General features: G+C 62.8%; 46 protein-coding genes (1 of these 46 cut by a window edge). 25 read left to right on the forward strand and 21 right to left on the reverse strand.

Annotation, left to right across the window (positions count from 1 at the left end; all coding sequences use genetic code 11):
* Nucleotides 1-273, reverse strand: the 5' portion of a protein-coding gene (locus ACX3M4_RS23940; protein WP_459355476.1) for a tripartite tricarboxylate transporter TctB family protein. Its footprint begins 159 nt before the window's first position; the window shows 273 of its 432 coding nt (coding positions 1-273); the start codon lies at nucleotides 271-273; its stop codon lies beyond the left edge, outside the window.
* Nucleotides 274-479: 206 nt separating this feature from the next.
* The gene (locus ACX3M4_RS23945) at nucleotides 480-1469 is read right to left on the reverse strand and encodes a Bug family tripartite tricarboxylate transporter substrate binding protein (protein ID WP_459355477.1); all 990 of its coding nucleotides are present in this window, start codon (nucleotides 1467-1469) and stop codon (nucleotides 480-482) included.
* Nucleotides 1470-1635: 166 nt separating this feature from the next.
* Here ACX3M4_RS23945 and ACX3M4_RS23950 point away from each other — a divergent pair, with 166 nt between their 5' ends.
* From ACX3M4_RS23950 to ACX3M4_RS23960, 3 genes are read left to right on the forward strand one after another with little or no spacing between them, the layout of a single operon-like run.
* Nucleotides 1636-2334 carry a response regulator gene (locus ACX3M4_RS23950; RefSeq protein WP_459355478.1) on the forward strand — a complete coding sequence of 233 codons (699 nt, stop codon included), beginning with the start codon at nucleotides 1636-1638 and terminating at the stop codon, nucleotides 2332-2334.
* On the forward strand, nucleotides 2306-3724 hold the full coding sequence (locus ACX3M4_RS23955; protein ID WP_459355479.1) for a sensor histidine kinase N-terminal domain-containing protein: 1419 nt from the start codon (nucleotides 2306-2308) through the stop codon (nucleotides 3722-3724). The genes ACX3M4_RS23950 and ACX3M4_RS23955 overlap by 29 nt, the downstream gene beginning before the upstream one ends.
* Nucleotides 3721-4794: an ABC transporter substrate-binding protein gene (locus ACX3M4_RS23960; RefSeq protein WP_459355480.1), complete on the forward strand. Its 1074-nt coding sequence runs from the start codon at nucleotides 3721-3723 to the stop codon at nucleotides 4792-4794. Before ACX3M4_RS23955 ends, ACX3M4_RS23960 begins: the two co-directional genes overlap by 4 nt.
* Before the next feature lie 280 nt (nucleotides 4795-5074).
* Here the strand turns inward: ACX3M4_RS23960 and ACX3M4_RS23965 are convergent, their stop codons facing one another.
* Complete coding sequence (locus tag ACX3M4_RS23965) at nucleotides 5075-7180, reverse strand: TonB-dependent receptor domain-containing protein (RefSeq protein ID WP_459355481.1); 2106 nt, start codon at nucleotides 7178-7180, stop codon at nucleotides 5075-5077.
* 269 nt (nucleotides 7181-7449) lie between these two features.
* Between ACX3M4_RS23965 and ACX3M4_RS23970 the strand changes: the two genes are divergently transcribed.
* The 4 genes from ACX3M4_RS23970 to ACX3M4_RS23985 are packed head-to-tail and all read left to right on the forward strand — an operon-like array spanning nucleotide 7450 to nucleotide 11412.
* On the forward strand, nucleotides 7450-8538 hold the full coding sequence (locus ACX3M4_RS23970; protein ID WP_459355482.1) for a hemin-degrading factor: 1089 nt from the start codon (nucleotides 7450-7452) through the stop codon (nucleotides 8536-8538).
* On the forward strand, nucleotides 8535-9431 hold the full coding sequence (locus tag ACX3M4_RS23975; protein ID WP_459355483.1) for a heme/hemin ABC transporter substrate-binding protein: 897 nt from the start codon (nucleotides 8535-8537) through the stop codon (nucleotides 9429-9431). Before ACX3M4_RS23970 ends, ACX3M4_RS23975 begins: the two co-directional genes overlap by 4 nt.
* Nucleotide 9432: 1 nt before the next feature.
* Nucleotides 9433-10566, forward strand: coding sequence for a FecCD family ABC transporter permease (locus ACX3M4_RS23980; protein ID WP_459355484.1), 1134 nt, complete (start codon nucleotides 9433-9435; stop codon nucleotides 10564-10566).
* 9 nt (nucleotides 10567-10575) lie between these two features.
* Complete coding sequence (locus ACX3M4_RS23985; protein ID WP_459355485.1) at nucleotides 10576-11412, forward strand: heme ABC transporter ATP-binding protein; 837 nt, start codon at nucleotides 10576-10578, stop codon at nucleotides 11410-11412.
* A gap of 215 nt (nucleotides 11413-11627) precedes the next feature.
* On the opposite strand, the gene ACX3M4_RS23990 is transcribed toward ACX3M4_RS23985, so the two are convergent.
* The 18 genes from ACX3M4_RS23990 to ACX3M4_RS24075 form a co-directional block, all read right to left on the reverse strand.
* Nucleotides 11628-12167: a TlpA family protein disulfide reductase gene (locus ACX3M4_RS23990; protein ID WP_459355486.1), complete on the reverse strand. Its 540-nt coding sequence runs from the start codon at nucleotides 12165-12167 to the stop codon at nucleotides 11628-11630.
* Between the two features lie 683 nt (nucleotides 12168-12850).
* Entirely contained in the window at nucleotides 12851-14362 is a 1512-nt protein-coding gene (locus tag ACX3M4_RS23995) for a mannitol dehydrogenase family protein (RefSeq protein WP_459355487.1), read from the reverse strand.
* 3 nt (nucleotides 14363-14365) lie between these two features.
* Complete coding sequence (locus tag ACX3M4_RS24000; RefSeq protein ID WP_459355488.1) at nucleotides 14366-15139, reverse strand: L-iditol 2-dehydrogenase; 774 nt, start codon at nucleotides 15137-15139, stop codon at nucleotides 14366-14368.
* A complete protein-coding gene (locus ACX3M4_RS24005) occupies nucleotides 15136-16140 on the reverse strand; it encodes an ABC transporter ATP-binding protein (protein WP_459355489.1) in 1005 nt (334 codons plus the stop codon). Before ACX3M4_RS24005 ends, ACX3M4_RS24000 begins: the two co-directional genes overlap by 4 nt.
* Nucleotides 16141-16151: 11 nt before the next feature.
* Entirely contained in the window at nucleotides 16152-16982 is an 831-nt protein-coding gene (locus tag ACX3M4_RS24010; protein WP_459355490.1) for a carbohydrate ABC transporter permease, read from the reverse strand.
* Nucleotides 16983-16985: 3 nt separating this feature from the next.
* Entirely contained in the window at nucleotides 16986-17858 is an 873-nt protein-coding gene (locus ACX3M4_RS24015) for a carbohydrate ABC transporter permease (protein ID WP_459355491.1), read from the reverse strand.
* Between the two features lie 89 nt (nucleotides 17859-17947).
* Complete coding sequence (locus ACX3M4_RS24020; protein WP_459355492.1) at nucleotides 17948-19258, reverse strand: ABC transporter substrate-binding protein; 1311 nt, start codon at nucleotides 19256-19258, stop codon at nucleotides 17948-17950.
* A gap of 164 nt (nucleotides 19259-19422) precedes the next feature.
* The gene (locus tag ACX3M4_RS24025; protein ID WP_459355493.1) at nucleotides 19423-20379 is read right to left on the reverse strand and encodes a sugar-binding transcriptional regulator; all 957 of its coding nucleotides are present in this window, start codon (nucleotides 20377-20379) and stop codon (nucleotides 19423-19425) included.
* A 1-nt stretch (nucleotide 20380) separates the two neighbouring features.
* Complete coding sequence (locus ACX3M4_RS24030; RefSeq protein ID WP_459355494.1) at nucleotides 20381-21061, reverse strand: HAD family hydrolase; 681 nt, start codon at nucleotides 21059-21061, stop codon at nucleotides 20381-20383.
* A 204-nt stretch (nucleotides 21062-21265) separates the two neighbouring features.
* Nucleotides 21266-21934 carry a DUF1523 family protein gene (locus tag ACX3M4_RS24035; RefSeq protein WP_459355495.1) on the reverse strand — a complete coding sequence of 223 codons (669 nt, stop codon included), beginning with the start codon at nucleotides 21932-21934 and terminating at the stop codon, nucleotides 21266-21268.
* Between the two features lie 5 nt (nucleotides 21935-21939).
* A complete protein-coding gene (locus tag ACX3M4_RS24040) occupies nucleotides 21940-23310 on the reverse strand; it encodes a DUF6638 family protein (RefSeq protein ID WP_459355496.1) in 1371 nt (456 codons plus the stop codon).
* Entirely contained in the window at nucleotides 23307-25256 is a 1950-nt protein-coding gene (locus ACX3M4_RS24045; protein WP_459355497.1) for an ATP-binding protein, read from the reverse strand. The genes ACX3M4_RS24040 and ACX3M4_RS24045 overlap by 4 nt, the downstream gene beginning before the upstream one ends.
* A gap of 9 nt (nucleotides 25257-25265) precedes the next feature.
* On the reverse strand, nucleotides 25266-26399 hold the full coding sequence (locus ACX3M4_RS24050) for a hypothetical protein (RefSeq protein ID WP_459355498.1): 1134 nt from the start codon (nucleotides 26397-26399) through the stop codon (nucleotides 25266-25268).
* Between the two features lie 24 nt (nucleotides 26400-26423).
* Nucleotides 26424-27500, reverse strand: a complete 1077-nt coding sequence (locus tag ACX3M4_RS24055) for a hypothetical protein (RefSeq protein WP_459355499.1) — start codon at nucleotides 27498-27500, stop codon at nucleotides 26424-26426.
* A 184-nt stretch (nucleotides 27501-27684) separates the two neighbouring features.
* On the reverse strand, nucleotides 27685-29160 hold the full coding sequence (locus tag ACX3M4_RS24060) for a phospholipase D family protein (protein WP_459355500.1): 1476 nt from the start codon (nucleotides 29158-29160) through the stop codon (nucleotides 27685-27687).
* Between the two features lie 114 nt (nucleotides 29161-29274).
* A complete protein-coding gene (locus tag ACX3M4_RS24065) occupies nucleotides 29275-29811 on the reverse strand; it encodes a hypothetical protein (RefSeq protein WP_459355501.1) in 537 nt (178 codons plus the stop codon).
* Nucleotides 29812-30042: 231 nt separating this feature from the next.
* Nucleotides 30043-32016, reverse strand: a complete 1974-nt coding sequence (locus ACX3M4_RS24070; protein ID WP_459355502.1) for an O-linked N-acetylglucosamine transferase, SPINDLY family protein — start codon at nucleotides 32014-32016, stop codon at nucleotides 30043-30045.
* A 48-nt stretch (nucleotides 32017-32064) separates the two neighbouring features.
* Nucleotides 32065-38364 carry a beta strand repeat-containing protein gene (locus ACX3M4_RS24075; RefSeq protein ID WP_459355503.1) on the reverse strand — a complete coding sequence of 2100 codons (6300 nt, stop codon included), beginning with the start codon at nucleotides 38362-38364 and terminating at the stop codon, nucleotides 32065-32067.
* A 410-nt stretch (nucleotides 38365-38774) separates the two neighbouring features.
* Here ACX3M4_RS24075 and ACX3M4_RS24080 point away from each other — a divergent pair, with 410 nt between their 5' ends.
* The 18 genes from ACX3M4_RS24080 (at nucleotide 38775) to ACX3M4_RS24165 (ending at nucleotide 57621) form a co-directional block, all read left to right on the forward strand.
* Nucleotides 38775-39740 carry an NAD-dependent epimerase/dehydratase family protein gene (locus ACX3M4_RS24080; RefSeq protein WP_459355504.1) on the forward strand — a complete coding sequence of 322 codons (966 nt, stop codon included), beginning with the start codon at nucleotides 38775-38777 and terminating at the stop codon, nucleotides 39738-39740.
* 402 nt (nucleotides 39741-40142) lie between these two features.
* Nucleotides 40143-41168: a LacI family DNA-binding transcriptional regulator gene (locus ACX3M4_RS24085; RefSeq protein ID WP_459355505.1), complete on the forward strand. Its 1026-nt coding sequence runs from the start codon at nucleotides 40143-40145 to the stop codon at nucleotides 41166-41168.
* A gap of 226 nt (nucleotides 41169-41394) precedes the next feature.
* Nucleotides 41395-42714: an ABC transporter substrate-binding protein gene (locus ACX3M4_RS24090; protein ID WP_459355506.1), complete on the forward strand. Its 1320-nt coding sequence runs from the start codon at nucleotides 41395-41397 to the stop codon at nucleotides 42712-42714.
* Nucleotides 42715-42881: 167 nt separating this feature from the next.
* Nucleotides 42882-43829 carry a carbohydrate ABC transporter permease gene (locus ACX3M4_RS24095; protein ID WP_459355507.1) on the forward strand — a complete coding sequence of 316 codons (948 nt, stop codon included), beginning with the start codon at nucleotides 42882-42884 and terminating at the stop codon, nucleotides 43827-43829.
* Complete coding sequence (locus ACX3M4_RS24100; protein ID WP_459355508.1) at nucleotides 43826-44767, forward strand: carbohydrate ABC transporter permease; 942 nt, start codon at nucleotides 43826-43828, stop codon at nucleotides 44765-44767. Before ACX3M4_RS24095 ends, ACX3M4_RS24100 begins: the two co-directional genes overlap by 4 nt.
* The gene (locus ACX3M4_RS24105; protein ID WP_459355509.1) at nucleotides 44764-44955 is read left to right on the forward strand and encodes a hypothetical protein; all 192 of its coding nucleotides are present in this window, start codon (nucleotides 44764-44766) and stop codon (nucleotides 44953-44955) included. Before ACX3M4_RS24100 ends, ACX3M4_RS24105 begins: the two co-directional genes overlap by 4 nt.
* A gap of 6 nt (nucleotides 44956-44961) precedes the next feature.
* Nucleotides 44962-46059: an ABC transporter ATP-binding protein gene (locus ACX3M4_RS24110; RefSeq protein WP_459355510.1), complete on the forward strand. Its 1098-nt coding sequence runs from the start codon at nucleotides 44962-44964 to the stop codon at nucleotides 46057-46059.
* Nucleotides 46052-47047, forward strand: coding sequence for an ABC transporter ATP-binding protein (locus ACX3M4_RS24115; RefSeq protein WP_459355511.1), 996 nt, complete (start codon nucleotides 46052-46054; stop codon nucleotides 47045-47047). The genes ACX3M4_RS24110 and ACX3M4_RS24115 overlap by 8 nt, the downstream gene beginning before the upstream one ends.
* 11 nt (nucleotides 47048-47058) lie before the next feature.
* Entirely contained in the window at nucleotides 47059-48705 is a 1647-nt protein-coding gene (locus ACX3M4_RS24120) for a dihydroxyacetone kinase subunit DhaK (protein ID WP_459355512.1), read from the forward strand.
* Nucleotides 48706-49324: 619 nt separating this feature from the next.
* Complete coding sequence (locus tag ACX3M4_RS24125; protein ID WP_459355513.1) at nucleotides 49325-50365, forward strand: TRAP transporter substrate-binding protein; 1041 nt, start codon at nucleotides 49325-49327, stop codon at nucleotides 50363-50365.
* Nucleotides 50366-50425: 60 nt separating this feature from the next.
* Nucleotides 50426-51013 (forward strand): TRAP transporter small permease, encoded by a 588-nt coding sequence (locus tag ACX3M4_RS24130; RefSeq protein WP_459355514.1) that lies wholly within the window; start codon nucleotides 50426-50428, stop codon nucleotides 51011-51013.
* The gene (locus tag ACX3M4_RS24135; RefSeq protein WP_459355515.1) at nucleotides 51010-52326 is read left to right on the forward strand and encodes a TRAP transporter large permease; all 1317 of its coding nucleotides are present in this window, start codon (nucleotides 51010-51012) and stop codon (nucleotides 52324-52326) included. Before ACX3M4_RS24130 ends, ACX3M4_RS24135 begins: the two co-directional genes overlap by 4 nt.
* Nucleotides 52327-52414: 88 nt before the next feature.
* A complete protein-coding gene (locus tag ACX3M4_RS24140) occupies nucleotides 52415-53179 on the forward strand; it encodes an SDR family NAD(P)-dependent oxidoreductase (protein ID WP_459355516.1) in 765 nt (254 codons plus the stop codon).
* A 10-nt stretch (nucleotides 53180-53189) separates the two neighbouring features.
* The gene (locus ACX3M4_RS24145) at nucleotides 53190-53957 is read left to right on the forward strand and encodes a crotonase/enoyl-CoA hydratase family protein (RefSeq protein ID WP_459355517.1); all 768 of its coding nucleotides are present in this window, start codon (nucleotides 53190-53192) and stop codon (nucleotides 53955-53957) included.
* 5 nt (nucleotides 53958-53962) lie between these two features.
* Entirely contained in the window at nucleotides 53963-54448 is a 486-nt protein-coding gene (locus ACX3M4_RS24150; protein ID WP_459355518.1) for a MarR family winged helix-turn-helix transcriptional regulator, read from the forward strand.
* Between the two features lie 23 nt (nucleotides 54449-54471).
* Nucleotides 54472-56286, forward strand: a complete 1815-nt coding sequence (locus ACX3M4_RS24155; RefSeq protein ID WP_459355519.1) for a feruloyl-CoA synthase — start codon at nucleotides 54472-54474, stop codon at nucleotides 56284-56286.
* 10 nt (nucleotides 56287-56296) lie between these two features.
* Nucleotides 56297-57169: an amidohydrolase family protein gene (locus ACX3M4_RS24160; RefSeq protein ID WP_459355520.1), complete on the forward strand. Its 873-nt coding sequence runs from the start codon at nucleotides 56297-56299 to the stop codon at nucleotides 57167-57169.
* A complete protein-coding gene (locus ACX3M4_RS24165; protein ID WP_459355521.1) occupies nucleotides 57166-57621 on the forward strand; it encodes a DUF3237 domain-containing protein in 456 nt (151 codons plus the stop codon). Before ACX3M4_RS24160 ends, ACX3M4_RS24165 begins: the two co-directional genes overlap by 4 nt.
* Nucleotides 57622-57671 lie beyond the last annotated feature (50 nt).

Genomic DNA, 57671 nt, shown 5'->3' on the forward strand with positions numbered 1-57671 from the left:
GAACCCGAAGACCGGCAGCAGGTTCGCGTAGAGAAGCATCACGATAACGGCAGCGCCGACTTCCATAAGGCGCAGGAAGGAGGGCCATTCCGGCGCGGCATCGGGCCGGATGATGATGACGATGGAAGCCAGCCCGAGCACCGTTGCGATGATCAGGGGAAAGGCCTTCGGTCCGACGGCGTCGGACAGGAAACTTTCTTCAATATAGAGAGCGGCCCAGGCGTATCCGATTGCAAGGAGAAGCCCGACCAGCCCGAAGACGCGGTCGCTCATGATTACCTTCCTGCAGGCGGCTCCTCCCCAACTGGCGGCCGCTCTATGGTGTGATTGTTGTAAACGGCAAGATCACTGTGCCACCGGCGCATGAGACAATCCAGACCTTGCGGTTTGTCGCGGTCGGGTGCGCTACGTCCGGATGACGGCCGTTTCTTAAAAAAAGGGGGCACCGATGGTGCCCCCAAGGCAGGGAGATGGCGGTCTTATTTGATGATGCCGATCTCTTTGGAAATGTCCTGGATCTTCTGGACGGAAGCCGCCACGAATTCCTGGAATTCCGCACCCTGCAGATCGAGCGGAGCCATGCCGTTGGCGGCCATGATGCCCTTCCACTCGTCGCTTGCATAAAGGGTGGCGATCTTTTCCACCCACGCGTTGTAAGCGTCGTCGGACATGCCGCCCGGAGCGTAGAAGCCGCGCCAGTTAGCGCCGATGGCATCGACACCCTGTTCCTTGGCGGTCGGGAAGTCGGCGAATTCACCCGACAGGCGCTCCGGTGCCAGCACCGCGATCACCTTGATGTCGCCGCTGTCGACAAAGCCCTTGGCTTCGGAGATGTCGCCGGTGAAGGCCTGCACGCTGTCGGCCAGCAGCTGGGTGACGGCTTCGCCGCCGCCGTCAAAGGCGATGTATTTCACCGCGCGCACGTTTTCGATGCCATAGGCATTGGCAGCGATAAGGACCTTCAGATGGTCCCAGCCGCCAACTGCAGAGCCGCCGGCCACTGCGATGGAGCCCGGATCGGTCTTCATCTTTTCCAAGAGCTCGGGAAGGGTGTTGATCGGGCTGTTGGCTGCAACGGCGATCACGCCGTAGTCGGCACCGACGGAGGCGACCCAGCGGACCTGGTCCATGGTATTGCCCGGAAAGGCGCCCTGTGCCAGACGCGTTGCGGTCGCCGAGGAGGCCGCGACGATGAGGTCGTTGCTGTCGTTGCGCTTGTTGACCACTTCGGCAAAGGCAACACCGCCGCCGCCGCCGGCCAGGTTAACGACCTGCATGGTCTTGTCGATGAGTTTCAGGTCCTGAAGGGACTTGCCGACCTGACGGCAGGTGAAGTCCCAGCCGCCGCCCGGGTTTGCCGGTGCGATGCATTCCGGATTTTCCGGATTGAAATCGGCCGCCACCGCGCCGAGAGCGGATGCGCCAAGGAATGCGGCCGCCAGAAAGAGGCGGGTCGTCTTGAATGCCATGTTGTTTTTCCTCCACATGAGCCGGGCTTTTGCTAAGCCCTTGAGATCCGTCGTGCCGCTTGTGAAGCGGGTCCTCCCGACGGACATGAGATCAGCCTAGCGCCAAACCCTGTCACCAACCTGTCAACCGGCGTCAGGTTGCTTGCATGTGAAAAAAAGCCAAGCAATGGTGGGACATGGGAGGACAGATTCTTTGCGACTCTTGCTCGTAGAAGACACGTTTGACATGGCCGAGGCGATCATGATCCGCCTGGACCGGTCGGGGATTGCCTGCGATCTGGCCAAGACGCTGGAGGAGGCGCGCGCCTGCGTCGAGGTTCAGCAGTATGACGTGATCGTCCTCGACATCAATCTGCCGGACGGGCTTGGAACCGAACTCCTGAAGGAGATGCGCGTCCGCGGCGACCGCACGCCGGTCCTGATGCTGACGGCCGAATTTTCCGTCGACGACCGGGTGTCATCGCTCAATTCCGGCGCGGACGATTATCTGGTGAAACCCTTCGATCACCGTGAATTGGAGGCACGCTTGCGCGCACTTTACCGGCGCGAGCAGGGCGACAAGGCGGAAGAACTTGCGCTCGGCAATCTGACCTTCAACGCGTCCGCCCGCGTCGTGCGCCAGGACGACAGCCCGATCACGCTGACACGGCGCGAATTCTCGCTTCTGGAAATCCTGATCCGCAACCGCGGCAGGACGGTCAGCAAGGAGCGGCTGTTCGAAGGCGTGTTCAGCTTCCAGGACACGGATGTCAGCATGAATGCGTTGGAGCTCTATGTCGCCAGGCTGCGCAAGAAGCTTTCAGGCTCGACGGTTCGCATCGAGACGCAGAGAGGGCTTGGCTACAAGCTCGACGTCGATGGCTGATTTCTACCGCAGACTTGAGGCGACCTCGCTGACGGCGCGCGTCGCTTTCGGTGTCGCCTTCCTTCTTGTCCTCGGCGGGGTCATCGTCTCCATCGCCGCCTTCGCCTATGGCCGGGAGGCAGCCCGCAGCGCCTATGACCGGCTGCTTCTGGGCGCGGCCACCGGTATCGCCTCGGCGATTACCGTCCAGGACGGGCGGCCGGTAATCGAGCTGCCGGTCTCGGCCTTCGAGCTGCTCGCGCTCGCGCCCGACGACCGCATCGGCTACCGCATCATGGGGCCGGACGGCGAGACGCTGACCGGTTATGACGAGATCCTGCTGCCCGCCGGCCGGCGCGATATCGGCGAAGGGTTCTTCGACGGTCAGTTCTTCGGTGAGCCGGCACGGTTCACAGTCGTTTCGCGGCGCTTTGCCGAGCGCACGCTCAACGGCACCATCAAGGTGGTGGTCGGCCAGACCCTGCGCGCCCGCAACGACATGGCCTACGACATCACCCGCAAGGCGCTTTATGTGCTGGCCGCCTCGGGCCTTGCCATGCTGCTTCTGGCGGTGGTCGTGGTGCGCTCCGTCCTGAAACCGCTGCAGACCATTGCCGGTGGCCTGTCGGCGCGCGATCCGCACGACCTCACCCCGGTGGATACGGCAGTGCCGCGCGAGACTGCCGTCATGATCAACGCCCTCAACGGCTTCATGGCCCGGCTCGACAGGCAGATGAATTCCATGCGCCATCTGATTTCGGACACGGCGCACCAGCTGAGGACGCCGGTTGCAGCGCTTCGGGCGCAGGCGGACCTCTTCACCGACGAGGCGGATCTGTCGCGCAAGGAAAAGATCGTCGAACGCATCCAGACGCGCACGGCCAGCCTTGGCCGCCTGCTGGACCAGATGCTCAGCCAGGCGCTGGTGATCCATCGCGGCGACAGCGTCCGGCGCGAAAAGGTGGATCTGCGCGACATCGCCCTTGATGTCTTCGAGGCGGGCGATCACGCGGTGCTCAATCCGGAGTTCGACGTGCTTCTTGAGATCGGCGAAGCGCCGGTCATGGTTCTTGCCGATGAACCGTCCTTGAAGGAAGCGCTGAAGAACCTGCTCGGCAACGCGGTGAAATACGGCCGCTCGCCCGTCAGGATCGGCGCGTCGCTTTCCGGTGGCAAGGCCGGTATCTGGGTGGAAGACAGTGGCACCGGACCGGCGGCAGAGGTGCTGGCGGATCTCGGCGCACGCTTCAACAAGGGCACACTCTCCCGCCAGGCAAGCTCCGGCCTCGGCCTTGCCATTGCCCATTCCGTGGCGCTCGCCTTTGGCGGGGAGCTGGTTCTGAAAAAGACGGAGACCGGCCGCTTTCGGGCGGCTCTGCTTTTCGAGGCTGTCGTGGAGGTGCGCGCATGAAGATGGTCAGGCATCAGCTGATGGTCTGTATCGCGGTGCTGTCTGCGCTGCTCCCGGTCCGTGCTGCGCGTGCCCAGGAACTGATCGAGACCTACGGGCCTGCAGACGCGCAGCAAGTCCTGCAGCTGCGATCGACCACAGACATCGCGGTCTTCGGTCCCGTTGTCGAGACGTTTTTGAAGGCGCGGCCGGACTTGGGAGTCCGCTACGAGCAGTGGGGGTCTAACGAACTTTACCGGCTGACGCGGCGCGAGTGCCGCGACGGTGTGACGGGAGCGGACATCGTCATCAGCTCCGCCGTCCACCAGATGGTGAAACTGGTCAACGATGCCTGTGCCGCATCCTACACTTCGCGTCTGACGGAACAGCTTCCCGACGCGCTCAGATGGCGCAACGAACTCTGGGGCATCACGCGCGAACCGGCAGTGATCGTCTATAACCGCGAACTGGTGCCGCCCGGCGATATTCCGCAGACCCGTTTCGATCTGCTCGATCTCCTGAGGCCGACCGGCACGCCATATGCGGGGCGCGTTGCCACCTATGACATCGAGCAGTCCGGCCTCGGCTATCTTTTCGCCTTTGCCGATGCGCAGGAAGCGTCCACCTTCGGGGCCTTGCAGGAATCCTTCGGCCGCTCCGGGGCAGTGTCGACCTGCTGTTCCGTCGATATCATCGAGGGGGTTGCGGAAGGTCAGTACCTGATCGCCTACAATGTTCTCGGCTCCTACGCCCAGGGATACCAGCTCAAGGACGACCGGATCGGCATCGTGCTGCCCACCGATTATACCCTGGTGCTGTCGCGGGCCCTGATGATCCCGAAACAGGCCGGCAACATATCGGCGGCGGAGCAGTTTCTCGATTTTCTGCTGTCTTCGGAAGGAACGCTCGCCCTGCACACGGCGCTCCTGATCAGTCCGCTTCTGGAAACGGAGGAGGGCAACGAGGGCGAGGCACTCAGCTCCACGGCCTTCCGCCCCATCGGCCTCTCGCCCGCCCTGATGGTCGCCCTCGACGCGCTCACCCGCGAGACGTTCCTGCGCCGCTGGCGTTCGACGTTTCCGGGGCCGTGAGTGTTTGTCTTCAGGACTGCTTGTTCGTTCGGTTACGGCTGTGCCGTTCACCCCCATCCCTAACCCTTCCCCACAAGGGGGAAGGGGACTGCACAGTACCTATTCACTGGGTCCCGGGGCGAAAACACACCGAAGTTCGTGAGGCCAAAACCGCTGCGGCGAGCTTTGGCGCAAGTCCCCCTCCCCCTTGTGGGGAGGGGCTAGGGGTGGGGGTAGCCATCATCTCCACAAAACCAGAACCTTGCGGTTCTTCAACCGGCTTGTTGTGGTGTCCGATGCCTTACCAGCTGAACTGCTTGTTCATGCTCAGCTTGAAGGTGCGGCCGCGGGCCGGGTCGCCGGCAAGGTTGTTCTGGTAGTCCTTGTCGAAGATGTTTTCGACTGCAGCCCGAAGCTCATATCCGTTCAGGACACCGTCCTGGGGCTTCCAGCTGGCGAAGACGTCGTGGACGCCATAGCCGGCGAACGGCCCCGTTGTAGCACCGGTGTCGATCCCAGCCGCGAAGAGACCCCGCCAGCCGAATTCGAGGTCATAGTCGGGAACACGGCCACCGATCGTCATGGCCAGCGTGTCGGCCGGGATGGAGTTCAGATCCGTGCCTGTTTCCTTGTCGACGCCGCGCACAAGGCTATAGGCCAGTGTGCTGAAGACATATTTGGAGTTATAAGCTGCCTCCAGCTCCACACCCCAGATCTCTGCCTCGTCGATGTTGACGTAATAGGGGACTGCCGTCGACTGGCCGGTATTGGGGTTGGTCGAGATAAGGTCCTTCAGGTCGTTGTAGAAGGCCGTCGTCTTCAGCTGCAAGCCGTCCTGGTCCTGGATAACGTCGAAGAGGGAGAGCGAGAACCCGGCTTCCACCGCGTTGGACTGTTCCTTTTCAAGCGTCAGGCTGGCACTGCGGCCACCCGGGTAGGTGCGGGCTGCACCGGAGGTGGAAAAGAGCTCATCTAGGGTCGGAACACGTTCGGTATGGGCGACCGAGCCGAAGATTGCGAAGGTGTCGTTGAACTTGTAAAGAGCTGCCAGCTTAGGGGAAAAGGCGACGTCGGTCTGGTCGGAGGCGCCCGAAATCGAACTGTCCGGCGACAGGTTGACGAAGTCGACGCGGGCGCCCGGAATGAGGGTCAGGCGTTCGTTCCAGATGAATTCGTCCTGCACGAAGAAACCGACCTTGCCGTCGGTGCCTTCCGGATGGAACCCGATCGCGCCGCTTTCCGCATCCGCAATGCGCTGCTGATAGGAGGCCTGGGTGCCGACGGTCAGGAAGTTCTCGAAGGACGATCCCGAATATTCGAAGGTGTTCTCGATCTTGCCCTGCCAGGTCCGGTAGGCATATTCGGTGTCGTCGAACAGCTGTGAGGGGATCGTGGAGGTGGCGTTTTCCTGCTCCACCGTCGTGTCCGAATAGGTCAGTGTGACGTCGAGATCCAGGAAATGATTGTCCGAGGCGGGATTGTTGTAGCGGAGCACATAGGTCTGGTCAGTGATGTCCCGGTCGATCTCACCGAAGGCAAGGGTCCCCGTCTGCGAATAATCGGTATCGTCAGCGGAGCTCTGCCAGCGCTGGTAGGAGAGGCGGACAGACTGTTCCTTGTCGGCACCAAAATAATGCGTGACCTTGGCAAGGTCCGAATAGGCGTCGAAACCGGAACCGCCGATAATGGTGCCATCGCCGGTCTGGTAGTCGTCGGAGCGGCGGAAGATGCCGTTCAGCAGCACTTCGGTATTTTCGGCAATCCTGGCGGCAATGATCCCAGAGGTCATCAATCCAGCTTCGTTGCTGTCATACATGCCCTTTGCACGAACGGCGACGGTTTCGCCGTCGGCCAGAAAGTCGCTCGCATCCTTAGTGGTGAAGCTGATGACACCACCGATGGCGCCGGAGCCGTAAAGGGTCGAGGATGCCGGCCCGCGCAGAACCTCGATCTGCTTGTAAAGCTCGGCGTCGGAGAAGAACGAGCCGACGCGGTATTGTTCATAGAACTTGTTGGCGCCATCCACCGTGACGATGATCTTCGATTCGTCCGCGGAGCCAAGGTCGCCGATTCCGCGGATGTTGAAGGATTGGCCGCCGATGCGATCGCTGCCGATCACCGTTACGCCGGGAACGTCGCGGAAGACGTCGCCGATCGTCATGGCCTGTTCGTCGTCGATGGCCTCCTGGCCGAGAACGGTAACAGCCTGCGGCGTATCGATAGCGACCTTGTCGACACCTGCGCCGACCACGATCTGCTGTAGCAACGTGACCGCGGTTTCCGGCGGCTGGTCGTCAGTGACGGGTGTGGCCGGGATTTCCTGCGCCGCCGCGCCGTGAATATTAGCTATCACCCAAAGGGCAACCCCACCCATCAGGCGGGTGTTTCTCAGCTTCTTCAGCCCCATCAAATTTCTCCAAGAGTGCGCGTTGGTCGCGTCCTTTTCGCTGCCTCTCAAACAGCGTTTATAAACATGAGTCAGTGACTCAGGTATTGATCGTCTAATGAAACATGACTATAGGAGTCAAGTATTAGATCGTGGCTGGCGGTGAAAACCGGTTCTTTGGAACTGTTCCAAAAAAATCCTTTGAGCTCATGAACTTATTCAGAGGCTCATGGAAAATGCAGGACGGCGGCGGACGAGAGAAAGAGCTTGAGCCATAGAAGGCAGGACCCATGACGACCGACCAGATCACATCTGAAACGAGGCCCGGTGCAGCCGAAATCCGGGCAGCACGCGCGCAGAACCCGAAAATGCGGGAACGCGACCTGGCGGGTATTCTGGGAATTACCGAAGCCGAGCTGGTCGCCAGTTTTGTCGGTCACGGCGTGCGCCGGATCGAGCCGCGTTTCGACGATCTCTTCCCCGGCCTGCAACAGGCCGGCACCGTCATGGCGCTGACGCGCAACGAAAGCGCGGTGCATGAGAAGATCGGCCCGTTCGAGAAATTCGTGAACGGCAAGCGGGCGGCGCTGATGCTGGGCGAGCAGATCGACACGCGCATGTTCCCGGCAAACTGGGTACATGGTTTTGCGGTCGAAAAGGCCGATGGCAACGACGTCCGCCGCTCGCTGCAATTCTTCGATGCGTATGGCGATGCGGTCATGAAGGTCCACGCGCGCCCGGAGACGGATCTGGACGCCTGGGACAGGCTGGTTGTGACGCTGCTTGCGGACGACCAGACGCCGGACGTGCTGCCGCAGGTGAGTGCAGCCGAGCCTTTTAGCCGCAAACTGCCCTCCGAAGGTGCTGAAGCGGTACTGCGCGACCGCTGGAAGGCGATGACCGATCCGCACCAGTTCCATGGGCTGTTGAAGGATCTCGATCTCGACCGGGTCAGCGCCTTCGAGCTCGCCGGAGAGACCTGGGCCTGGCCGCTGGACCGGGGCGCCGTTCCGGCACTTCTGCGCCTGGCAGCCTCGGAGCGTATTCCGATCATGTGTTTCGTCGGCAACCGCGGCTGCATCCAGATCCATTCCGGTGCCATCGAAACCGTGATGGACAAGGGCCCGTGGATCAACGTCATGGACCCGACCTTCCACCTGCATCTTCGGACCGACCACATCTACGAAGTCTGGGCGGTGCGCAAGCCTGCCGATATCGGCCATGTCACGTCCATCGAGGCCTATGACAGCGACGGGCAGCAGATCATCCAGTTCTTCGGTGTGCGCGGCGAAGGCAACGTCGAGCGCGCCGATTGGCGGGGTCTTGCCGAAAACCTGCCGCGCCTCGACCAGGCCGTGAAGCTGGGAGCTGCCGAATGAGACAGTATGCCCGCAACCGGATCTGCAGCCTGAGCGCCGCGCTGGCGCTGACGGCGGCCGCCTTGCTTGCTCCGGTCCAATCGATCCTCGCGGAGCCGGCCGCCGGCCAGGACGCCAGCCGCATCGTCGCCATCGGCGGATCGGTAACGGAAATCGTCTTTGCCCTCGGCGAGCAGGACCGGCTGATCGCACGCGACACCACCAGTGTCTTTCCCGCAGAAGCCAATGCGTTGCCGGATGTCGGTTATATCCGTGCGCTGTCTCCGGAAGGGGTTCTGTCGGTCGATCCGGACCTCATTCTCATGCTGGAAGGCAGCGGTCCGATTGAAACCGTGGATGTCCTGAAGAAGTCCGGGGTCACGATTGCCGATGTTCCTGAGGCTTATACGGCGGCCGGCATCGTCGCCAAGGTCCGCACGGTCGGCGAGGCCCTTGGCGTTTCCGACAAGGCGGAGCCGCTGGCCCAAAAGCTGGAGGCGGATCTTGCGGCGGCACATCACGATGCCGAAAGCCGGACCGAAGGTATCCGCGTCCTCTTCATCCTCTCCACGAAGGGCGGCCGCATACTGGCATCAGGCAGCGATACGGCTGCCGACGGCATTCTGAGGTTGGCCGGTGCGGTGAACGCCGTAGCCGATTTCTCCGGCTACAAGCAGCTCAGCGACGAGGCGATCCTCAGCGCCGCGCCGGACGTGGTGCTGATGATGGACCGGACCGGCGACCATGGCACGGATGCCGAAACCCTCTTCAGCCATCCGGCACTGGCGGAAACGCCGGCGGGCAGGAACAGGCAGCTTATCAAGATGGGTGGCCAGTATCTGCTCGGCTTCGGGCCGCGCACCGCTGAAGCCATTCGCGAGCTGTCGGGTCATCTGGCCGGGATCGGCAGTTGAGATGAGCGACGCCGCCCTCGCCAGCCGTCCCTCAAGGTTTGCCCTCCGGAGCGAGCGGGCAAGTGCTGTGCATGGTGACCGCGCCCCGCGCGCCCGCGCCGTCATTTTCTTGCTGGCGGTGCTGGCGGGAACGGCAATGCTCGCCAGCCTCGCGGTCGGGCCGATTGCCGTGCCGGTTCTGGATCTGGTGCCGCATTTTCCCGGCTACCTGGCAGGCCAACTTGACGCTGCGCCGGAAGGTATCTCGGCGCGGGACTGGATCGTCGTCATGGAAATCCGCCTGCCGAGGGTGGTGCTGGGAAGCTTGATCGGGGCATCGCTGGCTGTCTCCGGCGCGGTGATGCAGGGGCTCTTCCGCAATCCGCTGGCAGACCCGGGCATCGTCGGCGTTTCGGCGGGGGCGGGTCTCGGGGCGGCGCTCTTCATCGTGCTCGGCAACGCAGCCCTGGCACCGGTCATGGCGCTCCTCGGCATCTATGCCGTTCCGCTCGCGGCCTTCGCCGGGGGGCTCGTCACAACGCTGCTGCTCTACCGGATCGGCACGCGGGGCGGGGTAACGTCCGTCGCAACCCTGCTGCTGGCCGGCATCGCGCTCGGCGCGCTGACCGGGGCGATCACCGGTCTGCTTGTCTATGTGGCCGACGACAATCAGCTCCGCGACCTGCAGTTCTGGGGGCTCGGTTCGCTCGCCGGGGCCAACTGGGAGAAGGTTGCCTCCGCCGGGCCTATCCTGCTGGCGATGCTTGCAAGCGTGTCCTTCCTGGCACGCGGGCTCAACGCACTGACCCTTGGCGAGGCGGCGGCCGGACACACCGGTATCCGGGTTCAGCGGCTCAAGAACTTCTCCATCCTGCTTGTTGCGGCAGCGACCGGCGCGTCTGTTGCTGTCAGCGGCGGCATCGGCTTCGTCGGCATCGTCGTGCCGCACTTGCTGCGGCTCACCATCGGGCCGGATCACCGCTACCTGCTGCCGGCGGCGGCTCTGCTCGGCGCGCTGATGCTGCTCGGTGCCGACACGCTTGCCCGCACCATCGTCGCTCCGGCCGAGATGCCGATCGGCATCATCACCGCCTTTGCCGGTGCGCCATTCTTCCTCTGGATCCTGCTGCGCAATCGCGGCCTGATGGGGCTTTGAGGAGACGCCATGCTGCACCAGGCAATCACAAAAGCTGCCACGGTCTCAGGCCTCGTTGTGAACGCGGTCAGTGTTTCTGCGGGCAGGACCAGGATTGTTCACGATCTCTCCTTCGAGGCTCGCGCCGGAAGAATGCTGGCAATCATCGGGCCGAGCGGCTCGGGCAAGACCACGCTGATGCGGGCGATGACCGGGGAAACGGCCTATGCCGGTTCGATCAATCTTGCCGGGTATGAAGTCCGTGGGCTCGGCCCGGAGGTTCTGGCCGCGATGCGCGGAGTGCTGCCGCAGGCCAGTGCAATTTCGTTTCCGCTGAATGTGATGGAAGTGGTCGGTCTCGGCCTGACGGGCCTGCGTGCCGACAGGCGTCTGCGGCAGCAAAGGATTGCCGAGGCGCTGGCGAAAGTCGGTCTTTCCGGCTTCGAGGGCCGCGGCTACCAGGATCTCTCCGGCGGCGAGCAGCAGCGGGTGCAACTGGCCCGGGTGCTGTGCCAGGTCTGGGAACCTCTGCCACAGGACGGCCCGCCGCGCTGGCTGTTTCTGGACGAGCCGGTCTCCAGCCTCGACATCAAGCATCAGGTGCAGATCATGAAACTTGCCGCCGGTTACGCCAAACGCGGCGGCGGGGTCATCGCGGTGATGCACGACCTCAACCTCACTGCGGCCTTCGCCGATGACGTGCTGGTGATGCGTAGCGGTGAGCGCCTTGCCTTCGGTGCCCGGGACGTGGTGATGACAGCGGAGCTGCTGTCGGAGGCCTATGACTTTCCGCTGGAAATTCTGGAGCGCGCGCGTGCGAGGCCGGTCATCGTGCCGGCAGGAGGAGAAGAAGCACCGGGTCGTTGAACCGGTGCTGCGGACGAAGCCAGCCGAACCTTCCAGCTGACCGTTTTGCCCCTGTAAGCTGCCGCACATTCAGTGTCATCCCCGTGAAAACGGGGGGCATAAGCAATTGATTGTCCAAAGAATTTTCCCGGGAGTCCAGGGTTCCCGATCTTCGCTGCGCTTCGTCGGGGATGACTGCAGAGAGTGAGGCTGGAGATTGGAGGAGTTACCCAGGCTCAGACTTTCCCCAACGACCTCAACGCCGCCAACATGTCGTCCGAATCCCAGACCCTGTCGCCGATGGCAGCGCGCTGGACCTTGCCGGAGCGGTCAAGGAGGTAGGTCACCGGCAAACCGTGCAGGTACCAGACGGAAGCCATGGAGTTCCTGGGGTCGCTGAGGAAGGTCATGCCGTCGTGGTCGATCTCGCCCAGAAACCGTACAATCCGATCCTGGCTGTCGCCGACATTGACGGCAAGGACACTGAAGCCTTCCGGGCCGAGCTCCCGGGAAAGACGCGCGAGCCCCGGCATTTCCTTTCGGCATGGCGGACACCAGGTTGCCCAGAAAGAAACAAGCAGCATCCGACCCGAGTAATCCTCGATCTGGTGGGGCTTCCCGGAAAGATCCGGCAGGTCGAGTTTCGGCTGGATGGTGAAGGCAGGTTCGATCAGGCCAAGCCGGAAGAGCTCGTCCTCCGCCGCAAGAGTGGTGAGGGGAAAGGCCGAGAACAGCGCGCCCGCTGCCAGTAGCTGCCGCCGGTTGATGATGCTCATATGCTTGTCCTGCTTGCTGACAGTCCGGAATGACTGACGAATGATGAGGCTTCAGGCCGAGCTGCACCACCCTCTCTCCCCCCTTGCGGGGCAGGGCGATCGCATTTGAAATATTTCCTTGCTCGGTGCGTTTGACAGATCACGACGGTGTCACCCCGGACAAGCGAAGCGCAGATCCGGGGCCTACCCGCAGAGCCACTTGCCGAAGCACGCAAGGTTTCATGAAGACGTGGCCCCCACTCCAGCTCTCTGGAAACGAGTGGGCCCCGGGTCTCGCGATGCTCGCCCGGGGTGACACCAGTGTTTTCTGAATGACTGTTCCAAATGCGATTGCCCCCCTTGCGAGGGAGATGTCTCCGCGAGGAGCCAGAGGGGCGTGACGGCCTGTCGGAATTCTTCGGCTGGTTCGGTTTTCGCGGCGAGGGGCACCCCCCCTCTGTCCGGTTCCCGGACATCTCCCCCGCAAGGGGGGAAAGGGGAGCAAGCGGATATGCCGCGGCAGGTTCAAGACCTCCGAGCCTAATGGTGCTTTCTGCACCAAACTCACTGTGCATGAGGGAGTGTCCAGCCACCCTTGCCTGCCTTCGCCAAATGAAATCTTCTCGGCAAAGGTAAGCACGGGCGTGCGGAATGAAAGTCCGGTTTGATCACAAACCGGACACGCTTGCGCGACAGCAGGCCTTTCAGCCGGTGCTGGCAGCCTTGTGCGGGAAGCCGCTCTGGAAGCGGCCGTCGAGATAGGCGGTCAGGGCCGCGGCAACGCCGTCTTCGGCGATGAGCCCGGCAGCGTAGCGGAAGGCCTCCAGGAAGCGTTCGTCGGTCGCAAGGACGCCAAAAAGCTCCGGCATCTCGATGCTGCCGCCTTCATTGGCATAGACGCTTTTCGCCCAGGTCTTGAGGATATCCGCATTGTTGTCCTCGATCACATGGGTCTCACCCGCCTCGTTGTGGCCGAGGCAATAGCGGCACCAGAGGGCTGTTTCCAGGGCAAGGCCGCCGACGGAGAGGCCCTTGTCGAGCCGGTCCTGGATCGACGGCAGGATGAATTTCGGCTGCCGGTTGGAGCCGTCCAGGCACAGCCGCGGAATAGTGTCGCCGACGGCCGGGTTGGAGAAGCGGTTCATGACCGTATCGAGATAGGTCTCGAAGCTGACGCCCGGAATTTCCGGCACCGTCGGCAGGATCTCTTCTTCCTCAAGCTTCTTCAGGAAAGCCCGGATCAGCGGGTCGGCCATGGCGTCGTGAACGAAATAGTGGCCGAGCAGCGCGCCCGGATAGGCAATGGTTGCGTGGCCGCCATTCAGAATACGCAGCTTCATCAGTTCGTAGGGCGCGACGTCCTTGACGAATTCGACACCGACCTTTTCGAGCGGCGGGCGGCCGGACGGGAAGTGATCCTCCAGCACCCATTGGCGGAAGGGCTCGCAGACGACCGGGGCCGCATCTTCGAGGCCGAAGCGCTCCTGCACGATGCCGCGCTCGCGGTCGCCCGTTGCGGGCGTGATGCAGTCGACCATGCCGTTCGGAAAGGCGACGTTCTGTTCGATCCAGGTGCCGGCTTCCGCCGACAGCGCCTTTGCAAAGCCTGCCACCGCCTGCTTCGCCATGTGGCCGTTTTCCGGAAGGTTGTCGCAGGACATGACCGTGAAAGGGAGAAGCCCCTTATCGCGGCGGGCAAGCAGGGCAGAGACGAGCACACCGAAAACGGACTTGGGCGCAGACGGATCGTGCAGGTCTGCCAGGATTTCCGGATGGGTGGCATCAAAGCCACCGGTGTTCGGATCGACGAAATAGCCACCCTCGGTGATCGTCAGCGAGACGATGCGGATGTCCGGCTGTGTCAGCCGGCCGATCAGGGCCGCCGGGTTGACCTCGACAAAGTCGATCATCGCACCGCAGATCTGGGCGCTGAGGCCGTTCGGGTCGAGTTCGACAACGGTGGTCAGCCAGTCCTGCGCTTCGAGCCGCTCGCGCATGACCTTGTCGTAGGGTTTGAGGCCCGCGCCGACGATGGCCCAGTCCCGGCCTTCGCCGAGCTCGAACAGCTTGCTCAGATAGATCGCCTGATGGGCGCGGTGGAAATTGCCGACACCGATATGCAGGATGCCGGCGGAGAGATCCGCACGGCGGTAGGCCGGGGCCTTGACGGGGCCGGGAAGGGAAGAAAGCACAGTGTTTTTCAGTTTCTGGGTCATTGGTCAGCTCATCCAGTTGCCGCCATCGACGTTGTAGGTCTGCGCGACGATGTAGTCCGCCTCGCCGGAGGCCAGGAACACGGCCATGCCGGCCAAATCCTGGGCAGTGCCCATGCGGCCGAACGGCACGGCGGCACCGACGGCGGCTTTTTTCTCGCCGGGCTGCAGGCCCTCGTATTTCGCAAAGAGCGAATCCACGTGGTCCCAGTGCTCGCCCTCGACGACGCCGGGGGCGATGGCGTTGACGTTGATGCCGTGGGAAATCAGGTTCAGCCCCGCCGACTGGGTGAGGCTGATGACCGCCGCCTTGGTGGCGCAATAGACGCCGACAAGCGCCTCGCCGCGGCGGCCGGCCTGGCTTGCCATGTTGACGATCTTGCCGCCCTTGCCGCGCCGGATCATGGATTTCGCGGCTGCCTGCATCATGAAGAGCGTGCCGGCGACATTGATGTCGAAAAGCCTTGCATAACTCTCACGGGTGATCTCGACGATCGGGGCGAGATCGAAGAGGGCGGCGTTGTTGACGAGGATGTCGAGACCGCCGGTCTCTGCTTCCACCTGCGCGATGGCCGCATCAATGGACGCCTGGTCGGTGACATCGAGCCGGACGGCGTAGGCGCCCGGTCCGATGTCGGCCGCGGCTGCCTCGGCGCCGGCGAGGTTGATGTCGGCAATCGCGACACGGGCACCTTCTTCGACGTAGCGCGCAGCAAAGGCCTTGCCGATGCCCCGGGCCGAGCCGGTGATCAGCGCCGATTTTCCGGAAAGTCGCGTCATGCGATCCTCAGGCCCTGATTGTCGAAGCGGTGGATCTTTTCAGCTTCCGGGGTCAGATAGACCGTGTCGCCGTGCCGGAACGCGATCTCGCCGGAGGCCCGGACGGTGATCGGCGTTTCCAGACCTTCCATATCGACATAGAGGAACGTGTCGGAGCCCAGATGCTCCGAGACGCCGACCTTGCCCGCCCATTTGCCGCTGTCGTGGGAGACAGCCAGATGTTCAGGCCGCACGCCGATGGTCGTCGCGTCATATTCGGCCGCGACAGACCCCATGAAGAAGTTCATCTTCGGGGAGCCGATGAAGCCTGCGACGAACTTGTTGCGCGGGCGGTGGTAGAGCTCCAGCGGCGAGCCGACCTGTTCGATGCGGCCGGCATGCAGCACCACGATCTTGTCGGCCATGGTCATGGCTTCGACCTGGTCGTGGGTGACGTAGATCATCGTGGTCTTGAGCGTCTGATGAAGCTCGGAGATTTCCAGGCGCATGTTGACGCGAAGGGCTGCGTCGAGGTTCGACAGCGGTTCGTCGAAGAGGAAGGCTGCCGGTTCGCGCACGATGGCGCGGCCGATGGCGACACGCTGGCGCTGACCGCCCGAAAGCTGGCCCGGCTTGCGGTCCAGGTAGTCGGTGAGGTTCAACACCTTGGCGGCTGCCGTCACCTTGGCATCCTGCGCTGCCTTGTCGAGGCCGGCCATGCGCAGCGGGAAGGCGATGTTCTTGCGCACCGACATATGCGGGTAAAGCGCATAGGACTGGAACACCATGGCAAGGCCGCGCTTTGCGGGCGGAACTTCCGTGGCATCCTTGCCGTCGATGGTGATCTGGCCGGTGGAGACGTCTTCCAGACCCGCGATCAGGCGCAGAAGCGTGGACTTGCCGCAGCCGGACGGTCCGACGAAGACGACGAATTCCCCGTCCTCGATATGGAGATCCAGCGGCGGGATTACCTGAACGTCGCCGAAGCTCTTGGTAATCTGGTTGAGAGTGATCTGACCCATGTTCCGGGCTCCTATTTAACCGCGCCGAAGGTAAGGCCGCGCACGAGCTGTTTCTGGCTGAACCAGCCGATGATGAGGATCGGGGCGATCGCCATCGTCGAGGCAGCGCTGAGCTTTGCGTAGAACAGGCCTTCCGGGCTGGAATAGCTTGCGATGAAAGCGGTGAGGGGGGCGGCGTCGACCGCCGTCAGGTTCAGGGTCCAGAAGGCTTCGTTCCAGGACAGGATGATGTTCAGGAGCAGCGTCGAGGCGATACCGGGTATGGCCATCGGCGTCAGCACGTAGACGATCTCCGCCCAGAGCTCGGCACCGTCCATCCGGGCCGCTTCCAGGATTTCGCCCGGAATTTCACGAAAGTAGGTGAACAGCATCCAGATGATGATCGGTAGATTGATGAGGGTCAGCACCACCACCAGTCCGATCCGCGTGTCGAGGAGACCCGTATCCCGGAAGAGGAGATAGATCGGGATCAGCACGCCGACCGGCGGCAGCATCTTTGTGGAGAGCATCCACATCAGCACGTCCTTGGTGCGCTTGGCCGGGACGAACGCCATGGACCAGGCGGCCGGGATCGCGATCAGCAGACCGAGCAGGGTCGAGCCGAAGGAGATGATCACCGAGTTGGCGAAGTGACGGAAGTAATCCGACCTGTCCTGGACCGTGCTGTAATTTTCCAGCGTCCAATCGAAGAAGAGGAAGCTTGGAGGAGACGCGATTGCTTCCGCTTCGGTCTTGAAGCTGGTCAGCACGGTCCACAGGATCGGAAAGAAGATGGCGATGCCGACGGCCCAGGCACAGACGGTGACGAGGGCCTTGCGGCGGTTGGAGACTGCGCGTGCCATGGATCAGGCCTCCAGGTTCTTGCCGATCATCCGCATCAGGAAGATCGCAACGATGTTGGCGAGTATGATGGCGACCACACCGCCCGCCGATCCGCCGCCGACGTCGAACTGCAACAGCGACTGGGCGTAGATCAGGTAGGTGAGGTTGGTCGAGGCGTAGCCGGGACCGCCATTGGTGGTGACGAGAATTTCAGCGAAGACCGACAGCAGGAAGATCGTCTGGATCAGGATCACCACGGTGATCGAGCGGGCCAGGTGCGGCACCATGATGAAGACGAAACGGTTGAGAAAACCGGCGCCGTCCATCTCGGCCGCTTCCAGTTGCTCGCTGTCGAGCGACTGCAGGGCGGTGAGCAGGATCAGGGTCGCAAAGGGCAGCCACTGCCAGGCAACGATGATGATGATCGAGAACAGCGGCGCGTGCGAGAGGAAGTCGAAGGGTTCGAGCCCCAGGAATTTCGCAAGATACGCGAAAAGGCCGTTGACCGGGTTCATGAACATGTTCTTCCAGACGAGCGCGGAAACGGTCGGCATGACGAAGAACGGGGCGATCACCAGGATGCGGACGATGCCCTGGCCCCAGAAGGGCTGGTCGAGCAGCAGCGCCAGCAGAACACCGCCGATGATGGTGATCAGAAGGACACCACCTACCAACAGCAGGGTGTTCGTGAGGGCCGCAAAGAAGGCCGGATCGGTGAGAAAGAATTCGTAGTTGGTGAACCCGGTCCACTCTTCCATGCCCGGGATAAGCAGGTTGTAGCGCAGGAAGGAGAAGTAGAGGGTCATCGAGAGCGGGATGATCATCCAGCCCAGCAGCAGCAGAACCGCCGGGGAGATCATCAAACGGGCCGCCGCCCGTGAATGCTGGGTAGCCATGATGGACCTTCGCTCGGTCAGAGCTCACGCGGAACGGGAAAGGAGGAGACCGGCGGGACGGGCAGGCACCCGCCGGTCCGCGAAGGCTTCTACTTGAGGTAACCGGCCTTCTTCATTTCGCGTTCTGCTGTCGCCTGTGCGGCAGACAGGGCTGCGTCCGCATCCATGGAGCCGGCAAGGGCTGCCGAGAATGCCTGGCCGACAACCGTTGCCATGCCCTGGAATTCCGGGATGGCGACGAACTGCACGCCGACATACGGGACAGGGTCAACGGTCGGGTTCTGCGGATCGGCGGAGTTGATGCTGTCCAGGGTCATCTTGGCAAACGGAACCTTCTGGTATTCCGGGTTCTCATAAAGAGAGGTCCGCGTGCCCGGAGGTACGTTCGCCCAGCCTTCCTCGGCCGCGACGAGTTCCAGATATTCCTTGGACGTTGCCCATTCGATGAACTTCTTGGCAGCAGCTTCCTTCTGGGTGCCGGCCGGAATGGCCAGGGACCAGGCCCAGAGCCAGTTGCCGCGCTTGCCGAGGCCGTTGTCCGGAGCAAGAGCGAAACCGACCTTGTCGGCAACCTGGCTGTCGTTCGGGTTGGTCACGAAGGAGGCCGCCACGGTGGCGTCGATCCACATGCCGCACTTGCCGGTCTGGAAGAGGGCCAGGTTTTCGTTGAAGCCGTTGGAAGACGCGCCTGGAGGGCCCGCTTCGTTCATCACGTCGAGATACGTCGTGAGGGTTTCTTTCCACTGCGGCGTGTCGAACTGCGGTTTCCAGTCCATGTCGAACCAGCGGGCACCGTAGGAGTTTGCCATGGCCGTCAGGAAGGCCATGTTCTCGCCCCAGCCGGCCTTGCCGCGAAGGCAGATGCCGTAGACTTCATTTTCCTTGTCGGTCATGGCCTTGGCGGCCTCGACGATGAAGTCCCAGGTCGGAGCTTCCGGCATTTCCAGGCCGGCCTTCTCCATCAGGTCCTTGCGGTACATCACCATGGAGCTTTCGCCGTAGAACGGCGCTGCATAAAGCTCGCCGTCGACGGTCAGGCCGCCGCGGATTGCCGGCAGGATGTCGTCGGCGTCATAGCTTTCCGGCAGGTCGTTCAGGGAAACGAGCCAGCCCTGCTTGCCCCAGATCGGCACTTCATAGGTGCCGATGGTCATGACGTCGAACTGGCCGCCCTTGGTGGCAACGTCGGTGGTGACGCGCTGACGCAGGACGTTCTCTTCCATCGTCAGCCATTTGACTTCGATGTCAGGGTTCTTGTCGGTGAAGTCTTTCGTCAGTTCCTGCATGCGGATCATGTCACCGTTGTTCACGGTGGCAATGGTGATCGTTTCTGCGGATGCGGATGCACACAGAGCTGCGAGCGCACATGCGCTGATGAGCGCACGGGTATGAAATGCCATATTTTCCTCCCAAGCGAGATTGGGCATTTGCCATTCTTGCGGGCAAATATTCGCTCCAATTTCTGCCTTCTGTCAAGCCATGAATCGCCTGAAATAAAAAAGGCTTCTCGCTGCAGTGCGAAAAGCCTTTTGTTTTTAAGTGGTTATGTCTAGTGAGAAATAGCTCAGAGCTTGAGCAAATGCTCAGCTGTGGTCTCGTTGGTGATCAGGCAGTTGATCAATTTGCCGGTCAGAGCCCCCAGCATGGCAGGTACCTTGGCATCGCCCGCGGCAATGCCATAGACCGGTTTCTCACTGGCCTGGCTGAGCGGCGCACTGGCCACGAGATCGTTCGTAAGTCCTTCAATCAGCTTGCCGTTCCGGTCGTAGACCCAGCTGGTGATCTCGCCGGTCGCGCCGGCGTTCTCAAGGGCGCGCATCTCGTCCAGGCTGACGAATCCGTCGACGGTGAGCGGAGCTGTCGGACCCATGTTGCCGATACCGACAAAGGTCGCGTCGGCCTGGCGGATCAGATCGAGAATATTGTGCACTGCTTCCTGATTGTGCAGCAGGTGAAGTTCCTCGCGAGAGCGGGCGAAGACCGGCAGCGGCATCGGGTAGTGGCGGGCATTGATCCGGTCGGCGAGACGGATGATGACGTTGTAGGCGGAGGCCGAGCCGTCCGACATCATGTTGCCGAGAAGCGAGACGACCCGGTGCTGCGGACAGTCCATCGCCGGCAGCTGATCGACGGAGGCGCGCAGCGAGCGGCCGGTGCCGTAGGCGATGATCTTCGGCTGGGACGAGCGGAAGTGGCGCTCCATCTCGGCGGCTGCAGCAATGGCGATGCCGATGGTAGACGACGGCGCGTCGGGATCGCTCGGCACGATCTCGCAGCTTTTCAGGCCGAAGCGCTCGGTCAGCCGGCTGCTGAGCTCCATGCAATGGGCGATCGGGTGGTCGAGCCGGACCTTGACCAGCCGTTCGCTGACGGCCAGCGAGACCAGACGCTGTGCCGACTGGCGCGAAACGCCGAGCTTGCGGGCGATCTCGTCCTGGGTGTTGCCGGCAACGTAATATAACCAGCCGGCCCGGGCGGCATCATCGAGACGGGACGCCTCGGCAGGAATTTTCTGTTTCATTTTAGCTGCCGCTCTTTTTCAGATCCGGCCTAAGCTGAAAGAAATCGCCGAAAGATGCAAATACTTGCGCGGCACCTGCCGCCGCATCCCCGGAATTCGCAAGATCTTTCAAATGCGATCCGCCGATGAACCGGAATACCAGCATGCCTGCCGCCAGCCCCGCCTTGATGCCGTTTTCGCTGTCCTCGATAACGAGGCAGCGTTCGGGGACAACGCCGCGTCTTTCCGCCGCCAGCAGGAACAGATCCGGCGCCGGCTTGCCGTGGGCGACTTCCGAGGCCGTGGTGGCCCGGCCCGCAAAGAGGTCGGTAAGGCCGGTGATCTCCAGCGATTTTGCCAGGCGCGGCGGACTGGAGCTGGTGGCGAGGCAATAGTCCACGGCGAGCTCCTCGATCACCTGGCGGACACCGGCGACCGGTCTCAGCTCGCTCTCGAACGCCGCCAGCAGGCTGGCACGATAGGCGGTCTCGAATTCCGGCGGCAGATCGACGCCGAATTCCTTGCGGATCTGCTGCAAGACCACCGGATAGCTGCGCCCGAGAAAGTGGTGGGCGACATAATCCATGGTGATCTGGACATCGCGCTTGGCAAGTTCGGCCACCAGCATGCGCGCGCTGATGACCTCACTGTCGATCAGGACGCCGTCACAGTCGAAGATGACAAGGTCTATGGGGTGGCTCACGCTTTGGGGTTCCTGATCGGTCTTCTATTTCGAATTTCAGAACAACGCCGCCTCATCCTGAGGAGGACCGTCAGGTCCGTCTCGAAGGATGGGCCGCTTGTTCGGAGCGAGCCGCCCATCCTTCGAGACAGCGCTTGCGCGCTTCCTCAGGATGAGGGAGTGGGGTGGAAAGGTGCCGCCTGCCCGGCATTCTGTCCAACTATGTCACCCGAACCAGCGCTTCAGCCAGCGCCGGAAGCCGCTGCTGGCGGCGCTGGTGTGCCGGTGGGCGTTGGCCCGGACCTGCTCGGCGCTGTCGCCGACATCGTCCATGAAATCGTCGATGCTGTCGACGACCGGGTCGATCCGCCGTTTCTTGAAGGCGCTCATGATGCGCAATACCAGAAGACCGAGGGCGCAGAGCACCACGACAAAGAGGATGTTGAACCAGGGGATGAGGAAGACGTCCGGCCCTTCGACGACTTCCATGCTGATCGCGTTGGGAAAGATGGTGAAGAGCTCGACACGCCAGCCGTAATGGGTAATGGCGACCCAGACGTCGTCCTGCTTCTTGGCAAGATCCTGCGCCTGCGCGGTGATGTTGCTGCTGTCGAACTTGAAATAGGGCGGCCAGCCCCAGTCCGTGTCCTCATTGCGGTAGACGCGCGGTTTGCCGTTGGGCCAGACCGTGCTGATGAAGCGGACGTCCCGGGTCCAGTTGGCGTTGGTGCCGGCATCCGGCGCGGCCCAGAACAGGGAGGAGGTGCCGATATCCATGCGCTTGACGTCGGTGCCGACGATGCGCACCACGTCGCGCCCGGGCAGCGTATAATGGAGGAAGGCAACCACGATGAGGAGCAGCGGGATGCCGATGATCCATTTGAGATATTTCATCGGGCTCAATCCTCGTCGTCGTCGTCATCATCGTCATCGCGCGGAATGGCACCCCAGGGCCCCATGTTGCGCCCGAGACCGTAGTCGATCTCTGCTTCCTCGGCCATGCCGGGTTCGGGGCCGAACAGCTCCAGCCGGGTGCCGACCTTGTCGAGCATATATTCCTCGGCCAGGAACCGGGTCGTATATTCCTTCTTCGCCTCGCTCCAGGTGCGGTAGTGGCTGTAGAAGGCGTCCTTGTGGCAGATGAAGAGCTGGCGGAAATCCAGCGGCGTCACCTCGGCCAGCAGCATGTTGACCAGATGTTTGTCGGCGTGGTTGCGGGCGCGCAGCAGGTAGAAGAAGGCGGGATTGTCCGCGTCGACCCGCAGGTTGCCGCCGCGCTGTTCCAGCCGCCGGACGACGTCCTCAAGCGCATGATATTCCGGCGGCAGGTCGCGATGGTATTGCCGCTTCAGGGTGCGCAGGTCCCGGCGCGAGACGTCGGTGAGGTCCTCGCCATTGCTGGCCGCCGTGTCGATGACGATGAAGTCGAGCTTCTGTTTCAGGAGACCCTGGGCGACACGGCCGCCGGCATCGAGGATCGGTTCGACAAGCTGGTTGCGGTTGAGAAAATCGGCCAGCTCGTAGCGGTCCTCCAGCGAAAAGACATGTTTCACCGGCAGGTCGACGGTGATGTCCAGCCGCTTCGCGGCGATGCAGGCGGTTTCCTTGACATCGCGGAAGACATAAAGACCGCCGAAATGCGAGGTGTGGAAATTGCCCTGCTGGTAGCTCCTGGAGCGCAGCGACAGCGGCGTGCGGATGATATCGCCGGTGTGTTTGGAAAGCTCGATCATGTCGGCGATGAGGACATCGTCCCACCAGGCGTCCGGCTTTTGCATGAAGGTGTCGATCTTTTCGGCCAGCTCCTCGCCTGCCTCCGAATGACCGCCGACCGTGTCCGCCTCCACCTCGATGCTGCGGATATAGAAAAGATCCTGCGGCGAGCTCACCGAATAGATCGAGTTCACAAGTTCGCCGACCACGCAGTCGCGGATGGACAGGGCAAAGAGCTGTTCCTCGTTGTCCTCGATGAACCGCTTCAGGATCGAACGCGAGGTCGAGAAACGCGCGTTAAGCAGCGGGCAGGTCTTCTGTTCCACCGACAGCAGGATGAATTGCCGGTTGCAGCCATGCGGATTGAGATAGTGCATGTCGCCGAGTTCGTCGCCGATTTCCGGCGAATAGCCGGAAATGTCGACATGGAAGGCCTCGAGTGCCGTCGTCTTGCCGATCAGGTGTTCAAGCGCGCGATTGTAGCGGGCGACCATGGAGGGCGAGGAAACCTCATAGAGGTTGCCGAACATCAATCCATGTCTGACGAGCCTCATCATGGGCGGCTGGCTTCCATGTAACGGCGCTTTGCTTCTTCCATCCGCTGCATTTCGCGCACGGCGTTCTCGATCGCGACCTCGTCCGATTTGTCGGCATAGCGGAATTCGCTGTCCGCGTAGCGGTTGATCTCCTGGATGACCATGTCGACCGTGATCGGCTGGGCGAGATCGGCGATCATCACCTTCTTGGTCTCGTAATCCTTGAAAAGGAAGAGGTCAGGATTTTCCATCCATTCGTCCGGCAATTCGAAATCCATCGCCCGCACCTTGATGGCGTCGGTGATGTTCTTGATCGCACGTCCCGTGAAGCGCTCGTCCGCTTCCTGGATCGCTTTCAGGTAGGTGCCGAGCTTGGCGATGGTATCCAGGTCGCCGATGCCCGAGCGCACCTTGTCGAACACTTTCACAAGCGCGTCTTCCTGGGGGCGGGAATGCCGGTCATAGGAGGCGGCGACCGCTTTCTTCAGCGCCTGGGCCTCGAAGAGGGCATGGTCGCCGACCGGGATAGCGTGGTTCCTGCCCATGAGCAGGTGGAGGAGGTCGATATAGTCCTCGCGGCTCTGAGGCCCGTCAACCAGGAAACGCGCACCGGCGCGCTGGCGCAGGGCGTCGTCCACGTTTTCCGGATAGTTGGAGAACATGCCGAAGGTGCAATTGCCGCGCACCACCGTGTTGGCACCGGCAAAGCTCTCCATCAGGACGGCGGTGATCTCAAGCTGACCGGCCGACGACTGGCGGTCGCCGCGCTTGCCGGCGAGCTGGTCGATGTCGTCGATGGTGCCGAAGCCGATCACGTTCGGGTCGGTGACGTTGCGGATGAAGGCCTTGGCGTTCTGGGCCGACTTGCCCTGGTAGCTGTCGATGCTGTCCGTGGAAAGGTTCTGGTAGCGGAACGGGTAACCGGCGACCTGGCAATAGTCGTTGACCATGCCGGCCATCATCTGGATCAGCGTCGTCTTGCCCGTGCCGGGCTTGCCGTCGCCCATGAAGGTGAAGATGAAACCGCCGAGCTCCGCAAAGGGGTTCAGCTTGCGGTCGAAGTCGTAGGCCATCAGCATCTTGGCCAGCTTCATCGACTGGTATTTGGCAATGTGGTTGCCGACCACTTCCTCCGGCTTCTTGAAAGCCATGGCAAGCGTCGTGGAATGGGCGCGCGCGGACGGCGTGAAGCCGGTGATTTCGAAATTGTCGGCCTCGACCCGGTAACGGCTTTCGGAGAAGGGCGCGAGCACGCTGTTGCCTTCCGCGCGCAGGGTCACCTTTTCCATCAGCTGTTCGCAGAAGGAGGTGACGAGGCCTATCAACTGGGCATCGGCGCCGATGGAGGCCGCCGCGATCTCCTGGTCCAGCTCCCACAGCACGCCGTGCAGTGCGAGCTGGTCGTTGTCGAAGAGGATTTCCTCGACCTCGCCGCACTGGATGTCGGTCTCTCCGGCTTCCGACGAGAGCCCTGATAGCAGGAAGTCGGTCATGTTGGCAAAGACGTGCAGGGCGATCATCGCCGTTGCCGACAGCAGGTCCTGGAAGCGGACCTTCTGCGACGGATCGAGCGTGCCGGCGAGATTGGCGCGTTTGAGGTCCGCAAGGCCGGTCTGGTCGGCAAACTGGTCGCTGGTCACCTGGGCAACGGCAAGTGCGCGGCGCAGCGCCTGCAGAACGCTCGCCTGCAGCGGCGTCGTCAGCGCATCCTCGTCGCTGTCCAGGATCCTTGCCGTCAGTTGCACGCCTTCGGGACGCGCGGTCGACTGGGTGACGAGGCCTGGCGTCGTGGAGCGGAAGCGCCGGCGCGCGCCAAGCCCGGGCGAGCGGTCCTGGACGACCGGTGCCTCGCTCTTCTTCGCGATGCGCGGCGTGTGGTCGAAGCCCTGCAGCATCGCTTCCGCAAAGGCGTATTTCTCGCGGATCTTGTCTTCTTTCAGTTCCATGAGGTCGTTGGAAAGGGTCACGCGAAAAACCTATCTGTAACTGAGGATCTTGCCCGCCGGGCTGACGGCATACTTGCGGATATTGCCGAAGCCGGGCGGATCCAGCTCTTCCAGCACCTGGTAGGGGCGCTGCGGCAGGATCAGCGAGCGTTGCTGGTGGGTGTGGCCCTTGGCCTCGTCCGCCGGTTCGCCTTGCGCCGAGAACGGGTCGAGATCGTAGATCTGGCGCTCGACCGACGAAAAGAAGCCGGCGGATTCGAACTCGTGTCCCGACGCGACAAGCGTCTCCGTCGTCCAGGCCAGCGCCCAGTCCTCGCCCGGCCTGCCGGCGGATTCGGCCAGAACGTCCCGCAAGGGGCCGGATTGCTGGGTGAAGGCGTGGCTGTACATCGGTCCGATGAAGAAGCGCCGCAGGCGCTTGGGATGAAGGTCGTCGAAGTCGCGGTCGAAGCCGCGGGCGATCGTCACCAGCTTGAGCGATGCGGAAGACTGGGCCGTCAGATGGCTCTGGACGCGTGGCCAGCGGCGCTCATCCTTGGCGAGCGGCCGTTTGCCGCTGTCCTCCAGATCGAGGATATAGATCAGCGGAATGTTCTGCTGGCTGTCATAGACCGCCCAATGCAACCGGTATCTGCGCCGCATCTCCGAGACGTTGCCGGTCCAGGCAAGGCGCGGGTCGTTGCGTGCCCAGAACAGCCTGCCTTTGGCCAGCTCCTCGTAATACTGGCGCTGCGAGGCGGCAAATTGCAGGTTCACCGGCACCGACTGCTCGCGCAGGATGTGGTTCACCATGGCGAGCTTCAGGTCGCGCATGGCCGGCAGCGAACGCAGGTGGTTGTCCACCTGCATCGTGTCGTTCGCCATCTGCAGCAGCTCCTGATAGATCGGGAAGCCACTGTCCTGGCGGTCGATATTGAGAAGCGAGGGCAGCATTTCCGAAACGCGGCCCGCCAGCAGATACTTGTAGGACAGCGCCGTGAAGGTGCCGGCGAGCGCTTCCAGATATTCCCGCAGGATCGGGATTTCGCTGGCGAGCGCCGTGTTGTCACTGACGACGCTTTCCGCGACCCCTTGCAGGTGCGTGATGATGCGCTCGAACTTGGCGAAGTAGCGCCGTGTTTCATGCGCTTCTTGCAGGGTTCTGTGGTCCAGGGTCAGATCCAACGCTCAAGCTCCCGTTGAGGGCACTCAGGCGCCGTAGGTGTTCTTGTCGTGCTTCTCGACGATCTTCTGGAATCGGCGGGCGAAGCGTTCGTCCGACTTCGCCTTTTCTTCCAGCACCTTGCGCGCGAACACCATGTGGTCTTCGTGGGCTTCCATCATGTCTGCCATACGCTGGTTCGTGGCCGAGCCGATGGCGGCCATGGCGGACTGGGCTTCCTTGTCGGTGGCAACGCCGATCTCGTTGATCTTGTGCGCCACATCCTGCTGCTGCGCCGTCTTCAGCGACTTCACCAGGGCATCGTAAAGCACGACGCGCTGCTTGGTGTCCGTCTGCAGCTTGTTGATGAGGACCATCTGGGTCGCGGCCTGGTTCTGCAGGCTGTCCACCCAGGTCTTGCCCTTCTCGATGTAGCGCTCCAGCGTCTGGCTCTCGGCCAGCTTGACCTGTTCTTCCTGCGCCAGGCGATTGTACTCGGCGTTCAGCTCCGCCAGCTGGCTTTCCAGCTTGGTGCGCGCGGCCGCGTCCGTCTCCATGGAGATCTTGTTTTCCAGCGTGATGATTTCCGGGTCCATCGCCAGGATCTTCTGCTTGATCGCTTCCAGCGAGCCGACCGCTTCTTCACGCTGGGTCAATGTGGTGCTGAGGTTGGTCTCGACACGCTTGGTATGGTCGTTCAGCGTGTTGAGCTGCTCCTGCAGAAGCTGGCCGATGACGTTGGACTTGGAAATCAGGTCCTGCAGCTTGTCATCGATGCTGGCCGAGCGCATGCGCTCCTGACGAATGCTGTCGGACCGCTGCTTGGAGAAGATGCCGATGAAGCTTTCCCAACCGGTCTTCGAGCGCATGGAGTCGAAGTCCTTGGAGAAGTTTGCGGTGACATCGTCGAGGCCCATGATCAGCTCGGCGATGTTGGCGCCCATCAGCTCGGTATGCTTGTGGACGTCGTCCAGGGAGGCGTTTTCGATGTCGATGGAAATGTCCTGGCCGCTGTCCATCTTGGAGCGCGCGGTTTCGATCTTGGCGGTCAGGTCATCGATCTTCTGCCGGGCCGCAGCCACTTCCTGTTTCGATTTTTCAATCTGGGCGCTGAAATCCGCCATCGACCCCTCCAATAACTACAAAATTGCGTATCTTATTTAGCAAGTCTTCTTGGAAATACAATCAGGGATGACGCGTTGCCGATCGCGCCTGCCGCTCGCCAGAATGTCTTAATCTATTGTTCTCGTGAAGGTTTTCAGGATTTTCGCCAAGCGCATGCCTTCAATTCGCGAAGCGTCCGTCTTTTCAGACGATGTCTTCCGTCACTCCCGGCAGGGGCTGCGCCATCTCGCTGCCTTTCGAAAGATCATAGGGTACGAGCAACCCCTTGCGGGTCTGCGGCAGACGAACGCCGTTGCGCATGATCTCGGCGTGCCAGGAGGATTGCAGCTCTTCGGGCGTGACGGCGACATCGCACAGGTGCTCCTGCCACCAGTGCCGGAAAATCTTGTTTTTGAACCTGCTCAGGCGATCCGGCCGGGTCAGTTCGATCGCAACTTCCGTGTCCCAGCGCATCGACCGGCCATTGAGGTTCGCCGAGCCGACGATTGCATAGTCGTCATCCTTCAGCAGGACCTTGTTGTGGACGTGTATGACGGGCGAACCTGCATGAACGGCGGGTCCTTCCCGGGACGCCAGGTAAGGCTGCACCGGCGTTGCCAGGGTGATCCGCTTGCCGAAGGCTTCGACCAGATGCGTGACGGCCTGCTTTTGCAGCGCGAGGCCGTATTGTGCATCGAGCCCGTCCGAGTTTTCGAAGGCGACATCGTCCGGCAAGGCGGGAAGGATGACGACCGAGCCGAGCTCCGCGTTCTTGACAGCCGCCTCGGCCAGGGCATCGGCAACACGCTGCGAGCGCAGGAACTGGGTTTCGATCAGGATAAGCTGCCGCGCCGCGCGGAAGGCCTCGAGATGGGCTTCCTCGATCTCCTTCAGGAGCGTGCTCGGGGACAGGAAAGGCATCTGGAAGCGCCTTGGCACCGACAGCGTGCGCTTCAGCAGCGGGCAGGCGGGAACATCTTTCCTGCCTGCGGTGACTTCTTCGAACGTTTTCAGGTGCCGCAATGCGTCCCGGGCTTCAGGTCCGCGCAGGATCACCTGGACATCCGACCATGTCTGTTGCGGTGGCCTGTCGTGCTGCGGAGTGTCGTAGCGACGCTCGTTGAGGTCGAGGCCGCCGATATAAAGCACCTCTCCGTCGATCACCGCGATCTTCTGGTGGTGGGAGACGGTATGCAGCCGCGGAAGCTTCTTCCGGGTGAGGCCGACGGCCTGCCAGGCACGCCGTTTCTCGCTGAAACGTCGCAGCTTACTGTTTCTCTCCTGCAGGACTTTCGGCAGAAAAGCCAGCCAGGGCAGAAGGCCGGCGCGGGCGGGGTGCAGGACAGCGCGCACCGACAGCTGATCGAGGCTCGCTCCGCTGACTTCCCGCAGGGCTGCGCCCTGTTTGACGGTGCGCCAGGTCAATTCATGCAGGTCGGTTGCCATGACCGGATCGAAATCGCTGACGGCAAGATCCACCGAAACGCCTTTTCCCAGCACGTGGGCAAGCAGATCGAACCAGTCCTTGCCAACGGCCTTGCCTTCGTCGCTGCGAAGCCGGGTGGTCATGTCGAAGATGCGAAACCCGGCGACGACTTCCTTTTCTGCAGACAGGACGGCACGCTCAAAGGACGGCCAGGCCTCTTCCGCTGTGACCAGAACGTCGAAATCTTCAGCCATCCCTTATCCCGTATGTCGGTCTTTTCCGGTCTGTCCCCGTCCGCTATCGCGCAATCTTCTGTCGCCCTGAAGGCAGCTCTCGGGCCGTGTAGCGACGAAGAGGAAGGTCAAGGTTCAGTTGTCCGTGGATCCGCCCGGTCCGGTCACCGTGACCTTCACCCTCGCGCTGTGCTGCGTCCGGGAGAGAAGCTCGCCTCCGGCAAGCGACGTCACGCCGGAGCCGGCTTTTCCGGCGGCAGGCACCCGTTCAAGCTCGATCGGAACCATGCCTGCCAGTCCGGGCGTCTCTTTGGAGAGGTCCGGTGCGGGGACGTCTTTCCATTCGACGGGAGCGTAGTCGGGCATCGAGACGAAACGAACCTGGAACTCCGCGCTCTTTTCTTCTTCTGTGGCAGTGTTCCGCCGGTGTGCCCTGTTCGAACAATCGAGTTCCCGCGCCGGGGCACGGTCGCTTTGCGTGCCGGGGAAAGCCTGCCCGTACTCCCAGGATAGGTGCGATGCATCCGCTGCGATGAGTTGCGGTTCAAACAGCATTTGCGCAAGGTCATCCCGCGTTTCCTCGGACGTGTCGGCCCGCAGGACGCAGTCCGCCATGGCCGGTGCGCTCAGGGATCCGGTCATGGTCAATGTCAAAAGCAGATGTCGCAACATGGTGGCGCTCCGGCATATCGCGGACTGCCCCGCGATCGTTAAACCCTTTCCAGGTCGGCGAGTGTCTTGTGGCTCGTCGAGGATTCAACGGGTGCGGGAACGCTTTGGTTCCCGCGGAATGCATTAAAGGCGTATGCATCCGGGGGTGTGGACAGGCGGAAACCGGCACAAGTCGCCAGCCCGCATCGCTTTTTCCGGATGCAGATGTTTCTTCAGAAAGGGTATTGAAACTTAGAGTCCCAGAAATTCCGGAAACCTGCGGCCGGAAAGCGGGTGGATGTCGTGCCGCGCTGCGAGACGTTCGCGCCAGAAGCCGCGGTAGTCGGTGACGGCCAGCATGTCGGTGGTTTCGTGGTCTATGGCCGCGCCGATGTCGAGAAGGGCGTCCAGGTCCTCAAGGCGGGGTCTGGGCAGGGTGCCGCCGGTACAGTCCTGCCACATCCGGTCGTAGAGGTCCTCCAGACTCGCGACGAGCAGGGGCGTGTCGAAAAGCGTGCAGCTGTCGCGCCCCGCCACGAGTTTTTGCCGAAGCAGCTCAAGGGCGTCCCTGTCGCGGCCAAGCTCGGCGGCGCGGCGGATATAGGCATCCGGGGTCTGGCAGACCAGTTCCTCCAGTCCCGCGGCGGTGACAAGGCTGGCGCAGACGCGGGCGGCAAAGCATCTGCCGGCAATCGTCAGCACCGGAACGCCCATCCACAGCGCATCGGACGCCGTCGTGTGCGCGCCATAGGGCGTGGTGTCGAGGAAGAGATCGGCCAGCGGATAGCGGGCCAGATGATCGGCATTCGCGATCTTGGGCGCAAAGACCAGCCGGTCGGGGGAAATCCCCGCGGTCTCCGCCAGGCCCCTGAGCCGCCTGTCGGTCTCCTCGCCGCCCGTCAGCAGCCACAGCACGCCGCCTGGCACCTTCTTCAGGATCGCGAACCAGCGTTCCAGGCAGAAGCGGGTAATCTTGTGGCTGCCGTTGAAGCAGCAAAAGACCGTGCCGTCCTCCGGCAGGCCGAAATCGGCCCTTGTGAAGCTGCGGTCCGAAACAACGCGCTGGCGGTTGTTGGGCTGATAGCAGGGCAGGCGCAGGACCTTTTCCGAAAAATAGATTTCGTGATCGTCCGGGACGACGACGCCGTCGGCGACGATGTAGTGGTGGAACGGGCTGGCCGTGGTGCCCGGGTAGCCGAGCCAGTTGACGATGACCGGCGCCGGCCGGTGCGCCACCAGCTTCGTGCGGCCTTCCCGGGTATAGCCGTTGACGTCGACAAGGATCTGGACGCCGTCCTCGGCAATCAGCCGCGCTGCGGTTTCATCATCGACAGCCGAAATCGTCCGCCAGTGGTCCGTGGTTGCCCGGAAATTGCGGCTCAGAGCATCGTCCGCGGGCACGCCGCAATCATAGGCGAAGACCTCGACCCGGCTGCGGTCGTGCAGGCCGAAGACCTCGGCCATCAGGTGCCCGACCGCATGTTCGCGCAAGTCCGACGACAGGTAGCCGATGCGCAAGGGGCCGTCGTGGTCCCTGGCCTTCGCCCAGGCCCTCAGCGGTGCGGCCGGCAGGCCGACATCATTGCGGCTGTAGTCGGCGGCAAGCCCCAGCTGGAACAGCGGATCGTCGCTGTAGGCGGCGGCCGAAAGCGGCGACATGGCACGGACCTGATCGACCGCCGAAACCCGTTCCAGCGGCTGGACCACCGGCCATTCGCACTGGCGCTGGCGCAGGGCGATGAAATGCTGGGCGACTTCGCGCTGGCGCGGATCCAGCTCCAGGCTCTGCCGCAGCATGGATTCGGCCAGCACGTCCTGGTTGGCCGTTTCCAGCGTGCGGGCGATCTGGTTGAGCGCAGTCAGGCGCGAGGAAAGCAGCGCCGGCGTGACGGCAAGCGTCTGCTCCAGCACCTTGTTCCATTGGCCGACCGCTGCGCCGATATCGCCCTCCTGCTCCAGAACCCGGCCGAGATTGATATGGGCCGCATGAAACTCCGGATTGAGCGCCAGCGCGCGTTGCAGCGTCTCACGGGCCGCCGCCAGCTTGCCGGTCTCCGAGAAGAGCACCGACTGGTTGAAGAGCACCGCGTACAGCAACGGGTCGTCCGGGTTCTGCGCGATCCAGGAGCCATAGAGCACTTCCGCAGCCCCGTGGGAGCCGCTGGTCTTCAATGCTTCCGCGGCACTGATGAGCTCAAGGATGGTCAGGGACGTTTCATTGGCCATTTACCGGCGCACTCCAAGGATGACTGAGTCGGGATGATGGCGCAAAGATCAGGCGACTGCCACCGCCATGGCGGCGATTTGCGCAGCTGTCATGCCGGCGATCTGCGTTTGGGTGAAATGGCTGATCTGACCGGCATCGAGGCTCTCGATCGCTTGCGGGGTCAGGGCAGCAATTGCGTCCTGATCGAGGGAGCCGATCTGGGTACCGGTCAGGCCGGAAAGCTGGATAAAGCTCATCGCGCCGATGCGCTCCGGCTGCAGGGCACCGAGCTGGGTGACGGTCAGCGCGCCGATCTGGCGGGAAGTCAGGGCCTGGAACTGCGTGGACGACAGGATCGAGATCTCGCCGCTGGTCAGGTTGGAGATCTGGTTGGCGCTGAGCGAGGCGATCTGGGTGGCCGTCAGGGCGGAGAACTGGGCATTGGACAGCGCGCGCAGCTGTACGCGGACGAGGCCCGCCAGCTGAGAACCGGTCATCTCGGCGATCTCGTCCGGCGAAAGGCCCGCCAGAGCGGAGGTGGAGATCGAGCCCACCTGGGCTGCGCTGAGGCCGCTGATCTGGGTCAGCGTCAGGGCTTCGATCTGGTTTTCCGAAAGGCCCGCGATGGTGAACGGAGACAGGGCGCCAATCATGGTCGAGGTGAAGGCTTCGAACTGGACGGACGAAAGCGCACCGATCTGTGTGGCGGAAAGGCCCGGCAACGCGCTTTCAGACAGGGCGCGAAGTTGCTCCGTTGTCAGCGAACCGATCTGGTCCGCGCCGAAGCCGGATAGGGCTGTCGCCGTAAAGCCGCCGATCTGTTCCGGACCCAGGGTGTCGATCTGGGTCTGGGTCAGGCCGGAAGCGGCCGTTGCGGTCAACGCACTGATGCTTTCCGGTGAAAGAGCGTTGATCTGCGCCGCGCTGAGGGCCGACATCTGAGAGGCGGAGAGACCTTTCAGTCCGGCGGAGGAAAGATTGTAGATCTGGTTGGGTTTCAATGCGCCGATTTGTTCGACCGACAGGCTCGCGACCTGTCCCGAAGACAGCCCGGCGACCGTGCCGGGTGTCAGCAGGCCGATGCGCGTCGTGGTCAGCGAAGCGATTTGCCCTGATGAAAGGCCGCCGATGGCAGTTGCCGACAAAGCCCCGAATTGCTGGTCCGTCAGCTCGGCAAGGGTCGTTGCCGACAAGCCGCCAAGCGCCGTCGCCGTCAAACCATCGATCTGCTTCGTGGTCACGGCGCTGAGCTGGTCGCTCGACAGGGACATGATCTGGGTGGCGTTCATGCCCGAGATTGCCGATTTCGACAGGGCGGCGATCTGTTGCGTCGCAAGGGCCGCCAGGTGGGACGTGGAAAGTGCGCCGGCGGCAGCGCCTGACAAACCGCCGATTTCCGTCGTCGTCATCAGGGCCAGGCGCGAGGCCGAGAGTGAACCGATCTGCGTCGCGGTCAGGGCGCCGGTCTGGGTCGCGGTCAGGCTGGTCCACTGGCCATTGGTAAAGGCGGCAAGACCATTGGCTGAAAGCGAGGCGATGGTGCCGGTGGAAAGGCTCGTCATCTGTTTTGAGGTGAGAGCGCCAAGCTGGGTGCCCGACATCCAGCCGATCTGCTCGGCACCAAGGCCGGAAATGCCTGCTGCCGACAACGCCGCGACCTGCCGCGTCCCGAGGGCACCGATCTGGTCCTGAGTGAGTGCAGCCACCTGGGACGAAGAAAGGCCTGTCACCTGGGAGGTTGACAGTTGTGCAATCTGGGAGCTGTTGAGGCCTGCAATCTGCTCCGGTTTGAAGGACGTGGTTTGCGCGGGTGTCAGCGCTGCAAACTGGTCCTGAGACAAACGGGAGACAACGGCCGAACCGCTTTGCGACAGGGCAGCCGCCGAAAGGCCTGCGATCTGGTCCGGATCAAGCCGTGCAAGCTGATTGTTGGAGAGGCTCGACAGCGCTGTTGCGGAGAGTCCGCCAACGCCGGCAACAGAAATGGCGGCGATCTGGTCAGTGCTGAGCGCGGCTATCTGCGCGTTTGACAGCGCGCCGATCTGTTTGGCGCTGAGCGCACGGACCTGGTGGGTCGACAGGCTGGAAACGGTCTCTGTCGACAGCGCGGCAATGACGCTGGTGGTAAGGCCTGCGAACTGATCCGAAGTCAGCGCCAGCAGCTTGTCCGCGCCAAGCTGGCCGGATTGTTCCACGCTCAGGCCGGACAGAGTCTTTGCGCCAAGGGAGGAAATCTGCTTGGCCGAAAGCGCTCCGAGCTGCTCGGAGCTCATCGCTCCGAGCGCCGAGGACGTCAGCCGCTGCAGCTGCGGTTTGGTGAGGGTCTCGATCTGGGCCGTCGACAGGGCACCAATCTGATCCTGGCTGAGCACGCCGATGGTCACGGGCGCCATGCCGGCGATCTGGGCCGTTGACAGCGAGCCGATAGCCGTTGCGCTCAAGCCCTGCCAGGCGGCCACCGACAGGGCGTTGAGCTGTGTCGTTGACATGGCTGCGATCGAGGATGCCGTCAGGCCGCCCGCCCCGTCGCCGGAAATACCGGCAATCTGGGTGGCGGTCATCTTGCTGATCTGGCCGGACGTGAAGGACCCGACCTGCTCCTGCGAAAGCGAACCGATCTGCGCGGCCGACAGACCCGATATCTGGGTCGTCGAAAGAGTTGCCGCCTGGCTTGCCGTCAGCCCGTCGAGCGTTGCTGCGCTCAGGCTGCCGATCTGGACCCGCGAAAGGGCGGTAACCTGATCTGTCGTCAGGCTTTCAAGCCCCTCCTCAGTGAGGCCGGCGAGCTGGGATGCCGTCAACAAGGCCAACTGATCGTTTTTGAGGGCGGAAATCTGCGAGGTCTTCATTGCGCCGATGGCCGAGGCGGTGAGACCTTTTATCTGGGTTGCCGTCAGCGTGGCGACCTGTGCCGTGCTCAAGGACTGGATCAGGCTGCTGCTCAGGCCGGCGAGGGCCGTGCTGCTCATCGCTGCGAACTGGGCGTCGCTGAGGGCCGCAATTGCCGTCCGGGTCAGCCCCCTGACGCCGGCCGCCGAAATGGACGCGACCTGCGAGGTGCTCAGGGCCTCGAGCTGCGGCGCTGTAAGATACGAGACCTGGGCGGCGGCGAGGCCGGAGACCTGTGTGGTTGTCAGCGCGCCGATCTGCTCGGGTGCGAGCGCTTCGAACTGGGTCGCATTGAACGCGCGCAGCTGTGCACCGGAAAGCGCTCCGAGCTGAGACCGGGAGAGGTTTGAAAGGGCCGTCACCGACAACCCCGCCAGACCCGACGACGACAGGGCGCCGACCTGTTTGTCGCTCAGCGCCGCCAGTTGCTGCAGGGACAGCGCGGCGACCTGGTCTTCCGTCAGACCCCGTGCCTGGGTGGTTGTCAGGGCGCCGAGCTGAGTTGCCGAGAACTCCGCGACCGTATCCTCGCTCAAGCCACCAATGGCCGCGGCGGACAGCTCGGCGAACTGGGTGGTCGAAAGGCCCGCAAGCCGCGTCGCGGATACCGACTGCATTTGCGGCTGGGTGAGGGCGCGCAGCTGGACCGCGCTCAACAGCCCGAACTGTTCCGGCCGAAGGGCGGCGATCTGACCGGTGCTCAAGGAGGCCACCTGCGACGCGGTCAATCCGGAGATCTGGGTCTTTTCCAGGGCGCTCACCGCATCGCTCGTCAGCCCGGACAGACCGGTTGCCGACAGCGACGCCATCTGCTTGGCGTTCAGCGAGCGGATCTGGTCCGTCGACAGAACGGCGGTTTGCGTCGCATCGAGCGCCGTCACCGCCACCGGGGCCAGTGCAGCGATCTGGGTGGTCGAGAGGGCCGAGATCTGCGTCGTCGACAGCCCCTTGGCCTGGTTGGCCACAAGGGCAGCTATCTGGGGAGCGGTAAAAGCGTCGAACTGGGTGGCGCTCAGATGGCCGACCGACGTGCTCGACAGCGCCTTGACCTGTGTCGTGGTGAGTCCGGCGATCTGGTCAGCCGACAGTACGGCAATCTGCGCTGTTCCGAGCGAAGCAATACCCACGGCCGACAGGGCGGCCAGGCGTTCATTCTGAAGTGCTGCGACCTGGGCTTCGGTCAGGCCGGCCGTGTTGCCGCCAAGAGAGGCAATCTGGGTTGTCGTCAAAGCCTGGAACTGGTCCGCCGACAGCGAGGAAACCGCCGTGTTGCTCAGGCTCCTGACCTGGGACCCGGTGAGCGCCGAGATCTGCGTGAGCGAGAGCGCACCCAGTTGCTCCGTCGTCAGGCCGGCAAGGGCGCCGCCGCTGAGGCCGGCGATCTGGGTCTCGTTCAACTGGCCGAGCTGTTCTGTCGAAAAGGCCGCTATCTGCGCGGCAGACACGCCGTTGAGCGCCGCAGCGGTCAGTGCCGTCAGCCGGTCGGGCGTAAGCGCCGCGATATGGTCTTCCGTCAGGCCGCGGATCTGTTGGGCCGCCAGATCCGTCAGCTGGGTGGTGCTCAGGGCTTCGAACTGACTGCGGCTGAGGCTCGAGACCGCCGTCTGGCTGAGGCTGCGCAGCTGCGTTGTCTGCAGCGAGGACACAAAGCCGGTCGACAGGCCCTCGACCTGCTCGGTGGTGAGCGCGGCGATCGCACTGGTGGTCAGGCCCTTGATGGCGCTGCTCGACAGGGCGCCGAGCTGCTCGCCGGACAGCAGCTTGATCGAGGTGCCGTTGAAGGCAAGCGCCTGGGCGTAGCCGAGCGACCCCATCTGGTCTGCGCTAAGCGCTTGCACTTGCGCCGGCGTGAAATAGCGGATCTGGGCCGCCATCAGGTTCCCGAGCTGCGTCGGTCCGAGGGCGCCGATCTGGCTTTCCGACAGGGCTGCAATCATCGTGCCCGAGATTGCGCGGATCTGGCCGCCATGCAGGCCGCCAAGTTGTTCGTCGGAGAGATAAGAAAGCTGCGTCTTCGTCAGGCCGGAGAAGGCGGACGAGGACAGGGCCTCCAGGCGCGTGCCGGTCAGGAGGGCAATCTGGCTTTCTTTCAGGGAGCCTATCTGGTTGGAGGAGATCGAGGAGAGCTGCGTCGTGCTCAGGGCCTTGAACTGGTCCTCGGAGAAAAGAGAAAAATCGCTCGCCGTCAGCCCCTTGAACTGGGTCGCGGTCAGGCTGGCGATGCGGATTTCGCTCAGGCTGCCGATGGCTTCGTTCGAGAGTGCGGTGATCTGCGTGGAGGAAAGCGAAGCGAACTGGTCGGCCGACAGGTTTGCGATCTGATCGGCTCCGAGGGCCGCGAGCGAGGTTCCCGTCAGTAGGCCGATCTGCGCCAGGCTCAGGGCGCCCAACTGGGTCTCGTTCAGGACCCGGGTCTGGGCCATGGTCAGACCCTGGATCTGCGCCTTGCTGAGATTGGCGATGTGGGCAGCACCGAAGGCACCGATCTGTGTGGTCGACAAGGAGTTGATTGCTGTGCCGGACAGATAGCGGATCTGCGCGGGGCTCAGCGACTGAAACTGCTCCGTCGTCAGCGCCTGGGCCTGCCGCGTTGAGAAAACGGAGATCTGAACCGGGCTCAGGCCGGAAAGCTGGGTCGCCGACAGCGCCGAAATTTCCGTGGGGGCGAGGCCTTTCACCTGGGTGGATGTCAACTGGCCGATATGGGTCGACGTCAGGGCACCGAACTGCGTGGTGGTCAGGGCCGCGATGGTCTGGCTGGTCAGGGCGCGGAACTGGGTGCTGGACAGGGACAGCAGCGTGTCGACGCTGAGCGCCTTGGCCTGCGCAAGCGACAGGCTGCCGACCTGGGTCGTCGTCAACTGGCCTGCCTGCGTGGCGGACATGGCTTCGATCTGGCCGGTCGTGAGGCTTCTGAACTGGGCAGTGCTCAGCATGCTGAGCTGGGTCGAAGCAAGTCCGGAAAACTGCTCGAGGGTGAGGTTGGACAGGCGGCTCGCGGACAGGTTCTTGATCTGCAGGCTCGTCAGCGCGGCCATGTCGTCCGCCCCGAAATGGGAGAACTGGGTGCTGGAGAAGCCTGCGATCACGGAGGTCGAGAAGCTCTTGATCTGGCCAGGGCTGAAAGCTTCGATCTGCGTTTCCGACAAGGCCTGGATCTGGCTGGAGGAAAGTACCGAGATCTGGGGGGCGGTGAGAGCCTGCAGCTCGGCCGCGGTGAAGGCGGCGAGGTCCGTTGCGGTAAGCTGCTTTATCTGCGTCGTCGTCAGGGACGTTATGTGATCGGTGTTTTCCCCCTGAACCTCCTGGAAGGTGATTGCGCTGTAGTTCGCAAGGAGCAGGGTGGAGATGAGGGGCGTTGCTGCCGATCCGCTGGAGGTCTGTTGGGAAGACGACTCCTCCGTGGCCGGAGACACCGGCGTGCTTGGAGCGGAGACATATGGCGATGTCACGCCGGGCGTGACGGTGATCGTTGTCAAGTAAGGAGGTTCCAGCAGCTCCCTCTTGGAGCCGGATTTGGATCAGCAACTTCCATGCCATGGCCGGGTGTGGCGTGAAAGGGCCGGAAACCCGGGGAAATCCCCCGCTCAAAAGGGGTGGGCGGCAAAAATTGCCTAGCGAGACCCGGCAATTTTTGCCTGGGTGGGAAGGGGGGGCTCGGCAACAGTTTCCACAATGTCTTTCCGGAGATGTTCCGGGGCGGGTTTCAGCCCGGCCGGGCCGGGTTCCATTTCGCAAGCAAGTCCGCGGAAAGAACCCGCTTCGGTTTGGCTGCCGTCCGACTGCAGGTTGCTGATCCGGCCGTTGGCACGAAGCGTGCTTGGCAGAAGGCAACGGTTGAACGGGTAGGCGACCGGGCTTTCTTGGCTACCCCTGGATGACACCCATCATGTCCCTTCCCATTCTGGTGACCGGAAGCTCCGGTCTGATCGGCGCGGCCCTCGTCGAAAGGCTGACGGCGCTCGGGCAGCCCGTGCGCGGCTACGATATCGCTTGCGGGCCGCAGGACACGGTGGATGCCGGGGCCGTCAACGAGGCCGTCCAGGGCTGCGGTGGCATCATTCATCTGGCCGCCGTCTCCCGCGTTCTTTGGGGTGAGCACAATCCGGCTCTTTGCCGCCGGGTGAATGTCGGTGGGACCCGCAATGTCCTTGCGGCGGCACACAGCAGCCCGGTGCGCCCCTGGGTGCTGTTCGGCAGCAGCCGCGAAGCCTATGGGCCCGTCTCCGTGTTCCCCGCCGGGGAAGATACGGAACGCAGGCCGATGAATGTCTATGGCCGCTCGAAGCTTGCCGGCGAACGGCTGGTGGAAGCAGCCCGGGAAACAGGTGTTAAAGCTGCGATCCTGCGGTTCTCGAACGTCTACGGCCGCATTTCCGATCACGCCGACCGGGTCGTCCCCGCCTTTGCCCGTGCGGCCACCGAAGGCCGGTCTCTGCAGGTGGAAGGTCGCGACCATGTCTTCGATTTCAACTATCTCGACGATGTCGTCGACGGCATCCTTTTGATGGCCGGGTTCATCGAGGCGGAAAAGACGCCGCCGCCGCCGGTTCAGTTCGTGACAGGCGTCGGCACGACCCTCACCGAACTTGCCGAGACGAGCGTACGCATTGCGGAAACCGGCGCCGAAATCCGCCACGTCGGTCCGCGCAGTTTCGACGTCAACGGCTTCGTCGGGTCGCCCGAGCGGGCAAGGCAACTGCTTGGCTGGCAGGCAAGGACAGGTGTCGAAGAGGGTCTGACACGGATGATCGAAGCCTACCGGAAGGCAGCCGCATCGCAGCTGCCCGGTGCGATGCCGGCTTCGGGCGGCGAGGAATGCACCGGAACAGAGGTCACCTTTCTGCATGCCTGACCCGAGGCGGGCTGGCGGCCCGGTGCCCCGACCCGTGGTCGATTCCTTTGCCGTGGGAAAGAAGGCTAACGGCAAGGGCCGTGTCGTCCCGTCGGTTGGCTTCACTTCGGGAAATGTCTTGGCATACGTATGTCGAAAAGAGCGGTCTGAAGCCTTTGCGGCCTCTGGATCATCCGGGCCGGCGTGTGTTGGCTTCCGTCTGGATTGGTCGTGCCGGACTGGGCATCAAACTGATCATTCAACGGCGAGTGACCTTGCGAGACGCAGAGATTACGCGCTTGCGAAGCTCCAATCATCTGATATCCTTGGGGAAATTTAACGCTCTGCCTGAGCCAGACCCCGTTTTAGATTGACGTATGTCAGAAAGCTGCGCGACATTGGCTCCAATTGGGAGCCGCAGCCGTGAAGCCAACCGTCCATGATATCGCGCGCGAAGCCGGGGTCAGCCTGTCGACGGTCGACCGGGTGCTGAACGGGCGCGCCGATGTGCGGCCGAAAAACGCGGAGCGGGTCAAGGCGGCGGTCAAGAAACTTGGCTATGTGCGGGACACCAATGCGGCCAACCTTGCCAAGCAGCGCCAGTACAAATTTGTCTTTGTGCTGCCCGAGGGCCCCAATCATTTCGTCGAGACGATCAGCGCGGCCGTAACAGAAGCTTCCGGTGCCCAGGTTGCGGACAGGGCCGATGTCGGTGTTCTGCATGTGAATGCGGCAGACCCGCACGCGGTCGTCGACAAGCTGAAGACGCTGAACCTTTCCGATCTCGACGGCGTTGCGATCATGGTGCCGGAAACGCCGCAGGTGCGCGATGCGATTGCCCATATCAAGAGTGCGGGCGTCTATGTGGTGGCGCTGGTCTCGGACCTGCCGAACTCGAAATGCCACTATTTCGCGGGCATCGACAACTTCTCGGCCGGCAAGACGGCAGGGGCGCTGCTCGGCAAGTTCCTTCGCAACGAGACCGGCAGCATTCTGGTCGTCACCAATTCCATGGTGGCCCGCGACAGTATCGAGCGCCGTTTTGGCCTCGACGAGGTGCTGTCGCGTGACTTCCCGCGCTTGAAGAGCCTGCCGACCATCGAGTTCCATGACGATCCGGACCGGATCCACGAGACGCTGGATCATGCGCTGAAGGCTCATCCGGAGCTGAAGGCGGTCTATTCCATGGGCTCCGGCAATGCGGCCATGCTCGATGCGCTGCGTGAGCACGATGTGGCCGGCAAGCTGGTGGCTATCGCCCATGACCTGACCTCGGTCACCCGCGATGCCCTGAAAGCGGGCGAGCTCGATGCGGTGATCGCGCAGAATGTCGGCCACCTGGTGCGCAGTGCGCTCCGGGTGCTGAGGGCCAAATGCGACGGCACCGACATCTACGAGGCGCAGGAAAAGATCCGTATCGAGATCATCATGCGCGAGAATCTCTATTAGAGCCGTCCTTTCGGCTCTCTTTTCTTCATCTCGATAAGATAAGCAATAACAATATCTTGCACTCGTTCCGCGAAGGCCCTCTGCATGTTTGACGGCGAAAAGAAAGACGTATGTCAGAAAATTCATTGACGTGACATACGTATGTCAGTTACCGTGGCCTTGCACTTGGAGGAGTGCTGCGGACCGGCAGGCGCCGGCGCGTGACCATTTCGGGAGGACTTCACCCATGAAAACTGCGAAACTTCTCGCGGCGACCGCTTTTGCAGCGGCCAGCGGACTGACCGTTTCGACTGCGCAGGCCGAAGACCTGACGCTGTGCTGGGCGGCCTGGGATCCGGCCAACGCCCTTGTGGAACTGTCCAAGGAATTCGAGGCCGAGTACGGCCACAAGATGAAATTCGAGTTCGTGCCCTGGCCGAACTTCGCCGACCGCATGCTCAACGAGCTCAATTCCGGCGGCAAGCTCTGCGATCTCCTGATCGGGGACAGCCAGTGGATCGGCGGCGGCGCGGAAAACGGCCATTACGTCAAGCTGAACGAGTTCTTCGACAAGGAAAGCATCAGCATGGACGATTTCGCTGCGGCGACCGTCTATGCCTATTCCACCTGGCCGAAGGGCACGCCGAACTATTACGCCCTGCCGGCGATGGGCGATGCCAACGGCTGGTTCTATCGCAAGGACTGGTTCGAGCGCGAAGACATCCAGGCCGCCTTCAAGGAAAAGCACGGCCGCGATCTGGCGCCGCCCAAGACCCAGGCCGAACTTCTGGAGGTCGCCCAGTTCTTCCAGGAGCGTGAGATCGATGGCCAGAAACGCTACGGCGCTGCGATCTTCACCGAGCGCGGCTCGGAAGGCATCACCATGGGCGCCACCAGCTCCATGTATCCCTTCGGCTTCAAATACGAGATGACGCCGGGCAAATACGACATGGAAGGCGCGGTCAATTCGGCCGAAGCCGTGGCCGGGCTGGAGTTCTACAAGGAGCTCTACAAGACCGCGACGCCTCCGGGCTACACCGACAGCTACATGGAACAGTCGCTCGACGCCTTCAAATCCGGCCAGGTGGCGATGGCCATGAACTGGTTCGCCTTCTTCCCCGGCCTTTATGCCGATCCGGATGTCGGCGGCGACAAGATCGGCTTCTTCGTCAACCCGGGCCAGAACAAGGAAGCCTCGACCCTCGGCGGGCAGGGCATCTCGGTTGTCGCCTATTCGGACAAGCAGGACGCGGCGCTTGAATACATCAAGTGGTTCGCCCAGCCGACCGTGCAGAAGAAGTGGTGGGACCTCGGCGGCTATTCCTGCCATGTCAGCGTCCTGAACGACCCGAGCTTCCCGGACAGCGCGCCCTTTGCCTCCGACTTCCTGCTCGCCATGGATGGCGTCATGGATTTCTGGCAGGAGCCGGCTTACGCGGAATTGCTGCTGGCCATGCAGAAGCGCCTGCATGACTATGTGGTGGCCGACCAGGGCACCGCGAAGGAAGCCCTCGACAAGTTGATCGAGGACTGGACCGAGACCTTCGAAGACGAAGGCAAGCTCTGATCGATAGAGCGCGCGGCTGTCCGGCCTCTCTCCGGGCAGTCCCAAGCGAAAGGCCGGCCTCAACCGGTTTGCCAGATCCGACCGGCCACTCCCCGGCCACGGACCCCGGCACGCCAGGTTCTGGCCGGTTCCTTGCCCGGACCCTTAGTACCTTATAAGAGCATCCCATGGCCGACATGCCCATCGACCGCATAGCCAAAGCGACACCCCCGACGCTGGCGAGAAAAATCCGGGGCCTTTCAGACCGCACCATCGCCTGGTTGTTTGTCGCCCCGACGATCTTCCTGCTGCTGGCGGTCAACATCTTCCCGCTGATCTGGACGATCAACCTGAGCTTCACCGACTTCCGGGCCAACCGGCCGACACGGGAAGTCGAATATATCGGTCTGCGCAACTACGAGCGCATCCTGACGGATGGCGATATCTGGCTGACCATGCAGGCGACCGCCCATTTCCTGTTCTGGACGATCTTCCTGCAGGTGCTGATCGGCTTCACGCTCGCCTGGCTGATCAACCGGAAATTCAAGGGCAACGACCTCTGGACGACGCTGATCGTGCTGCCGATGATGCTGTCGCCGGCCGTTGTCGGCAACTTCTGGACCTTCCTCTACCAGCCGCAGATCGGCCTCTTCAATTACGGGGTTTCGTTCTTCACCGGGGTCGATCCGTCCTCGTTCCAGATGATCGGCGATGTCGCGCTGGCGCCCTGGGCGATCGTGATTGTCGACACCTGGATGTGGACCCCCTTCGTCATGCTGATATGTCTGGCCGGGCTTCGGTCGATACCGGACTATATCTATGAGGCCGCGGAAATCGACCGGGCCAGCAAGTGGCGCCAGTTCTGGACGATCACGATCCCGATGGTGCTGCCCTTCCTCATGCTGGCTGTCCTGTTCCGCGGCATCGAGAACTTCAAGATGTTCGATCTCGTGGTGCAGCTGACCGGCGGCGGCCCGGGCTCCGTCACCGAACTCACCTCCATCAACCTCAAGCGGGAAGCCTTCGAGAAGTGGCGCACGGGCTATGCCTCCGCCTACGCCATCATCCTCTTCGTGACAGTCTTCGGCCTTGCCTCGATCTACGTGAAGGCGCTCAACAAGGTGAAAGAAAGATGAGCAGTTATTCCATCACCGAACCGTCCGCACGGCAGAAATGGGTGGCTGGCTCCCTGGTCATCGCCTACGCGGTCATCACCCTGCTGCCGCTGGTCTGGATCCTGACGACGGGGTTCAAGACACCGGTCGATGCCATCGCCTATCCGCCGAAGGTCCTGTTCGAACCCTCGCTCGAAGGCTACGTCAACCTCTTCACCACCCGCACCCGTGTGTCGCCGGAACAGCTGCAGGCCCTGCCGCCGCCGGCGACCTGGTACGAGGAGATCGTGCGCAACCGCGACATGGTGATTGCAGGCCCGTCCCGCTACGGCGAGCGCTTCCTCAATTCCGTGATCATCGGCTTCGGCTCGACCTTCCTGTCGGTGTTCCTCGGAACGCTTGCCGCCTATGCCTTTTCCAGGTTCAAGGTGCCGCTGAAGGACGATCTCCTGTTCTTCATCCTGTCGACCCGGATGATGCCGCCGATCGCGGTCGCGATCCCGATCTTCCTGATGTTCCGCACGCTTGGCCTGTCGGACACGCATCTCGGCATGATCCTGCTCTATACGGCGGTCAATATCTCGCTGGCGGTCTGGCTGCTTAAAGGCTTCATCGACGAGATCCCGCGCGAATACGAGGAGGCGGCGCTGATCGACGGCTACACCCGCTTCCAGGCCTTCTACAAGGTGGTGCTGCCCCAGGCGGCAACCGGGATCGCGTCAACGGCCATCTTCTGCCTGATCTTCTCGTGGAACGAATATGCCTTCGCGGTGCTGCTGACTTCAGGTACGGCCCAGACCGCACCGCCCTTCATCCCGACCATCATCGGTGTCGGCGGCCAGGACTGGCCGGCGGTGGCCGCAGGCGCGACGATCTTCCTCGTGCCGGTCATGGTCTTCACCATTCTCCTGCGCAAGCATCTTCTGCGCGGCATCACCTTCGGAGCGGTCCGCAAATGATCACCGACTTCATGAACGGCCTCGTCCGCTTCCGCCGCGGGTCCTGGGAAATGCTGGCTTCCATCCTGATCGCCATAGGCGTGATCATGCTGATGCAGCCGCTGGTTCTGTGGGCCTACACCTATTCCTTCATCGTCACGCTGACAGGCACGATCATGTTCATCGTCGTCAGCCACTTTCCGGAATGACCTGTCATGGCTGAGATTGTCATCAGAAACCTGAGGAAGGAATTCGGCGACTTCACCGCCGTGCAGTCCTCCTCCTTCAAGATCGAGGACGGCGAGTTCTTCATGCTGCTGGGCCCGTCCGGCTGCGGCAAGACCACCACCTTGCGCATGATCGCCGGGCTGGAGCTGCCGACCTCGGGCGAGATCTATATCGACGGCGAAGAGGTCGGCCAGCAGCCGGCAAGCAAGCGCGACATCGCCTTTGTCTTCCAGATGTTCGCCCTCTATCCGCACATGAACGTGCGCAAGAACATCTCCTATCCGCTGGTCAGCCAGGGCATGTCCAAGGCCCAGGTGGCGGAGCGCGTGTCGGAGGTTGCCCGCATCCTCGGCATTACCGACATTCTCGACCGGCCGGTCGGCGGTCTGTCGGGCGGCGACCGCCAGCGGGTCGCTCTCGGACGTGCCATCGTGCGCGATCCGAAGGCCTTCATGATGGACGAGCCACTGGGTGCGCTCGACGCGGAATTCCGCGAGCACATGGCCGAGGAGCTGCGCGCCCTGCACGACCGCATGGGCGCAACCACGGTCTATGTCACCCACGACCAGCTCGAAGCCATGCAGATGGGCGACAAGATCGTCGTCATGAACCACGGTGTCATCGAGCAGTTCGGCACACCGCAGGACATCTACGACAAGCCGGCGACCATGTTCGTTGCCGATTTCATTGGCTCGCCGTCGATGAACTTTCTGCGCTTTCATGGACAGGTGCATGCCGGTTCCTCGCAAGTGCAGATGCATCACGAGGCGCTGGAGGTGCCGCGTCTGGTGGAGCCGTTCGAGGGCGACATGGTCTTCGGCATTCGGCCCGAACACATCGCGCTCTCCGACAGCGGCACCTATCGCGGCGAGGTGCTGGCGGCCGAATATCTCGGCACCACCCAGATCGTCACCCTGAAGACGGCCAACGGCGAACTGAAGGCCCGGATCCCGTCGGATCAGGTCGTCCGCACCGGCGAATTTGTCGGGCTGGAATTCAACGGCGCAACAGTGACGCTCTTCGATAACCAGTCGGGCCGGGCGCTGCGCTCGGAACTGAACGAGGGAGTGCTTGCTCATGGCTGAGGTCAGACTTGCTCACCTGTCGAAGACCTTCGGCGACACGCAGGCCGTCGACGACGTCACGATGACCATCCCGAACGGGGCCTTCGTCACGCTGCTGGGCCCGACCGGTGCCGGCAAGACGTCGATCCTGCGGCTGATCGCGGGCCTCGAGGCGCCGGATGCAGGCGATGTCGTCATCAGCGGCCGCTCTGTCGTCAATGACACGCCCGCGCAGCGCAACGTTGCCATGGTCTTCCAGCAATATTCGCTCTATCCGCATTTGAGCGTGCGCGACAACCTGGCTTTCCCGCTGCGCTCGCCGCTCCTGAAGACACCGGAAGACGAGATCGACCGCAAGGTGACGGAAGTCGCCGAGGTGCTCAGGATCTCGCACAAGCTCGCCAACAAGGCGACGAACCTCTCGGGCGGCGAGATGCAGCGCGTCTCCATCGGCCGGGCGCTGGTACGGGACCCGTCCATCTATCTGATGGACGAGCCGCTCTCCTCGCTCGACGCCAAGCTGCGCTCGGACCTTCGCATCGAGTTGAAACGCATCCAGGAAAGCCTCGGAGCAACACTGCTCTACGTGACCCATGACCAGATCGAGGCGATGACCATGGCGACCCATGTCGGCGTGCTTGATCATGGCCGGCTGGTGCAGTTCGGCACGCCGCGGGAGATCTACGAGAACCCGGTCAATCTTTATGTGGCCGGCCGCCTCGGCCAGCCGCGCATCAATGTGCTGCCGGCGGGCATGTTCGCCGGTGCGCCGAGCGGGGCAAAATCTATCGGCCTCCGGCCCGAACACATCGCGCAGGGCGAAGGCAAGATGTCTGAGATCCGCCGGGTGGAACATCTCGGCGACCAGACGCGCCTGCACCTGTCGCTCGACGGGCACGACATCGTCACGCTGTCGGAAGGCCGCCAGACCTATGAACCTGGCGACATGCTCGCCATCCAGCCACGCAATCCGCTTTTCTTCGACGCCAGCGGCGCACGTATTTCCTGAGGAGACGGGACATGAAGCAGTTCATCAACACGAAGGAAACGCTCGTCACCGAAGCGATCGACGGCGCGCTCAGGACCGCAGGCGGTCGGCTGGCACGGCTGGACGGTTATCCGCATATCAAGGTGGTTGTCAGGACCGACTGGGACAGGTCCAAGGTGGCGCTGGTCTCCGGCGGCGGCTCCGGCCACGAGCCGAGCCACGCAGGCTTTGTCGGCCAGGGCATGCTGACGGCGGCCGTCTGCGGCGAGGTCTTTGCCTCGCCCTCCGTCGATGCGGTGCTGGCCGGCATCCTGGCCGTCACCGGCAAGGCGGGCTGCCTGCTGATCGTCAAGAACTATACCGGCGACCGGCTCAATTTCGGGCTGGCCGCGGAACGCGCCCGAGCCTTCGGCCTCAAGGTCAACATGGTGATTGTCGACGATGACGTCGCCCTGCCGGACCTGCCGCAGGCGCGCGGCGTCGCCGGCACGCTCTTCGTTCACAAGATAGCCGGCGCGCTCGCCGACCAGGGGGCGGATCTGGAGACGGTGACGGAAGCGGCCAGAAAGGTCATCGGCGGCGCGGTCTCCATCGGCATGTCGCTCGACACCTGCACCATCCCGGGCTCGCCCAAGGAAGACCGGATCGAAGCGGGCATGGCCGAGCTCGGCCTCGGCATTCATGGCGAGGCTGGGATCGAGCAGGTCACCTATTCCAACGCGAAGGCGGCAATGGCCATGGTGGTCGACAAGCTGGCACCGCATCTGTCGCCGGGGCCGCACGTGGCGATCCTCAATAACCTCGGCAGCACGACGCCTCTGGAAATGAGTGTGCTTCTGGAGGAACTGACCCTGTCGCGCATCGGCAGCCAGATCCGCTGGATGATCGGCCCGGCCTCACTGATGACCTCACTCGACATGCACGGCTTTTCCGTGTCGCTCCTGCCGGTCGGCAAGACCGAGGAGGCGTTGCTGCAGGCGCCGGTCGCGCCCTGGGTCTGGCCGGGGTGCCTGGCCCTCGGTCCCGTCTCCGTGCTGCCGCTGCCGGACGGCCTGTCGCCGATCCAGCCGCTGCCGTCGAAGAACATCGAGACAAGGCGCTTCATCGAACGCTGCTGCAATATCCTGATCGAGGCGGAAGCCGATCTCAACGCGCTCGATGCCAAGTCCGGCGATGGCGACACGGGCAGCACGCTCGCGACCGCCGCCCGCGCCCTGATCAAGGCGCTGGACCGGCTGCCGCTGGCCGATCTCACCCAGCTCTACCGGGCGATCGGTCTGGAACTCAGCCAGACCATGGGTGGCTCCTCAGGCGTGCTGCTGGCGATCTTCTTTGCCGCTGCCGGCGATGCCTCGTCCAGCGGGCGCGGTGCCATCGGCGCGCTGAAGGCCGGTCTCGACCGGGTGATGCAGGTGGGCGGCGCCAAGCCCGGCGACCGCACCATGATCGACGCCCTGCAACCCGCGCTGAACGCCCTGGAAGACGGTATCGAGGCGGCAGCCAGCGAAGCGCGCCAGGGCGCGGATGCGACTGCCCGCATCACGCGGGCCCGGGCCGGACGGGCCTCCTATGTCTCCGAATCCAGTCTCTCGGGCCACAACGACCCGGGCGCGGAGGCTGTCGCCCGGCTCTTCGAACAGCTAACGGTCTCACCGGCCCTGACCTCCCAGTCCGCGTGAGACCGGACCCTGACCGGCAGGCGGCACATGCAGCTGCCGCCTGCTGGTTCTTTATTGAAGCATTTTAAGGTGTTGAAGCCGTCCGGCCAGGAATACCTGTTCCGTGGATCAGTCTGACTGACATCTTGCACTGTCAGTGACGTCGAATTATTTGATTTCCAATTTTGGAAAGTAAGACGCTCAAACGCTCATTTTACTTCTCGTTTTGGTTCATTCACAATCCTGACAATCAAAGTGGGTCTGCCACGTGCCGGTCTTGTGGACTTCGGTTCGCCGGGACTGCGGTGAGGCCGGGCTGGCCGGATCCGCAGCGGAAGATCTGCGGATTGCCAGGGAGTTTGCCGCTTCGAGGGGGCGATATGATCGAAGGCCTTGCCTTCATATCCAATTCATCACAAACTCCGGTAAAAGTTACAGGATGTTGTGATGCTTTTGCCGTTGGCAGAAACGAAAACCTTTTCGAGGCGGCCCGGCCATGCAAAGCTGCGGCAGAAATCCTGGAGAGGACCCTGCGAATAGGGCTTGAAAAAAGTTATAAGACATAACTATTATACATCATCATCTGACCGGAGAGAGGACTCGGGTCGGGTTTTGAAGTTGATCGAACAGGGAGGAAACCATGATCAACTTGCATAAGCAGCTTGCCAGACTGGCAGTGGCCGCGACCGTTTCCGCAATCGCGCTTGGCGGTTCGGTGTCGTCCACCCTGGCGCAGGAAGTGACGCTTCGCCTGCACCAGTTCCTGCCGGCCCAGGCCAACGTTCCGAAGAACGTGCTCGATCCATGGGCGGACAAGATCGAGGCGGAGTCCGGCGGGCGCATCAAGATCGAACGGTATCCTGCCATGCAGCTGGGCGGCAAGCCGCCGGAGCTGATCGACCAGGTGGTCGACGGTGTGGTTGATATCGTCTGGACCGTTGCCGGCTATACGCCGGGCCGTTTCCCGCGCGCCGAAGTCTTCGAACTGCCCTTCACCATGACGGACGCGGAGACCATGTCCCGCGCCTACTGGACGCTGGCCGAAGAAACCATGATGGAAGAGGACTTTGCGCGCTTCAAGCCGCTCGGCCTCTGGGTGCATGGTCCGGGCGTCATCCATTCCAGCAAGCCGATCACGGCGGTCGGGGACCTGAACGGCGTCAAGCTGCGTGCGCCGACCCGCGTCACCAACAAGCTGTTCTCGAACCTCGGTGCGACGCCGATCGGCATGCCGGTTCCGGCCATCCCGGAAGCGCTTTCGAAGGGCGTGGTGGATGCGACCGTTATTCCGTGGGAAGTTGTCGGCGCCCTGAAGGTGAACGAGCTGGTGAAGAACCACACCGAGTTCCCAGGCGATGCTCTGTACACGACCTCCTTCATCTTCGCGATGAACCAGGAAAAGTACGACAGTCTGCCGGATGACCTGAAGGCCGTCATTGACGCGAATTCCGGGCTGGAATTCTCCGCCTTCGCCGGCAAGCAGATGCAGTCCGACGATGCCGGTCCGCGCGCGGCCGCCGTCGAAATGGGCAACAACATCATCACCCTGACGCCGGAACAGGCGGAAGAGTGGAAGGCTGCCGCCCAGAGCACCATCGACGAATGGTATGGCGAAATGGAAGCCAAGGGCATTGATGGCAAGGCGCTGCAGGCGCGTGCCGCCGAGCTGATGGCGAACTGACGCCTTGAAAGACACCCCCGGAACCCGGTTCCGGGGGCATTCTCCGACAGGAAAAGACCAATGCTGCTCACACTGGTGGAGCGTCTCGCGCGCTTCATGGCGATCCTTGGCGGTCTGGTGCTCACGGCACTGATTGCGCTGACCTGCGTCAGCGTGCTGGGGCGCGGGCTCAACACATTCGGACATTCCGAGCTGCTGACTTCGGCATCCGAAAGTCTCGCCAACGCCCTGATCGCAACCGGCGTCGGCCCGGTTGCCGGCGATTTCGAACTGGTCGAGGCCGGCATCAGTTTCACCATCTTCGCTTTCCTGCCGATCTGTCAGCTCCGGCGCGGCCACGCGACGGTCGACGTCTTTGCCGGGAGCTTTCCGCGCTGGCTAAACCGGGTGCTCGATGTGGTCTGGGAAGTGCTCCTGAGCGCACTGATCCTGCTGATCACCTGGCGTCTCTTCGTCGGCATGGAAGACAAGATGCGCTACAACGAAACCACCTTTCTGCTGCAGTTTCCGGTCTGGTGGGCCTTTGCGCTGAGCTTTGCCGCCGCGCTGGTCGCCTCCGTCGTTGCCATCTACTGCGCCGTTGCCAGGGTGCTTGAATACATCACCGGCCAGCGGTTCACACCGGACGCCGAAGGAGGGGTCCATTGAGCCTGCTTGAACTCGGCTACCTGTCGTTTCCCGTTCTGCTGCTTCTGATCTTCCTGCGCGCGCCGATCGGGCTGGCAATGATGATCTGCGGCCTCGGCGGTCTTTACCTGGCCACCGGAAACGTGAACATCATTCTTTCCAAGCTGAAGGGCGAGACCTATTCGACCTTTTCCAGCTATTCGCTGACCATCATTCCGATGTTCCTGCTGATGGGGCAGTTCGCCACCCATTCGGGCATGTCGTCGTCGCTGTTCAAGGCCGCAGAAAGCTGGCTCGGCCACCGCAAGGGCGGCGTTGCCATGGCCGCCGTCGGCGCCTGTGCGGGCTTCGGCGCTATCTGCGGTTCGTCGCTGGCGACAGCTGCCACCATGAGCCGCGTCGCCCTGCCGGAACTGCGCCAATACGGTTATTCCGGCGGCTTTGCAACGGCAACGCTGGCGGCCGGCGGCACCCTCGGCATCCTCATTCCGCCGTCCGTCATCCTGGTGATCTACGCCATCCTGACCGAGCAGAACATCGCCAAGCTGTTCCTGGCCGCCTTCATTCCGGGGATTCTCGCCGCCATCGGCTACATGATCACTATATCGATCTATGTGCGCCTGAACCCGGGCTCGGCCGGAACGCGCGAGCGCATGCCCTATGCGGAGCGCTTCAAGGCGCTGGTGGATGTCTGGCCGGTACTGCTGGTCTTCGGCCTTGTCGTCGGCGGCATTTATCTGGGCTGGTTCACTCCGACCGAAGGCGCCGCCGTCGGTGCCGCGGGCACCGGGATCATCGCGCTTTTGTCCGGGAACCTTTCCTGGAAAGTGTTCATGGACAGCATGATCCAGACCGCGATGAGCACGGCGATGATCTTCTTCATCGTGCTCGGCGCCGGCTTCTACAACAGCTTCCTGGCGCTCAGCCAGTTGCCGCAGGAGCTGTCCGCCTGGGTCGTCGGCCAGGGCTTCAGCCCGATTGTCGTCCTCACGATGATCCTGATCTTCTATGTAATCTTCGGCTGCCTGATGGACAGCCTGTCGATGATCCTGCTGACGATCCCGATCTTCTTCCCGGTCATCAGCGTGCTCGATTTCGGCATGAGCCCGGAACACGTCGCCATCTGGTTCGGCATTCTGGTTCTGATCGTCGTGGAGGTCGGGCTGATAACGCCACCCGTCGGCATGAACCTATTCATCATCAACGCCATGGACCGGTCGACGCCGATGAAGGAGACCTACAAGGCGGTTCTCTGGTTCGTCACGTCCGACATCGTCCGCGTGATCCTGTTGGTGCTGTTCCCGTCAATCACCCTGTTCCTTCTGGCCGGTTAGACCGGCCGGAAGGAGTGCACCCTTTTGGTGTGCCTAGATAGGTATGGAATATAACTATGATACTGGAAACCGATATCGAGGCCGTGACATGCTGATCTCCGGACAGACCGCACTTGTTACAGGTGGCGGCAGCGGCCTCGGCGCCGCGACCGCCCGTCATCTCGCCCGTGAAGGCGCAAAGGTCGCGATCCTCGATTTCGATCTTGAGCGGGCAAAGGCCGTCGCCGCCGAGATTGGTGCCATCGCCGTTCAGGCAGATGTCAGCGACGAGGCGGCCGTCGGCCAGGCGCTCGATGAGGCGATCCGGCAGCTTTCCGGCGTGCCGCGCGTGGTCGTCAACTGCGCCGGGGTCGGCTTTGCCGCCCGTATCGTCGGGCGCGAGGGCAAGCTCTCTTTCGAGACGTTCGAGAAGACGCTGAAGGTCAATCTCTTCGGTACCTTCAACGTCATGAGCCATGCCGCGAAGCGGCTGATGGAGGTGGAGCCGCTGGAGAATGGCGAGCGCGGTGTCATCATCAACACCGCGTCCGTTGCCTATGAGGACGGCCAGCTCGGCCAGGCGGCCTATTCGGCCTCCAAGGGCGGCATTGCGGCCATGTGCCTGCCGGCGGCGCGCGAATTCGCCCAGCACGGCATCCGCGTCATGGCGATCGCCCCGGGTCTATTCCGCACCCCGATGATGGAAGGCCTGCCGGAAGAGGTCTCGGCCAAGATTGCGGCCAACATTCCGTTCCCGCCGCGTCTTGGCGAGCCGGAAGAGTTTGCGCTTCTCGCCGCCCAGATCGCCGCCAACCCCTATCTCAACGGCACGACCATCCGTCTCGACGGGTCCGTGCGCCTGCCGCCGCGCTGAGGAGAACCCAATGAGCAACCCCATCCTGAAAATCGAGATTTCCGGCAGCGTTGCGACGCTCACCATGAACCGGCCGGACAAGCGCAATGCCATGTGCGACGAATTGCTGGTGGCCATCGACGGCTTCTTCACCTCACCGCCCGCGGACGTGAAAGCGGTGGTGATCACCGGTACGGCCGGCCACTTCTGCTCCGGCCTCGATCTTTCAGAGCACGTCGCCCGCGATGCGGAAGGCACCATGCGTCATTCGCGCGGCTGGCATCAGGTGATGGACCGGATCCAGTTCGGTGGCCTGCCGGTGGTCTCCGCCATGTTCGGTGCCGTCATCGGCGGCGGGCTGGAACTGGCGAGCGCCACCCATGTGCGCGTCGCCGAGCCTTCCGCCTTTTTCCAGTTGCCTGAAGGCCGGCGCGGCATCTTCGTCGGCGGCGGGGCTTCGGTGCGCGTCGGCCGCATTCTCGGTGCCGACCGGATGACCGAGATGATGCTGACGGGGCGCAAATACGACGCCACCGAGGGCAAGCTGCTGGGGCTCACCCATTACACGGTGGAAGAGGGCGAGGCACTGGCAAAGGCGCAGGAGCTGGCGGCGAAGATCGCGTCGAACGCACCGCTCTCCAACTACATCATGATCCAGGCCCTGGCACGGATCGGCGACATGTCCAAGGCGGACGGCCTCTTCACCGAGAGCCTGTGCGCCGCGATCACCCAGACCAGTCCCGATGCACTGGAAGGCCTTGCAGCCTTCCTTGAAAAACGCAGCCCCAACTTCAGGTGAGCGCCATGAAGAAGACCGCACCGGAACCGGATACCGAGAATTCAGTGGTAACAGTCAGCGACAGGTCCCTGCGTACGCTGCTCGGCTATCAGATGAAACGGACCTTCAACGTCATCCAGTCGGATCTGACGAAGACCCTGAAGCCCTTCGATTTGCGCATGCTGACCTATACGGCGCTGATCCTGATCGTCGACAATCCGGGTCTGCGCCAGTCGCAGCTGGCCGAGGCGATGGATATCGAGCGGCCGAACCTGGTGGTCATTGTCGATGAGCTGGAACGCCGGGAGCTGATCCTCCGGGACCGGGTGGAAAGCGACCGCCGTGCCTATGCACTGAAGGCAACGCTCGCAGGCCGTCGGCTGTGCGAGAAGGCCTCCGCCGCAGTGGCCGCGCACGAGCAGCTTCTCCTCAAGGGCATCAGCCCGGATGCGCTGACGACCACTGTTAAAGTGATGCAGCAGATCGAAACCAACCGTCACCGGACCGCCTGACGCGACATTCTGGAGGAGCAGTCATGAAACGCACCACGGAATTCCAGAGACATGACGTCGAGCGCCAGATCCGGCCGGACGGAACGATCCTCTTGCGCTCAAATCATCACCTGAGCCCGACCGTCGAGCGGACCGGCGACTGGCTGCGCCAGTGGGCTGGAGTTGTGCCGGACCGGGTGTTTATCGCAGAGCGCAGTGGCGCCGGCTGGCGCGCGGAGACCTATGCAGGCACCCTCGGCAAGGTCCGCGCTGTCGGTGCGGCATTGCTGGCGCGTGGCATGGGAGCGGAGACGCCGATCCTGGTCATCTCCGGCAACGGCGTCGACCACGGCATCCTGGCGCTCGCCGCGCAATATGTCGGCGTGCCCATCGTGCCCGTCGCCGAACAATATGCCCTCGTCCACGGCGCCCATGGCCGCCTGCGCGAGGTCGCCTCCCTGGTCCGGCCGAAAATGGTCTATGCCGTCGACGCGGAGCAGTTCGGCGAGGCGCTTGGCCTCGATATTTTCGATGGTGTCGAGGTTGTCGCGAGCCGGCCGGGCAATCGTTCCGTCACGAGCTTTGACGTCTTGCTCAAGGGCGACGATGGCGTTGATGTCGATGCCGCCTTTGCCAAGGTGACCCCGGATACGGTCGGCAAGATCCTGATGACCTCGGGCTCCACCTCCAGCCCCAAGGGGGTTCTGACCACCCATCGCATGATGTGCGTCAACCAGGTCCAGCTGGCCGATGCGCTGCCGTTCCTGCGCAAGCGTCCGCCGGTGATCGTCGACTGGCTGCCGTGGAACCATGTCTTCGGCGGATCGCACAATTTCAACATGATGCTGGCCAATGGCGGCAGCCTCTATATCGACGACGGCAAGCCGGTGAAGGGGCTCTTCGAGCGCACGGTCGAGAACCTGAAGATGCAGACCGGCACGCTCGCCTTCAACGTGCCGCTCGGCTTCGGCATGCTGCTGTCCGCACTCGAACAGGATGCGGACTTGCGCCGGCGGTTCTTCGAGGATCTCGATCTGGTCTTCTATGCCGGGGCCTCCCTGCCGCAGGAAACCTGGTCGGGTCTTGAGCGCATGGCGATGGAGGTGAAGGGCGAGATCCCGCTGATGACCTCCTCCTGGGGCCTGACCGAAACCGCGCCGGCCGCCATGATGCAGCAGGAACCGGCTCCACGCTCCGGCATTGTCGGTGTGCCGGTGAACGGCGTCACGGTGAAGCTGATCCCGGACGAGGACATGCGCTGCGAGGTCCGCGTCAAGGGCCCGAGCATCATGCCCGGCTATTTCAACGATCCGGAAAAGACGCAAGCCGCCTTCGACGACGAGGGTTTCTTCATCACCGGCGACGCCATGGTGTTCCTGGACAAGGACGATCCCAACAAGGGGATGCGTTTCGACGGGCGCATTTCGGAAGACTTCAAACTGCAATCCGGCACCTGGGTCCGGGCGGCGCAGCTGAAGCTCGACATGCTGTCACGGCTGGCGCCGCTTGCTGTGGACCTGGTGATAACCGGGGCCGACCGCAAGCAGATCGGCGTGATGATCTTCCCGAATGTGGCAGAGCTGAGCCGCGAAGGCTTCGACCTCAAGGAAGAAGACGGCGCCCTTGCCGGAACGCTGCTGCAGGGCGAGATCCACCGGCGCCTGAGCGAGCGGGCCCGAGAGATCAGTGGCAGCTCGGCACTGGTCTCAAGAGCCATCGTGCTTGCCGAGCCGCCGTCCATGCCCGAGGGCGAGATGACCGCCAAGGGCAATCTCAACATCCGCAAGGTTCTGGCGCGCCGCGAGGCGCTGCTGGAGCGGCTCTATACCGACAACGACCCGGCTGTGGTCACAATCTGAGGAAACGGCAATGGTCGACATCACCAAGGTCCGCGCCATCGACATCCACACCCACGCCGAGGAACCCTGCGGCTGCCATGCCGACGACGGCTACGATGACCTCCAGGCGACGATGGCGAAGTATTTCCGTGCCCCCTGGAGCCATCCGCCGACGGTGCCGGAAACGGCGGCACATTACCGTGAGCAGAACATTGCCGCGGTGATTTTCCCGGTCGATGCGGAGCGCGAGACCGGCTACCGCCGCTACAAGAACGAGGAAGTCGCAGAGCTTGCCGCCGAAAATGACGACGTGCTGATCCCCTTTGCTTCCATCGATCCGCACAAGGGCAAGATGGGCGCGCGTGAAGCACGGCGGCTGATCAAGGATTTTGGCATCAAGGGCTTCAAGTTCCATCCGACCATGCAGGGTTTCTACCCCAATGACCGCATGGCCTATGAACTCTACGAGGCAATTGCCGAGGAGGGATCGATCGCGCTCTTCCACACCGGCCAGACCGGTGTCGGCAGCGGCATGCGCGGCGGCAACGGCATGCGGCTGAAATACTCCAATCCCATGTACATGGACGATGTCGCCGTCGATTTTCCAGACATGAAGATCATCCTGGCACATCCCTCCTTCCCCTGGCAGGAAGAGGCGCTGGCCGTTGCCCAGCACAAGCCGAATGTCTATATCGACCTCTCTGGCTGGTCGCCGAAATATTTCCCGGAAATCCTGGTGAAATATTGCAATTCCATCCTGAAGAAGAAGGTGCTGTTCGGCTCCGACTGGCCGATGATTACGCCGGAGCGCTGGCTTGCCGATTTCGAGCAAATCGCGATCAAGGACGAGCTGCGCCCCGACATCATCAAGGGCAACGCCGCAAGGCTGCTGGGGCTGGCATGATCACGCCCGGCCTCAGCCATTTCTGTGACCTGGAGGTCGAACTCGGACCCGTGAAGGAAATGGGACCGGGCAGAGGCGGCACGCGCCGGATCATCCCGATCGTCGGTGGGCGTGTGACCGGTCAGGTCAGCGGCAAGGTGCTCTCCATGGGTGCCGACTGGCAGACGACGCTGGCAGACGGCTCGTCCGATATCGACACCCGCTACGCCTTCGAGACGGAGGACGGTGCCGTGATCGAGATCGTCAACAAGGGCGCCCGGCATGGTCCGCCGGAGGTGCTGGCAGCACTCGCCCGCGGCGAGGATGTCGACCCGTCGCTCTACTATTTCCGCACCGCTGCAAGGCTGGAAACCGGTGACCCGCGCTATGCCTGGGTCAACCGCACGATCTTCGTCGGCACCGGCAGACGGCTCGCCTCGGCGGTGCTGGTGTCGCTGTTTGCCGTGACGTGAGGAGGGGGCGAATGACTTTCTTTCGCGAGGCTTTCTACCCGTTCACCCTC

Source organism: Roseibium sp. M-1, from assembly GCF_054515675.1.

Coding starts and splice junctions, on each gene's coding strand:
- ACX3M4_RS23945 (WP_459355477.1), bottom strand. CDS start 1,469: ATGGCATTCAAGACGACCCGCCTCTTTCTGGCGGCCGCATTCCTTGGC.
- ACX3M4_RS23950 (WP_459355478.1), top strand. CDS start 1,636: ATGGTGGGACATGGGAGGACAGATTCTTTGCGACTCTTGCTCGTAGAA.
- ACX3M4_RS23960 (WP_459355480.1), top strand. CDS start 3,721: ATGAAGATGGTCAGGCATCAGCTGATGGTCTGTATCGCGGTGCTGTCT.
- ACX3M4_RS23965 (WP_459355481.1), bottom strand. CDS start 7,180: ATGGGGCTGAAGAAGCTGAGAAACACCCGCCTGATGGGTGGGGTTGCC.
- ACX3M4_RS23970 (WP_459355482.1), top strand. CDS start 7,450: ATGACGACCGACCAGATCACATCTGAAACGAGGCCCGGTGCAGCCGAA.
- ACX3M4_RS23975 (WP_459355483.1), top strand. CDS start 8,535: ATGAGACAGTATGCCCGCAACCGGATCTGCAGCCTGAGCGCCGCGCTG.
- ACX3M4_RS23980 (WP_459355484.1), top strand. CDS start 9,433: ATGAGCGACGCCGCCCTCGCCAGCCGTCCCTCAAGGTTTGCCCTCCGG.
- ACX3M4_RS23985 (WP_459355485.1), top strand. CDS start 10,576: ATGCTGCACCAGGCAATCACAAAAGCTGCCACGGTCTCAGGCCTCGTT.
- ACX3M4_RS23990 (WP_459355486.1), bottom strand. CDS start 12,167: ATGAGCATCATCAACCGGCGGCAGCTACTGGCAGCGGGCGCGCTGTTC.
- ACX3M4_RS23995 (WP_459355487.1), bottom strand. CDS start 14,362: ATGACCCAGAAACTGAAAAACACTGTGCTTTCTTCCCTTCCCGGCCCC.
- ACX3M4_RS24000 (WP_459355488.1), bottom strand. CDS start 15,139: ATGACGCGACTTTCCGGAAAATCGGCGCTGATCACCGGCTCGGCCCGG.
- ACX3M4_RS24005 (WP_459355489.1), bottom strand. CDS start 16,140: ATGGGTCAGATCACTCTCAACCAGATTACCAAGAGCTTCGGCGACGTT.
- ACX3M4_RS24010 (WP_459355490.1), bottom strand. CDS start 16,982: ATGGCACGCGCAGTCTCCAACCGCCGCAAGGCCCTCGTCACCGTCTGT.
- ACX3M4_RS24015 (WP_459355491.1), bottom strand. CDS start 17,858: ATGGCTACCCAGCATTCACGGGCGGCGGCCCGTTTGATGATCTCCCCG.
- ACX3M4_RS24020 (WP_459355492.1), bottom strand. CDS start 19,258: ATGGCATTTCATACCCGTGCGCTCATCAGCGCATGTGCGCTCGCAGCT.
- ACX3M4_RS24025 (WP_459355493.1), bottom strand. CDS start 20,379: ATGAAACAGAAAATTCCTGCCGAGGCGTCCCGTCTCGATGATGCCGCC.
- ACX3M4_RS24035 (WP_459355495.1), bottom strand. CDS start 21,934: ATGAAATATCTCAAATGGATCATCGGCATCCCGCTGCTCCTCATCGTG.
- ACX3M4_RS24040 (WP_459355496.1), bottom strand. CDS start 23,310: ATGATGAGGCTCGTCAGACATGGATTGATGTTCGGCAACCTCTATGAG.
- ACX3M4_RS24055 (WP_459355499.1), bottom strand. CDS start 27,500: ATGGCGGATTTCAGCGCCCAGATTGAAAAATCGAAACAGGAAGTGGCT.
- ACX3M4_RS24060 (WP_459355500.1), bottom strand. CDS start 29,160: ATGGCTGAAGATTTCGACGTTCTGGTCACAGCGGAAGAGGCCTGGCCG.
- ACX3M4_RS24065 (WP_459355501.1), bottom strand. CDS start 29,811: ATGTTGCGACATCTGCTTTTGACATTGACCATGACCGGATCCCTGAGC.
- ACX3M4_RS24070 (WP_459355502.1), bottom strand. CDS start 32,016: ATGGCCAATGAAACGTCCCTGACCATCCTTGAGCTCATCAGTGCCGCG.
- ACX3M4_RS24080 (WP_459355504.1), top strand. CDS start 38,775: ATGTCCCTTCCCATTCTGGTGACCGGAAGCTCCGGTCTGATCGGCGCG.
- ACX3M4_RS24090 (WP_459355506.1), top strand. CDS start 41,395: ATGAAAACTGCGAAACTTCTCGCGGCGACCGCTTTTGCAGCGGCCAGC.
- ACX3M4_RS24095 (WP_459355507.1), top strand. CDS start 42,882: ATGGCCGACATGCCCATCGACCGCATAGCCAAAGCGACACCCCCGACG.
- ACX3M4_RS24100 (WP_459355508.1), top strand. CDS start 43,826: ATGAGCAGTTATTCCATCACCGAACCGTCCGCACGGCAGAAATGGGTG.
- ACX3M4_RS24105 (WP_459355509.1), top strand. CDS start 44,764: ATGATCACCGACTTCATGAACGGCCTCGTCCGCTTCCGCCGCGGGTCC.
- ACX3M4_RS24110 (WP_459355510.1), top strand. CDS start 44,962: ATGGCTGAGATTGTCATCAGAAACCTGAGGAAGGAATTCGGCGACTTC.
- ACX3M4_RS24115 (WP_459355511.1), top strand. CDS start 46,052: ATGGCTGAGGTCAGACTTGCTCACCTGTCGAAGACCTTCGGCGACACG.
- ACX3M4_RS24120 (WP_459355512.1), top strand. CDS start 47,059: ATGAAGCAGTTCATCAACACGAAGGAAACGCTCGTCACCGAAGCGATC.
- ACX3M4_RS24125 (WP_459355513.1), top strand. CDS start 49,325: ATGATCAACTTGCATAAGCAGCTTGCCAGACTGGCAGTGGCCGCGACC.
- ACX3M4_RS24130 (WP_459355514.1), top strand. CDS start 50,426: ATGCTGCTCACACTGGTGGAGCGTCTCGCGCGCTTCATGGCGATCCTT.
- ACX3M4_RS24140 (WP_459355516.1), top strand. CDS start 52,415: ATGCTGATCTCCGGACAGACCGCACTTGTTACAGGTGGCGGCAGCGGC.
- ACX3M4_RS24145 (WP_459355517.1), top strand. CDS start 53,190: ATGAGCAACCCCATCCTGAAAATCGAGATTTCCGGCAGCGTTGCGACG.
- ACX3M4_RS24150 (WP_459355518.1), top strand. CDS start 53,963: ATGAAGAAGACCGCACCGGAACCGGATACCGAGAATTCAGTGGTAACA.
- ACX3M4_RS24155 (WP_459355519.1), top strand. CDS start 54,472: ATGAAACGCACCACGGAATTCCAGAGACATGACGTCGAGCGCCAGATC.
- ACX3M4_RS24160 (WP_459355520.1), top strand. CDS start 56,297: ATGGTCGACATCACCAAGGTCCGCGCCATCGACATCCACACCCACGCC.
- ACX3M4_RS24165 (WP_459355521.1), top strand. CDS start 57,166: ATGATCACGCCCGGCCTCAGCCATTTCTGTGACCTGGAGGTCGAACTC.